Source organism: Synechococcus sp. KORDI-52, from assembly GCF_000737595.1.
Taxonomy (GTDB): Bacteria; Cyanobacteriota; Cyanobacteriia; order PCC-6307; family Cyanobiaceae; genus Parasynechococcus.
Window position 1 is genome coordinate 164,545 of the sequence record NZ_CP006271.1, and the last position, 56,546, is coordinate 221,090.

57 protein-coding genes, 2 tRNA genes and 1 pseudogene (1 of these 60 running past the window's edge) are annotated in these 56,546 nt (G+C 60.1%); 35 read left to right on the forward strand and 25 right to left on the reverse strand.

Annotated features, from left to right (window positions below; genetic code table 11):
* Positions 1–203: 203 nt before the first annotated feature.
* Positions 204–536 carry a DUF565 domain-containing protein gene (locus tag KR52_RS00950; RefSeq protein WP_038551350.1) on the forward strand — a complete coding sequence of 111 codons (333 nt, stop codon included), beginning with the start codon at positions 204–206 and terminating at the stop codon, positions 534–536.
* Between the two features lie 71 nt (positions 537–607).
* Positions 608–2,122, forward strand: a complete 1,515-nt coding sequence (locus KR52_RS00955; RefSeq protein WP_038551353.1) for an NAD(P)/FAD-dependent oxidoreductase — start codon at positions 608–610, stop codon at positions 2,120–2,122.
* On the opposite strand, the gene KR52_RS00960 is transcribed toward KR52_RS00955, so the two are convergent.
* On the reverse strand, positions 2,062–3,111 hold the full coding sequence (locus tag KR52_RS00960; protein ID WP_038556653.1) for an aspartate carbamoyltransferase catalytic subunit: 1,050 nt from the start codon (positions 3,109–3,111) through the stop codon (positions 2,062–2,064). The genes KR52_RS00955 and KR52_RS00960 overlap by 61 nt on opposite strands.
* On the reverse strand, positions 3,108–3,746 hold the full coding sequence (locus tag KR52_RS00965; RefSeq protein WP_038556655.1) for a DNA-3-methyladenine glycosylase: 639 nt from the start codon (positions 3,744–3,746) through the stop codon (positions 3,108–3,110). The genes KR52_RS00960 and KR52_RS00965 overlap by 4 nt, the downstream gene beginning before the upstream one ends.
* Positions 3,747–3,804: 58 nt before the next feature.
* Here KR52_RS00965 and KR52_RS14005 point away from each other — a divergent pair, with 58 nt between their 5' ends.
* The 9 genes from KR52_RS14005 to gatC all read left to right on the forward strand — a co-directional run bounded on the left by KR52_RS14005 (position 3,805) and on the right by gatC (position 13,338).
* On the forward strand, positions 3,805–4,560 hold the full coding sequence (locus KR52_RS14005) for a class I SAM-dependent methyltransferase (protein WP_071840124.1): 756 nt from the start codon (positions 3,805–3,807) through the stop codon (positions 4,558–4,560).
* A gap of 304 nt (positions 4,561–4,864) precedes the next feature.
* Positions 4,865–6,448: a tetratricopeptide repeat protein gene (locus KR52_RS00970; protein WP_216725532.1), complete on the forward strand. Its 1,584-nt coding sequence runs from the start codon at positions 4,865–4,867 to the stop codon at positions 6,446–6,448.
* A gap of 571 nt (positions 6,449–7,019) precedes the next feature.
* Positions 7,020–9,068: a tetratricopeptide repeat protein gene (locus KR52_RS00975; protein WP_051834241.1), complete on the forward strand. Its 2,049-nt coding sequence runs from the start codon at positions 7,020–7,022 to the stop codon at positions 9,066–9,068.
* 30 nt (positions 9,069–9,098) lie between these two features.
* Positions 9,099–9,488: a DUF6165 family protein gene (locus KR52_RS00980; protein WP_038551355.1), complete on the forward strand. Its 390-nt coding sequence runs from the start codon at positions 9,099–9,101 to the stop codon at positions 9,486–9,488.
* A gap of 158 nt (positions 9,489–9,646) precedes the next feature.
* Entirely contained in the window at positions 9,647–11,203 is a 1,557-nt protein-coding gene (locus KR52_RS00985) for a tetratricopeptide repeat protein (RefSeq protein WP_084221920.1), read from the forward strand.
* Between the two features lie 96 nt (positions 11,204–11,299).
* Positions 11,300–12,031: a queuosine precursor transporter gene (locus KR52_RS00990; RefSeq protein WP_156957548.1), complete on the forward strand. Its 732-nt coding sequence runs from the start codon at positions 11,300–11,302 to the stop codon at positions 12,029–12,031.
* A 41-nt stretch (positions 12,032–12,072) separates the two neighbouring features.
* On the forward strand, positions 12,073–12,216 hold the full coding sequence (locus KR52_RS14700) for a hypothetical protein (protein WP_173402180.1): 144 nt from the start codon (positions 12,073–12,075) through the stop codon (positions 12,214–12,216).
* Between the two features lie 43 nt (positions 12,217–12,259).
* Complete coding sequence (locus KR52_RS00995; protein ID WP_038551358.1) at positions 12,260–13,048, forward strand: creatininase family protein; 789 nt, start codon at positions 12,260–12,262, stop codon at positions 13,046–13,048.
* A complete protein-coding gene (gene gatC, locus KR52_RS01000; protein WP_038551360.1) occupies positions 13,045–13,338 on the forward strand; it encodes an Asp-tRNA(Asn)/Glu-tRNA(Gln) amidotransferase subunit GatC in 294 nt (97 codons plus the stop codon). Before KR52_RS00995 ends, gatC begins: the two co-directional genes overlap by 4 nt.
* Positions 13,339–13,345: 7 nt before the next feature.
* Here the strand turns inward: gatC and crtR are convergent, their stop codons facing one another.
* Positions 13,346–14,377 (reverse strand): beta-carotene hydroxylase, encoded by a 1,032-nt coding sequence (crtR, locus tag KR52_RS01005; RefSeq protein ID WP_038551364.1) that lies wholly within the window; start codon positions 14,375–14,377, stop codon positions 13,346–13,348.
* Between the two features lie 54 nt (positions 14,378–14,431).
* Positions 14,432–14,513: transfer RNA gene (locus KR52_RS01010), tRNA-Leu, on the reverse strand.
* Between the two features lie 54 nt (positions 14,514–14,567).
* Between KR52_RS01010 and KR52_RS01015 the strand changes: the two genes are divergently transcribed.
* A complete protein-coding gene (locus tag KR52_RS01015; protein WP_038551367.1) occupies positions 14,568–15,086 on the forward strand; it encodes a Ycf66 family protein in 519 nt (172 codons plus the stop codon).
* A 27-nt stretch (positions 15,087–15,113) separates the two neighbouring features.
* On the forward strand, positions 15,114–18,038 hold the full coding sequence (gene ileS, locus KR52_RS01020; protein ID WP_038551368.1) for an isoleucine--tRNA ligase: 2,925 nt from the start codon (positions 15,114–15,116) through the stop codon (positions 18,036–18,038).
* Here ileS and KR52_RS01025 read toward each other — a convergent pair.
* Positions 18,023–18,316 carry a hypothetical protein gene (locus tag KR52_RS01025; protein WP_038551371.1) on the reverse strand — a complete coding sequence of 98 codons (294 nt, stop codon included), beginning with the start codon at positions 18,314–18,316 and terminating at the stop codon, positions 18,023–18,025. The genes ileS and KR52_RS01025 overlap by 16 nt on opposite strands.
* A complete protein-coding gene (locus KR52_RS01030) occupies positions 18,316–18,927 on the reverse strand; it encodes a DUF3177 family protein (RefSeq protein WP_038551373.1) in 612 nt (203 codons plus the stop codon). Before KR52_RS01030 ends, KR52_RS01025 begins: the two co-directional genes overlap by 1 nt.
* Positions 18,928–18,996: 69 nt before the next feature.
* On the opposite strand from KR52_RS01030, the gene KR52_RS01035 reads away from it, so the two are divergent.
* The 4 genes from KR52_RS01035 to KR52_RS01050 are packed head-to-tail and all read left to right on the forward strand — an operon-like array spanning position 18,997 to position 23,293.
* Positions 18,997–20,292: an FIST N-terminal domain-containing protein gene (locus KR52_RS01035; protein ID WP_038551376.1), complete on the forward strand. Its 1,296-nt coding sequence runs from the start codon at positions 18,997–18,999 to the stop codon at positions 20,290–20,292.
* A 24-nt stretch (positions 20,293–20,316) separates the two neighbouring features.
* A complete protein-coding gene (gene trmB, locus KR52_RS01040) occupies positions 20,317–21,021 on the forward strand; it encodes a tRNA (guanosine(46)-N7)-methyltransferase TrmB (RefSeq protein ID WP_038551378.1) in 705 nt (234 codons plus the stop codon).
* An 8-nt stretch (positions 21,022–21,029) separates the two neighbouring features.
* The gene (locus KR52_RS01045; RefSeq protein WP_038551381.1) at positions 21,030–22,343 is read left to right on the forward strand and encodes an IctB family putative bicarbonate transporter; all 1,314 of its coding nucleotides are present in this window, start codon (positions 21,030–21,032) and stop codon (positions 22,341–22,343) included.
* Positions 22,340–23,293 carry a BadF/BadG/BcrA/BcrD ATPase family protein gene (locus KR52_RS01050; protein ID WP_038551383.1) on the forward strand — a complete coding sequence of 318 codons (954 nt, stop codon included), beginning with the start codon at positions 22,340–22,342 and terminating at the stop codon, positions 23,291–23,293. The genes KR52_RS01045 and KR52_RS01050 overlap by 4 nt, the downstream gene beginning before the upstream one ends.
* Here the strand turns inward: KR52_RS01050 and glmM are convergent.
* Entirely contained in the window at positions 23,280–24,674 is a 1,395-nt protein-coding gene (glmM, locus tag KR52_RS01055; RefSeq protein ID WP_038551386.1) for a phosphoglucosamine mutase, read from the reverse strand. The genes KR52_RS01050 and glmM overlap by 14 nt on opposite strands.
* A 1,708-nt stretch (positions 24,675–26,382) precedes the next feature.
* Between glmM and KR52_RS15320 the strand changes: the two are divergent.
* Positions 26,383–26,697: pseudogene (locus KR52_RS15320) on the forward strand (transglycosylase SLT domain-containing protein); the annotation flags it as partial.
* Positions 26,698–26,790: 93 nt separating this feature from the next.
* On the opposite strand, the gene KR52_RS13445 reads toward KR52_RS15320, so the two are convergent.
* A complete protein-coding gene (locus KR52_RS13445) occupies positions 26,791–27,279 on the reverse strand; it encodes a hypothetical protein (RefSeq protein ID WP_371257690.1) in 489 nt (162 codons plus the stop codon).
* Between the two features lie 78 nt (positions 27,280–27,357).
* Here KR52_RS13445 and KR52_RS01065 point away from each other — a divergent pair, with 78 nt between their 5' ends.
* The gene (locus tag KR52_RS01065) at positions 27,358–27,933 is read left to right on the forward strand and encodes a thioredoxin domain-containing protein (RefSeq protein WP_038551388.1); all 576 of its coding nucleotides are present in this window, start codon (positions 27,358–27,360) and stop codon (positions 27,931–27,933) included.
* A 44-nt stretch (positions 27,934–27,977) separates the two neighbouring features.
* Complete coding sequence (gene thyX, locus KR52_RS01070; RefSeq protein ID WP_038551392.1) at positions 27,978–28,700, forward strand: FAD-dependent thymidylate synthase; 723 nt, start codon at positions 27,978–27,980, stop codon at positions 28,698–28,700.
* A gap of 10 nt (positions 28,701–28,710) precedes the next feature.
* Here the strand turns inward: thyX and dcd are convergent, their stop codons facing one another.
* Both dcd and KR52_RS01080 read right to left on the reverse strand, forming a co-directional pair.
* On the reverse strand, positions 28,711–29,304 hold the full coding sequence (gene dcd, locus KR52_RS01075) for a dCTP deaminase (RefSeq protein WP_038551395.1): 594 nt from the start codon (positions 29,302–29,304) through the stop codon (positions 28,711–28,713).
* Positions 29,304–29,903, reverse strand: coding sequence for a cob(I)yrinic acid a,c-diamide adenosyltransferase (locus tag KR52_RS01080; protein WP_038556667.1), 600 nt, complete (start codon positions 29,901–29,903; stop codon positions 29,304–29,306). The genes dcd and KR52_RS01080 overlap by 1 nt, the downstream gene beginning before the upstream one ends.
* A 145-nt stretch (positions 29,904–30,048) precedes the next feature.
* Between KR52_RS01080 and rph the strand changes: the two genes are divergently transcribed.
* From rph to KR52_RS01100, 4 genes are read left to right on the forward strand one after another with little or no spacing between them, the layout of a single operon-like run.
* Positions 30,049–30,792 (forward strand): ribonuclease PH, encoded by a 744-nt coding sequence (rph, locus tag KR52_RS01085; RefSeq protein ID WP_038551398.1) that lies wholly within the window; start codon positions 30,049–30,051, stop codon positions 30,790–30,792.
* 59 nt (positions 30,793–30,851) lie between these two features.
* Entirely contained in the window at positions 30,852–31,568 is a 717-nt protein-coding gene (ntcA, locus tag KR52_RS01090; RefSeq protein WP_038551401.1) for a global nitrogen regulator NtcA, read from the forward strand.
* Positions 31,569–31,595: 27 nt separating this feature from the next.
* The gene (locus KR52_RS01095; protein ID WP_038551405.1) at positions 31,596–32,747 is read left to right on the forward strand and encodes a DUF3084 domain-containing protein; all 1,152 of its coding nucleotides are present in this window, start codon (positions 31,596–31,598) and stop codon (positions 32,745–32,747) included.
* A complete protein-coding gene (locus tag KR52_RS01100) occupies positions 32,744–33,184 on the forward strand; it encodes a resolvase (protein ID WP_038551408.1) in 441 nt (146 codons plus the stop codon). Before KR52_RS01095 ends, KR52_RS01100 begins: the two co-directional genes overlap by 4 nt.
* Here KR52_RS01100 and KR52_RS01105 read toward each other — a convergent pair.
* The 4 genes from KR52_RS01105 to psbH are packed head-to-tail and all read right to left on the reverse strand — an operon-like array spanning position 33,168 to position 34,497.
* Positions 33,168–33,425: a DUF3146 family protein gene (locus KR52_RS01105; protein ID WP_038551411.1), complete on the reverse strand. Its 258-nt coding sequence runs from the start codon at positions 33,423–33,425 to the stop codon at positions 33,168–33,170. The genes KR52_RS01100 and KR52_RS01105 overlap by 17 nt on opposite strands.
* Positions 33,425–34,042, reverse strand: coding sequence for an aminoacyl-tRNA hydrolase (gene pth, locus KR52_RS01110; protein WP_038551414.1), 618 nt, complete (start codon positions 34,040–34,042; stop codon positions 33,425–33,427). Before pth ends, KR52_RS01105 begins: the two co-directional genes overlap by 1 nt.
* Before the next feature lie 14 nt (positions 34,043–34,056).
* On the reverse strand, positions 34,057–34,287 hold the full coding sequence (locus KR52_RS01115) for a TatA/E family twin arginine-targeting protein translocase (protein ID WP_038551417.1): 231 nt from the start codon (positions 34,285–34,287) through the stop codon (positions 34,057–34,059).
* Between the two features lie 9 nt (positions 34,288–34,296).
* A complete protein-coding gene (gene psbH, locus KR52_RS01120) occupies positions 34,297–34,497 on the reverse strand; it encodes a photosystem II reaction center phosphoprotein PsbH (protein ID WP_006849996.1) in 201 nt (66 codons plus the stop codon).
* A gap of 84 nt (positions 34,498–34,581) precedes the next feature.
* Between psbH and psbN the strand changes: the two genes are divergently transcribed.
* Positions 34,582–34,722, forward strand: coding sequence for a photosystem II reaction center protein PsbN (psbN, locus tag KR52_RS01125; protein ID WP_011363291.1), 141 nt, complete (start codon positions 34,582–34,584; stop codon positions 34,720–34,722).
* Here the strand turns inward: psbN and KR52_RS01130 are convergent.
* The gene (locus KR52_RS01130; protein WP_038556669.1) at positions 34,710–37,649 is read right to left on the reverse strand and encodes a glycoside hydrolase family 38 C-terminal domain-containing protein; all 2,940 of its coding nucleotides are present in this window, start codon (positions 37,647–37,649) and stop codon (positions 34,710–34,712) included. The two genes, psbN and KR52_RS01130, sit on opposite strands and share 13 nt — an antisense overlap.
* A gap of 64 nt (positions 37,650–37,713) precedes the next feature.
* Between KR52_RS01130 and KR52_RS01135 the strand changes: the two genes are divergently transcribed.
* Together KR52_RS01135 and KR52_RS01140 are read left to right on the forward strand one after the other, a co-directional pair.
* Complete coding sequence (locus KR52_RS01135) at positions 37,714–37,833, forward strand: photosystem II reaction center protein I (protein ID WP_006042333.1); 120 nt, start codon at positions 37,714–37,716, stop codon at positions 37,831–37,833.
* Positions 37,834–37,991: 158 nt separating this feature from the next.
* A complete protein-coding gene (locus KR52_RS01140; protein WP_253912427.1) occupies positions 37,992–40,811 on the forward strand; it encodes a DUF3769 domain-containing protein in 2,820 nt (939 codons plus the stop codon).
* Here KR52_RS01140 and KR52_RS01145 read toward each other — a convergent pair whose 3' ends face one another.
* The 7 genes from KR52_RS01145 to KR52_RS01175 form a co-directional block, all read right to left on the reverse strand.
* Entirely contained in the window at positions 40,812–41,246 is a 435-nt protein-coding gene (locus KR52_RS01145; protein WP_038551424.1) for a pentapeptide repeat-containing protein, read from the reverse strand. It lies immediately after the preceding gene.
* 64 nt (positions 41,247–41,310) lie between these two features.
* Complete coding sequence (locus KR52_RS01150; RefSeq protein ID WP_038551426.1) at positions 41,311–41,925, reverse strand: 3-isopropylmalate dehydratase small subunit; 615 nt, start codon at positions 41,923–41,925, stop codon at positions 41,311–41,313.
* Complete coding sequence (gene leuC, locus KR52_RS01155; RefSeq protein ID WP_038551429.1) at positions 41,925–43,343, reverse strand: 3-isopropylmalate dehydratase large subunit; 1,419 nt, start codon at positions 43,341–43,343, stop codon at positions 41,925–41,927. Before leuC ends, KR52_RS01150 begins: the two co-directional genes overlap by 1 nt.
* A 26-nt stretch (positions 43,344–43,369) precedes the next feature.
* Positions 43,370–44,629, reverse strand: a complete 1,260-nt coding sequence (locus KR52_RS01160; protein WP_038551432.1) for a competence/damage-inducible protein A — start codon at positions 44,627–44,629, stop codon at positions 43,370–43,372.
* Positions 44,622–45,764: a glycosyltransferase family 4 protein gene (locus KR52_RS01165; RefSeq protein ID WP_038551436.1), complete on the reverse strand. Its 1,143-nt coding sequence runs from the start codon at positions 45,762–45,764 to the stop codon at positions 44,622–44,624. The genes KR52_RS01160 and KR52_RS01165 overlap by 8 nt, the downstream gene beginning before the upstream one ends.
* 115 nt (positions 45,765–45,879) lie before the next feature.
* Positions 45,880–47,169 (reverse strand): serine hydroxymethyltransferase, encoded by a 1,290-nt coding sequence (gene glyA, locus KR52_RS01170; RefSeq protein WP_038551439.1) that lies wholly within the window; start codon positions 47,167–47,169, stop codon positions 45,880–45,882.
* 94 nt (positions 47,170–47,263) lie between these two features.
* Positions 47,264–47,337: transfer RNA gene (locus KR52_RS01175), tRNA-Arg, on the reverse strand.
* A gap of 88 nt (positions 47,338–47,425) precedes the next feature.
* Between KR52_RS01175 and KR52_RS01180 the strand changes: the two genes are divergently transcribed.
* The 3 genes from KR52_RS01180 to KR52_RS01190 are packed head-to-tail and all read left to right on the forward strand — an operon-like array spanning position 47,426 to position 48,294.
* The gene (locus KR52_RS01180) at positions 47,426–47,671 is read left to right on the forward strand and encodes a hypothetical protein (protein WP_038551443.1); all 246 of its coding nucleotides are present in this window, start codon (positions 47,426–47,428) and stop codon (positions 47,669–47,671) included.
* A gap of 41 nt (positions 47,672–47,712) precedes the next feature.
* Positions 47,713–48,003 (forward strand): DUF3181 family protein, encoded by a 291-nt coding sequence (locus KR52_RS01185; RefSeq protein ID WP_038551446.1) that lies wholly within the window; start codon positions 47,713–47,715, stop codon positions 48,001–48,003.
* 27 nt (positions 48,004–48,030) lie between these two features.
* A complete protein-coding gene (locus tag KR52_RS01190) occupies positions 48,031–48,294 on the forward strand; it encodes a hypothetical protein (protein WP_038551449.1) in 264 nt (87 codons plus the stop codon).
* On the opposite strand, the gene murJ is transcribed toward KR52_RS01190, so the two are convergent.
* Positions 48,281–49,888: a murein biosynthesis integral membrane protein MurJ gene (gene murJ / locus KR52_RS01195; RefSeq protein WP_038551452.1), complete on the reverse strand. Its 1,608-nt coding sequence runs from the start codon at positions 49,886–49,888 to the stop codon at positions 48,281–48,283. The genes KR52_RS01190 and murJ overlap by 14 nt on opposite strands.
* Before the next feature lie 68 nt (positions 49,889–49,956).
* On the opposite strand from murJ, the gene sfsA reads away from it, so the two are divergent.
* The 4 genes from sfsA to KR52_RS01215 all read left to right on the forward strand — a co-directional run bounded on the left by sfsA (position 49,957) and on the right by KR52_RS01215 (position 54,280).
* On the forward strand, positions 49,957–50,715 hold the full coding sequence (sfsA, locus tag KR52_RS01200) for a DNA/RNA nuclease SfsA (protein WP_038551454.1): 759 nt from the start codon (positions 49,957–49,959) through the stop codon (positions 50,713–50,715).
* 111 nt (positions 50,716–50,826) lie between these two features.
* On the forward strand, positions 50,827–52,299 hold the full coding sequence (locus tag KR52_RS01205; RefSeq protein WP_038551457.1) for an ammonium transporter: 1,473 nt from the start codon (positions 50,827–50,829) through the stop codon (positions 52,297–52,299).
* A 111-nt stretch (positions 52,300–52,410) separates the two neighbouring features.
* Positions 52,411–53,610: a 4-hydroxy-3-methylbut-2-enyl diphosphate reductase gene (locus KR52_RS01210; RefSeq protein WP_038551460.1), complete on the forward strand. Its 1,200-nt coding sequence runs from the start codon at positions 52,411–52,413 to the stop codon at positions 53,608–53,610.
* A gap of 61 nt (positions 53,611–53,671) precedes the next feature.
* Entirely contained in the window at positions 53,672–54,280 is a 609-nt protein-coding gene (locus KR52_RS01215) for a DUF1997 domain-containing protein (protein ID WP_038551463.1), read from the forward strand.
* A 7-nt stretch (positions 54,281–54,287) separates the two neighbouring features.
* On the opposite strand, the gene KR52_RS01220 is transcribed toward KR52_RS01215, so the two are convergent.
* Positions 54,288–54,746: a DUF4079 domain-containing protein gene (locus tag KR52_RS01220; RefSeq protein ID WP_038551466.1), complete on the reverse strand. Its 459-nt coding sequence runs from the start codon at positions 54,744–54,746 to the stop codon at positions 54,288–54,290.
* A gap of 54 nt (positions 54,747–54,800) precedes the next feature.
* Positions 54,801–56,363, reverse strand: a complete 1,563-nt coding sequence (purH, locus tag KR52_RS01225; protein WP_038551469.1) for a bifunctional phosphoribosylaminoimidazolecarboxamide formyltransferase/IMP cyclohydrolase — start codon at positions 56,361–56,363, stop codon at positions 54,801–54,803.
* Between the two features lie 56 nt (positions 56,364–56,419).
* On the opposite strand from purH, the gene KR52_RS01230 reads away from it, so the two are divergent.
* Positions 56,420–56,546, forward strand: the start of a protein-coding gene (locus KR52_RS01230) for an alpha/beta hydrolase (RefSeq protein ID WP_038551472.1). 446 nt of this gene lie beyond the right edge of the window; 127 of the gene's 573 nt are visible here — the first part of the coding sequence; it begins with the start codon at positions 56,420–56,422; its stop codon lies off the right edge, out of view.

Consider the following 56,546-nt stretch of genomic DNA (forward strand, 5'->3'; position numbering starts at 1 on the left):
AAGCACGAACGCCTGGCCAGCTGCAGCAGTGCCCATCACCAGGAGCAGGACTGTTCGGAACACTTGATTGAAAACATCTTCTCGTCGTCGTGCCTGATGCCTGCAGGTTGTCCACAGGTGGTGTAAAAAATGGCTGGTAGGTGCTGGGCCAGGTGATGGGGATCACTTGACATCATCCTGCCTCTACCTCTGCTTTTTGCGCCGTGCAACGGCTCCAATCCACCCGTCTGCAAGCCAACGTCGGCGCAGCCATCCAGAGGCTTGATCACTGGACCCGCAATCCATGGCGACGGTTGTCCTTGCTGGCCCTGGCCGGATTAATCGGTTTTCTGTTCGGCAGCGCGATCACCTCCGTGGCCGGCGTTCTTGGTCAGATGGACCCCGTAGCTGCTCTTCTCGTCGTCCTGGGTGCTGAAATCACGATTCGGCGGCGACGCAGTTCCGACCCTGCGCTGAGATTGCCTCAGCAACTGCTTGATCTTGGTCGGATTGGCTTTCTTTACGGGCTGTTCCTCGAAGCGTTCAAGCTGATCTGAAGCGGAACCGTTCAAAGCAGACAAATCAGACCACGATTCATACCCTTTAGTAAGACTTCGCGGGGCTGAAGATGGCTAATAACCACTATTTTCTGGAACTTGAGCCGCCTGCTGAGCGGTTGCGTGATGCTCCCCATGTGGTCATCGTCGGTGGTGGCTTCACGGGGGTGCATGCCTGCAAGGCCCTCGCCGGAGCTGAGGTGCGCATCACCTTGATTGACAAGCGCAACTTCAACCTGTTCCAGCCGCTGCTGTATCAGGTGGCCACAGGATTGGTCTCAAGAAGTGATGTGGCCACGCCTCTGCGCGAACTGGTGGGCAAGCAAGACAACGTGCAGGTGCTGCTGGGGGAGGTCACCACCGTGAACCCCGAAGGCAAGCAGATCGTGTTCAACGGCAAGGCCTACAGCTATGACCATCTGATCCTGGCCACAGGGTCGGGCAGCACCTATTTCGGCCATGAGGACTGGCGCACATTCGCGCCCCCGATGAAAATCCTCGAGCATGCTGAAGAGATCCGACGCCGTCTGCTGATGGCGATGGAGCAGGCGGAGCAGACGCCGAATCCCGAGGCTCGGCAGTTTCTGCAGACGGTGGTGATCGTGGGGGCGGGCCCCAGTGGTTGCGAAATGGCTGGCGCCGTTTCAGAGCTGATGCGGTGGGCCTTGAACAATGCCTTCAAGCAGCTGGATCCCCAGAAAACGCGAATCGTGCTGGTGGATCCCGGCGACAGGGTGCTGAGAGCGATGCCGGCGGAACTCTCCGAAGCATCCCTGAAGGCCCTTGAGCGGGACGGCATCGAAGTCATGTGCCATGGACGCGTCCAAACCATGCGGCCCGGAGAGGTTGTTATCAGCAGCCCCGATGGAGATGTTCGGATCCAGGCCGCCACGGTGATCTGGACCGCTGGCGTGAAGGCATCCCATCTGGGGCAGAAGCTGAGCGAAGCCACCGGCTGCGAGGTTGATCGCGGCGGACGGGTCGTGGTCAACGCAGATTTCTCGATTCCCAACCACCCCGACATCCGAATCGCCGGTGATCTCTGCAGCTACAGCCACACCATGAATGGCAAGCCGCTGCCGGGCATGGCGGCTCCCGCCAAACAAGCCGGAACCTTCATTGGCAAGGACATCGCGGCGATCGTGGCGGGACGGTCACGCCCCACCTTCAGCTATTTCGATTTCGGCAGCATGGCTGTGGTGCACACCAGTGCCGTCGCCGACCTGCATGGCTTCAGATTTTCAGGCCGGATGGGCCTGCTGCTGTGGGCCATCGTTCACCTGGCCTTGATCCCGAACCGAGAGAACCGGATCACCTTGAGCGTCAAATGGTTGTACGCCCTGGCAACCCGGCAACGGTCCTCCGTTCTGCTCACCGGCATGCCCAGCCAGCATCTCGCCCTTGATGCTGAAGATGCCCACTTCCCGATGGCCAGTGGGACCGGGCCATCCATCGCCGAACCCGATGCCGCCCTCAGGGCAGCGATGGACTACTACGCCCACCAACTCAGTGGGCTCCCGCAAACTCAGGTGCTGCTCGACACCAAGGACGGCTCTGTGGCGGATTCGGAAGCTGCCATCAAATAGAGCAGAGCCATCCGGGTGGGCACACCGTTCCTGACCTGTTCCTCCACCAGGCTGACGCGCGGGTCATCCAGGAGCGACCCGCTCAATTCGACGCCACGATTCACCGGACCGGGATGCAGAACGGGAACGTTCTGACCGCAGAGCTGCATGCGCTCATGGTTCAGTCCGAAATCGCGGTGATAACGCTCCAGGCTGGTGAGCAACTGCTGGCCCATCCGTTCCTTCTGAAGCCGCAGGGTCATCACGGCATCGGCGCCCGGCAGAGCATGCTCCAGGCGCCGCACCACGCTGACCTGGCCCCGTTGCGGCACCGGATCCTTGAGCAGACCTGGAGGCGGAGCATCCACGAAGGCTGCAAAATCCTCCGGGACAAGGCTCGGAGGGCCGCACAACACCACATCCGCGCCACAGGCCGTTAACGCCCAGAGATTGGAACGGGCCACCCGCGAGTGAAGGATGTCGCCGACGATCACGATGCGGCGACCTTGCAACGCCTCCGGCATGGGGTGCTGGGGAGAGAAATGCCGGGCAAGGGTGAGCAGATCCAGCAGTCCCTGGCTGGGATGGCTGTGGAGTCCATCCCCCCCATTGAGCACAACGGTGCGCTCACCGATCTGCTGCAGATCCAGCGCCAGCTGCTGGGGCACACCGGTGGAACGGTGGCGCACCACCAGAACGTCAGCACCCATGGCCACGTAGGTGCGCGCGGTATCGAGAACGCTTTCCCCTTTGCTGAGAGAGCTACTGGAGGGTGAAAAGCTCATCACGTCTGCCGACAGACGCTTGGCCGCCAACTCAAAACTGCTGCGGGTTCGGGTGCTGGGCTCGAAGAACAGCGTTGCCACCAGCCGCCCCTGCAAGGCGGGCAGTTTGCGGGCACCGGTAATGGGCAGCGAACGAAACCGCTGGGCCAGCTCGAGCACAGCCGCAAGGTCTTCTCGCGAAAACGAGGCGAGATCAAGAACGTGCCGGTGCGGCCAACCACTCATGACAGCTGCTCCCGCGATGGAGACCAGCACTGTGCCTTGGGCGGAATGCGATCACCCCGGGCGCGCCGGCTGACACTGCGACTGCTCCGCAGGTACCAGCGCCATGGGGTTGCTGCACCCTGGGAGATGCCGATCCGCGTGGTCGTCACAAGATCCTTTCTGGCGAACGGGGCTGACCTGGGGGCCAGCCACACTTCATGTTCGCCCGTCACCGGAAGGCTGTCATCACGGCGATCAAGCCCGAAACGACGCGCCAGCAAGCCAGGCCCCGCAGCAACCCGCTCCGGTTCATCGGGGAGGGCCACAGCACGGAGCAACACACCATTCGCCCAATCAGCTCGATCGGTGACCACGTTCACGCAGTGGTGGATGCCATAGCTGACATACACGTAAAACCGTCCTGGCTCTCCGAAAAGAGTTTCGTTTTGCGGTGAACGGCGGCGGTAACCGTGACAAGCGGGATCGTCCTGGGAATACGCTTCTGTTTCCACAATCACGCCCCACAGCAGGCTGCCGTCGTCTTGGTGTTTCACCAACCTGCAGCCAATCAGCTCAGGGGCAACGACCTCAGCGGGGCGGCGGAAGAAGGCTTGGGGCTGGGCCGTGAAATCTCTAATCACAAACCAAGCAGCCAAGAAACAGCCGCAAAACATAGTCGAAGCCGATAGAATCGTATCAAATATTTCAACAACCTTGGACAGACTCAAAAGGGCCATATCCTTACTTCCTTGGGCTGGCACAACAACCGAAGACCACGACAGCAAGAAAACAAATAATTCAAACTTCGGACAAATCCAAACAGTGGCGACAGCAAAATCCAACAATAACAACCGAAATCTGGAAGATCAGATCAGCCATGAAAAGCTTTTCAGACTTCTTGGCAAACGCGCGCAAACAATCAAAACATGCTTTGAAATACTCAAAGGGCGAGAAGAAAACTCATCAATACTAGAACTTGGAACCTCGAGAAGCTTCTCAAACGGCTCAATAAATACAGAACATTTCAACCCGGATATTGAAGCCTGGGACTGGGGCGCAGGATGCTTTACTGCTGTCATTAAATTATTACTACCCGATTGCTCACTAACATCAGTTGACCCCAACGAAAAGGCGGTGAAGGTATCCAAAAGACTCTTGAAAAATATTGGCCATGAAGCCTCATATGTCCAAAAAAATTCAACAGATTTTCTCAACGTAACGAATGAATCCTACGACCTTATTTATATGGACCACGCCGAAAGTGGAGACAGCGATGCTTGCGCTTTGCTACACAGAAATGATGTTGCAATAATTCTGAGCAGAAAACTATTAAAGCCGAATGGACTCATCCTTATCGATGACATACAGACGCCCTTCAACAAAGGTATGTACAGCGTTCCCTTACTAAAAGAATGCGGTTTTAATCAACTAAGTAAAAGCTCATACCAAGCTCTCCTAAGAAAAGGTTAGAAATAGAAATCGACACAACCCACAGCTCAGCTTTGGCCGAAAAAAGTATTCAAGCCTTATTAATCAACAAATTTAACAAACCAATAGAGACCCATGTTGACTCCTGACCAAGCAGGACGATCAACATTTCCACCGCGCCTTAAATTGGCGAACAATTTAATAGAGTCACAAGACAAACAGGTTAAAATAAGCATAAAGCCCTAAAGCAGGCTCAATGAAACACAGAGTATTCACTTCTTGGCTTATAAGAAAGCTTAAAAGTAAATTCCAAAAGAAAAAATCTCCAGAGATCCCTTCAGATCTCGTGATTAAAGGCCAGAAAGCAGTAACTTTGACCAGCCAAGGAAAGCTAGCGGAAGCTGAAGCTATTTATAGAGAACTTATATCAACTGGGGCGTCATATTACGCTGTTTATGGAAATCTCGCAGCTGTATGCGGAATGCAAGGGAGATTTGAAGAACTTATTGCTCTTCTAAACAAAGCTATAGAGCTTAATCCCGACTACCCAGAGGGCTACAACAACCTCGGGATTGCCCTTCAAAAACATGGCGATCTAGCCGCAGCAATCATCTCTTTCAACAAAGCCATAAATCTCAAGCCAAACTACCCAGAGGCTTACAACAACCTTGGCATTGCTCTCCAAGAACAAGGTGAAGTTACTGATGCAATAAGAACTTTCAACAAAACCTTAGCACTCAAGCCCGACTACCCAGAAGCTCACTACAACTTGGGGAATGCACTTAAAAAGCAGGAAAATCTAGTTTCAGCAATAGAATCTTATAACGCTGCACTCAAGATAAAGCCCAACTACCCAGATGCTCATAATAACCTCGGCGTCGTTCTTCAGATGAATGGTGACCTTGATGCAGCGGGCATCGCCTACAATAATGCCCTGACATATGAACCAGAACATGCCGATGCTAATAATAGCCTTTCTTTTTATTTACTGCAGACAGGTAATTACGCAAGTGGCTGGGAAAAACATGAATGGCGCTCTAAAACTGAAAAACCCTCACTTCCACATGCCAATCCAATCTGCCCACGCCTAGACAACGACACTCTCTTGGATATAAACAAACTTCTTGTCATCTCCGAACAAGGCTTTGGTGACACGCTGCAATTCATGCGTTATGTACTTACACTCAAACAAAGAGGTATTCATACCTCTCTCTGTGCTCAACCCAAACTTCACAAACTAATCCAAGCATCAGGCATTGAAGCATCACCTCTAACTCCAGAACAAGCCAATCAAGTCACTGATGGCCACTGGATACCGCTTCTTTCACTACCAAAATATTTAGAAGTCAGCCCAGACAACCCAATCATCACGGAGCCCTACATCCAAACAACGGACGAACTCAATAGCAAATGGCGAACTATCCTCTCCGCCGAAAAACGACCCGTCATCGGCATTAACTGGCAAGGGAGTCCTAGCCATGAAGTAACAACATCGAAAGGACGCTCCCTACCACTGGAAGCCTTCGCGCCCATTGCCACTCAAAACAACACCTCACTGCTGTCTCTTCAAAAAGGCTTTGGCAGCGAACAACTCGACACATGCTCCTTCAAAGAACATTTCGTGAGCTGCCAAGATCAAGTTAATGACACCTGGGATTTTCTCGAAACTGCTTCCATCATCGCCAACTGCGACCTCATCATCACCAGCGATACCGCTGTCGCTCACCTCGCTGGTGGCATGGGCAAAGCCACCTGGCTCCTCCTCAAAAAAGTTCCTGAATGGCGCTGGGGATTAGAAGGCGATTCCACCTTTTGGTATCCCACAATACGACTGTTCCGCCAAAATGAAAATGGCGATTGGAACGAAGTCATGCAACAGGTCACACTTGCACTTCAAAAACACTTCAGAAGTGACTCACTTCACGCTTAACAAACGACTTTTCTTACTCCTCAAAACAAAGTCCAGCCGATTTAAAACTTCCAAGCACTAATCTCTCTTGGAGAACTCATTAACAAGATCACCATCCTCCAAATCAAAATCAAGCGTCTGCATGGCGCTGCCCTGAAATTTGTCACACCAGATAATGCCCTTGAGGGTACATTCAACAATCTAAATCTCAGTGTTGATCAAAAACTCATTCAGCACTCAAAGAAGTAAATCAAGACCAATGGCATATAGAAGATGAAATTCGCGAGCTAGAACGTCAAAAACTATAGCGACACCTTATCCAACTTGCAAAATAGGTTTACAAGCAAAATGATCGACGCTCAGCAATCAAAAAAAGAAACCAACATCTCCCACGGCTCAGTCTTCGCACAATAAAAGACATATAAACACATTAAATACGCAAAATACTCAAGCAATTATAGATTTATGCTAATCCTAATAGCAAGATGACATAGCTAAAATTCTAAATCAAACGCGACCTATCGTTCTTGTAAACTTCATTAAAAAAGCAAAATCCTAGCTAAACTCAGGTCAGAATTTACGACCATATAAAATGAAATTCGGAAAAGCACTCTCCTGGTTCTCTAAACTGTCCAATGCTATTGAATGTCAAACCTACTACCGAGTGGGCAATGCCCTCGTGGATCAAGGCGACTTGGTTGGTGCCATTGATGCTTACAACACTGCCTTAGGGCTTAAAAATGATTTCCCAAAAGCACACAATAATCTTGGTGTCGCCCTTCAGAGAGAGGGGAGACTAGACAATGCAGTCGACTCCTATCGCAATGCCATAAAACACAATCCCAACTTCCCAGAAGCCCACAACAACCTTGGCAATGCCCTAAAGGACCTGGGGAAGCTCAGCACAGCAATCGACTCCTACAAAACCGCCATAGCACTCAAGCCCAATTACGCCGAGGCTCACAACAATCTCGGAACTACATACCAGGAACAAGGAAATATAAATGAGGCAATCACTTCCTACAACAAAAGCCTTAAACTCAAGCCCAAACAACCTCTTATTTATAACAACATAGGGCTTAGCCTTCAAGCACAGGGAGACTTTTCAGCAGCAATTAACTCCTATAAAGCAGCAATAGTACTCCAGCAGGACTTCCCTGAGGCTCACCGGAACTGCGGCCTTGCTCTGCAACAACAAGGCAATATAGTCGCAGCCATTACCTCATATAAAACAGCCATAAAATTCCAACCCAATGATCCAGGTGCTCACATTAACCTCGGCATTGCCCTACAGAAAGAAGGAGAACTGGAAGCTGCAATCTCCTCCTACAGCAAAGCATTGCAACTCAACCCCCTCCACCCGAAAGCGCACAACAATCTTGGCATTGCTCTCCAAGAACAAGGCAAACTAACAGAAGCAATAAAAAGTTTCAACACAGCAATAGAACTCAATCCTGACTACCCAGAGGCTTACAACAACCTCAGCATTGCCCTTAAAGAACAAGGCAACTCAACCGCAGCCATTGAATACTTCAATAAAGCACTACAACTCAATCCCGACAACCCAGAAACTCACTACAATCTGGGAAATACATTCGTCCAAGACGGCCGCCCAGACGAAGCCATCGTCTCATACAAAACAGCATTAAAACTCAACCCTAACTACTTAGCAGTCCATTGGAATTGCTCACATGCATTGCTTCTGAGCGGCAACTATAAGGATGGATGGGTAAAATATGAATGGCGTTCTAGAACTGAAAAGCCCTCACTTCCACATGCCAATCCAATCTGCCCACGCCTAGACAACGACACTCTCTCAGATATCAACAAACTTCTTGTCGTCTCCGAACAAGGCTTTGGTGACACACTTCAATTCATGCGTTATGCACTTACACTCAAACAACGGGGTATTCGTACCTCTCTATGTGCTCAACCAAAACTTCACTCACTGATTCGGGCATCAGGCATTGATGCATCACCTCTAACTCCAGAACGGGCCAATCAAGTTACTGATGGCAAATGGATACCGCTTCTTTCATTACCCAAATACTTAGAAGTCAGCCCAGACAACCCAATCATCACGGAGCCCTACATCCAAACAACGGATGAACTAAACACAAAGTGGCGAACCATCCTCTCAGCCGAACAACGACCCATCATCGGCATTAACTGGCAAGGCAGCCCAAGCCATGAAGTAACAACATCAAAAGGTCGCTCCTTGCCACTGGAAACCTTCGCGCCCATTGCCACTCAAGACAACGCCACACTGCTCTCTCTTCAAAAAGGCTTTGGCAGCGAACAACTCGACACATGCTCCTTCAAGGAGCGTTTTGTCAGCTGCCAAGATCAAGTTAATGACACCTGGGATTTCCTCGAAACTGCTGCCATCCTCGCCAACTGCGACCTCATCATCACCAGCGATACCGCTGTCGCTCATCTCGCTGGTGGCATGGGCAAAGCCACCTGGCTTCTCCTCAAAAAAATCCCTGAATGGCGTTGGGGGTTGGAAGGCGATTCCACCTTCTGGTATCCCACCATGCGACTGTTCCGCCAAAATGAAAATGGCGATTGGAACGAAGTCATGCAACAGGTCACACTTGCACTTCAAGAGCACTTCGGAAGTAACACAATTCACGCTTAACCAACGACTTTTCTTACTCCTGAAAACAAGATGCAACCGATTCAAAACATTCAAGCACCGATCTCTCTTGGAGAGCTCATTGACAAGATCACCATCCTCCAGATCAAAACCAACCATCTGCAAGGTGCTGCTCTGAAACACGTCACAACAGAGCTAAACGCCCTTGAGAGCACATTAAAGAATCTAAATCTCAATGTTGATCCCAAACTCATTCAGCAACTCAAAGAAGTGAATCAAGGCCTATGGCATATAGAAGATGAAATTCGTGATCAAGAACGTCAAAAAAACTTTGGCGACACCTTCATCCAACTTGCAAGATCGGTTTACAAGCAAAATGATCGGCGCTCAGCAATCAAAAAAGAAATCAACATAGCGTATGGATCAGCCTTCACAGAAGAAAAGTCATATCAGCCCTATTAAAACGCGACTCGCTCAAACGATTAAATATTCTACAAAACTCCTAGAAAGATGGAATGGCTGACTCCCTAAATCAACGAAGGGCCGGTCGTTTTTTTTAAACGTCATCAAACCCCATAAGAATTTAGCTACACTCGGACCATAATTGGTAGTCGTATGAAATGAAATTTGAAAAAGCACGATCCTGGTTCTCTAGACTTGCCAGTGCTGTTGAATGTCATACCTACTACCGAGTGGGCAATGCTCTCGTCGGTCAGGGGAACTTGGATGGTGCCATTGATGCTTACAACACTGCCTTAGGACTTAAAAATGATTTCCCAAAAGCACACAATAATCTTGGTGTCGTCCTTCAGAGAGAGGGGAGACTAGACAATGCAGTCGCCTCCTATCGCAATGCCATAAAACACAATCCCGACTTTCCAGAAGCCCACAACAACCTTGGCAATGCCCTCAAGGATCTGGGGAAGCTCAGCACAGCAATCGACTCCTACAAAACTGCCATAGAACTCAAGCCCAATTACGCCGAGGCTCACACCAATCTCGGAACTACACTCCAAGAACAGGGAAATTTAACAGCAGCAATTGACTTCTACAAGACCGCCATAGCACTCAAGCCAAATTATGCCGAGGCTCACAACAATCTCGGTACCGCACTCCAGCAACAAGGAAATCTAACTGCAGCAATCGCTTCCTACAACAAAGCTCTAAAACTCAAAAAGGACAACCCAGAAGTTCACTGGAACTCTTCTCTGACGATGCTCCTTGGAGGCGACTACAAAAACGGCTGGGAGAAATATGAGTGGCGAACCAAAACAGGGAAAGTCCAATTAAAGCCTCACGCTTCACCACGCAGTAAACTATGGAACGGAAAATTTCCCAAAAAAGAGGTCAAACTTCTCATTGTAACGGAACAAGGCTTGGGAGACACATTACAGTTCATGCGCTATGCACTAGTCCTCAAAAAATATAAGTTCAACATTTCACTTTGCGCCCCAGCAAGACTTCACCCATTAATTAAATCTTCAGGCATTGATTCGTCTCCACTGACACCTGAGCAAGCTAATCAGGTCAGCGAGGGGGAGTGGATACAACTCTTATCGGTTCCAAGATATCTAAATATAAGCCCAGCCAATCCAATCATCACCGGAGCCTATATAAAGCCTACAGATAAACTCAGTTGCAAATGGAAAAAGATTCTCTCAACAAATCAAATGCCGAATATTGGCATCAACTGGCGGGGCAATCGAGACGACACCAACAAACAAGGTAGAAATATACCCATCCACAGTTTCAGGAAAATAGTTGACTCATATACGGGTAATTTTCTGTGCTTACAAAGAGGCTCTCAACCTTTGGAGATTGAGCAATTACAGAAAAATCGAAAGATAACACCACATCAGCTAGACATTTTGAGAATTGCGGATTCAGAGCATCCAGAAGACTTTCTTGAATACGCAGCAATCATCAACAATTGCGATTTAGTAATTACTACAGGGTCTACAGCTGCCCACATGGCTGCTGGCATGGGAATTCCAACCTGGGTTCTGCTACCAAAGGTCCCCGATTGGCGTTGGGGGCTCTACGGCGATTCCACCTTCTGGTATCCCTCCATGCGACTGTTCCGCCAAAATGAAAATGGCGATTGGAACGAAGTCATGCAGCGGGTCAAACTTGCGCTTCAAGAACACTTCGGCGGTGGCTTAAGCACAAGAATCTGAGCTGGCCGGGCTCAACAATCGAGCGGAAGTGAAATGAAATCAATGACAGGCAGCCAGCTGGACGCCACGCTTGATCCAGCATGAACTGTGCAGGCGTTGAACAGCAATCTCCAGGCACGGCGGGATGGGGTGTTTCTGGTGCTGGCCGGCCTGTTCCTGGGCACCCTGGGCATGCTCAACATCCTGGGGCTGACCCGCTTCCTTCAACTGGGCAGCATTGGCGGCTGGCCGATCGTGGTGGCCGTCGGTGCCCTGCCGTATCCGATCACGTTCCTCTGCACTGATCTGATCAGTGAACTCTGGGGAGAACAGAAAGCCAATCAAGTGGTGTGGGTTGGGCTGCTGCTCAACGGCTGGGTGCTGCTGATCCTCTGGCTCGGAGGACTGTTGCCGGGCATGGCGGGCACGGACGACGCCACGTTCCGCACGATTCAGCAACTCAGCTTCGGATCAGTCGGTGCCTCGATGGTGGCTTACCTCACGGCGCAGTTCGTGGACGTGCGGCTGTTCCATTTCTGGAAACAGCTCACCAAAGGCAAAGCGCTCTGGCTGCGCAACAACGGCTCCACCCTGGTGAGCCAGTTGGTGGACACCAGTGCAGTGGTGCTGATCAGCCATTACGGCGCCCATGTGCTCCCAGTGCAACCGGAACGCTCTGTGCTGCCGCAGTTGATCAGCTTCATCGGCAGCGGCTACCTGTTCAAGCTGCTGGCGGCGCTGACCGACACGCTTCCCTTCATCTGGCTCACGGGATGGCTGAGGGAATGGCTGGACATTCCTGGAGATGGACGTGAACTCACAACAGAAACCACAGGATCGCTGCAGTAGCGCTGCATCCACGCCAAGCTGAGCTCATTCCAGGCCAGGTGATGGACGCAGCCACCTCCAGCTTCAACCTCGGCACTGTGCTTCTCGCCAGCGTCGTGCTCTTCCCTCTGGCCTGCCTGTTCTTCGGAACCCGTGGCGGCTACTACAACACCGATCAGTACGACGGCAACGGCACCGCCCACTGATCGGCTGGAATTGAGCGATCATCAGGGCATTGGTTCTGCCTGAATGACCGCTGCAACTCCCGGTCCTGTCGACAGCACGGATGCCATTCGCCTCGCACTGCGCAGTTGGCCTGAGGTAGAGAGCTACCTCCAGGGCTGCAGGGGGGTGATTATTCCCCTGGGATCCACCGAGCAGCACGGCCCCACCGGCGCCATCGGCACCGACGCCCTCACCGCAGAAGCGGTGGCCCTGGAGGTGGGGCGACGCACCGGAGTTTTGGTGACTCCAGCCCAAGCCTTCGGCATGGCGGAACATCACCTTAGTTTTGCGGGAACGATGAGCCTGCAGCCGGCAACACTTCTGGCCGTTCTGCACGACCTGGTGTTGTCCCTGGGCCGGCATGGCTTCGAACGGGTGTTCGTGATCAATGGCCATGGCGGCAACATCGCAACGGCCAAAGCCGCCTTTGCCCAGGCCCACGGCACCGCCACGACACGCAATCTCCCCGTCGCCCCACAGCTGCGTTGTCGCCTCGCCAACTGGTTTATGGCGGGCCCCGTGATGCGCCAGGCACGCGATCTGTATGGGGACAAAGAAGGCCATCACGCCACGCCCAGCGAAATCGCTGTCACCCTCGCTGTGGAGCCCAGCCTGCAGAGCAAGCAGCGACCACTGCCCGACCCCGCACCGGCAGGACCAATTCATGGACCAGACGACTTCCGTCGCCGTCATCCCGATGGACGCATGGGGTCCCACCCCTCCCTGGCCACCGCCCAGCATGGTGACGCCTTGCTGGAGACAGCTGCCACCGCGTTGAGCGAGGATCTGCGCACGTTCCTCGGCGAGTCATGAGCCAGATTTCCAGCGACGACGTCCGCAAGGTGGCCAAGCTCGCCCGTCTTGATCTGCCCGAGGACAAAATTGCGACCTACACCGGTCAGCTCGAGTCCATCCTCGAATACGTGGGTCAGCTCCAACAGGTGGACACCGAAGGCGTTCCGGAAACCACCCGAGCTGTGGAGGTGACCAATGTCACCCGGGCCGACGGCGTGCAGCCGACGCCGGTGCGTGAAGACATCCTCAATCAGGCGCCTCAAAGGGAAGGTGACTTCTTCCGGGTTCCGAAAATCCTGGCCAACTGAATCCAATTCAGCGGGACATCCAACGCTTTGGCTCGGTTTTGATCGCGATGCGGTCAACAAAACCAAGCCAGTGGCGACGCAGCCCCCGCCCGGGCATAAAACGGGCTGCGCGCCTCATCTTTCCGCTGCGCCGCTTGTGGCTGCGCACTCCAACAAGGATGTCGTAGAGGAAGTTGTAGCCATCCTTACGGGTCTCAAAAATGCCCAACCGCTGGGGAGATCCCTTGGAATCGAGCAGAGGCTTGGTCGCCTCATAGGCCGGTTTGTATTCGAACCAGGGGATGGATGGCCAGAGGTGATGAACCAGGTGATAGTTCTGCCCCATGATCAGCCAGTTCATCAGCCTGCCGGGGTAAATCCGGGCGTTCGTCCAGCGGTTGCGGGAGGTGAACGGCCGATGCGGCAGGTAGTCAAAAAACAGACCCAGCGTCACCCCCACCATCAAGGCAGGGGCAAACCAGCAGTTGAAGATGAAGGGCAGGAAGTCAAAGCGAGCCGCCGCCAGAACGATCACCACAAAAATGCTGCGTTCCAGCCCCCACTGCATCAACTCCCAGCGGCGCCAGAGGCGCCGCTGAAAGAAAAACCACTCATGATAGAAAAATCTCGGGGCAATCAGCCAGAGCGGCCCGAACGTGCTGACGATGTGATCGGGGTCGTTCTTCGGGTCATTCACATGGGCGTGATGCTCAAGATGCACCCGGGTGAAGACGGGGAAGCTGAAGCCAAGCAACAATGCCGAGCCATGGCCCATGGCCTGATTGATCCACCGGTTGGGATGGGCCGCGTTGTGGCAGGCGTCATGAATCACCGTCCCTTCCAGGTGCAGCGCCAAAAAGCCCGTGCACAGCAACACCGGCAGGGGCAAAGCGGCCACAAACCAGCCCCAGATGGTCAGAACCGCCAGGGCATAGCCACCAAGGAAGAGGCCGACCGTTGGGTTCCAACAGGCCGGCGGGTCAACAAATTCTCGCGGAACCGAGCGATAGCCCACACCCACCGGACGAGGCTGCTGTTGTTGAACAGTGCTCTGGTGCATCCGGAGGTCAGGCAACAAGTTTGTAACGATCCAGAACCACGGTAGAGAAAGGAATGCCCACCGGGGGACTTGAACCCCCACGACCGAAGCCACTGGTACCTAAAACCAGCGCGTCTACCAATTCCGCCAGATGGGCAAGGCCCTGACTTTAGGGATCGGCCCAGAATGAGAGCAGACCGCCTCACCACGGATGCTCGCGACCCTCAGCGGCGATCTCTGCCTCCTGCTTGGCCTGGCACTCCTGCTGCTTCCCCTTCTGGCCGTTGAACTCAGCCGACCTCGGGATGGCGTTTGGGGCGCAGTGGTGTTGCTGCTGGGTCTTGTTTTGGTCACCAGCACGGACCGGCTGCGGGGAGCGCCGATGCTTGCCGTTCTCTGCGCAGGCCTGCTCATGGCTCGGTTGGGCACTGAGGTCGCACAATCCCGTTGGAACAGCCTCAGCGAAACCGAGCAACAACAGTTCACCTCGCTGGACCACTGGCGCACCAGCGTTCAACAGCTCCTCATCACCACAGGCCGGGTGGGCGAGGGGATCAGCGGCATCGCCAAACAGCTCAAACCGGCTGGAAAATCAGGGGTGACGGGCAAAAAATGGGTGCGTCCCGATTCCCCTGAAACCACCGACACAAGCGACGATGCGTCGTCAGAAGCAGCCAGCATCGAACCCAATCCGCCAGCGGAGGCCACATCCCCAGAAGGTGAAGACTGATAATCCCGAGGCCAGAGCAGGGACCCCGTGAGCAAGGAGACGCGCGACGCCACCGCTGAGGGACGTCCCTCCTACAAAGACACGCTCAACCTCCTGCAGACGGGCTTCGGCATGCGGGCCAATGCCGTGAAGCGTGAGCCCGAACTGCAGGCCTTCTGGAAGGAGCAGGGCATTGACGGCAAACTCGGGCTGAACAACAGCGGCCCGACCTTCACCCTCCACGACGGCCCGCCCTATGCCAATGGCGCCCTACACATGGGCCATGCCCTCAACAAGGTGTTGAAGGACGTCATCAATAAATATCAGGTGTTGAACGGGCGGCAGGTGCGCTACGTGCCGGGCTGGGACTGCCACGGCCTTCCGATCGAGCTCAAAGTGCTGCAGTCGATGGATCAGGAGCAGCGCAAGGCGCTGACACCGATCAAGCTGCGAAAGAAAGCCGCCGCCTACGCCCGCAAACAGGTGGATGGCCAGATGAAAGGCTTCCAGCGCTGGGGCATCTGGGCCGACTGGGAGCAGCCCTATCTGACCCTGCAAAAGCAGTACGAATCGGCTCAAATTCGGGTGTTTGGCGAGATGGTGCTCAAAGGGCACATCTACCGGGGCCTGAAACCGGTGCACTGGAGCCCGAGCTCACGCACCGCCTTGGCCGAAGCCGAACTGGAGTACCCCGACGGCCACACCAGCCCCAGCGTCTATGCCGCTTTCCCAGCGGTGGAGCTGCCGGAACGGCTGCGGGATGCGCTCAAGGCGGAGGGCCTGGAGCTGCCCACCGAGACGGGCGCCCTGGGCCAGGCCCTGCAGGTGGCGATCTGGACCACCACCCCCTGGACGTTGCCGGCCAACCTGGCGGTGTCGGTGAATGAACGGCTCGATTACGCCCTGGCGGACGACGGCGACGGCCGCCTGTTGCTGGTGGCTGCCGATCTGATCGAGACGCTGAGCGGCACCCTGGCGCGCCCACTGACCCGGCGCGCCACCGTGAAGGGCGCTCTGCTCGCCGGGCTGACCTACCGCCACCCGCTCCTGGACCGCACCAGTCCGGTGGTGATCGGGGGCGATTACATCACCACTGAATCGGGCACAGGCCTCGTGCACACCGCCCCTGGTCACGGCGTCGACGACTTCCACACCGGCCAGAAGAACGGCCTGCCGGTGCTCTGCCCTGTGGACGAAGCCGGCAACCTCACTGACGACGCCGGGCCGTTCGCAGGCCTGAATGTGCTCAAGGATGCCAACCCCAAGATCATCGAGGCGCTGGAGTCCGCCGGGGCCCTGCTCAAGCAGGAGGCCTATGGCCACCGCTATCCCTACGACTGGCGCACCAAGAAACCCACGATCTTCAGGGCCACGGAACAGTGGTTCGCCTCCGTGGAAGGGTTCCGTCAACAGGCACTCGATGCGATCGCCGCAGTGGAGTGGACCCCTGCCTCAGGTCGAAACCGGATCGAATCGATGGTGAAGGAGCGGGGTGACTGGTGCATCTCCCGTCAACGCACTTGGGGGGTGCCGATCCCCGTCTTCTATCACCGCAGCAACGGTGAGGTGCTGCTGAACGCCGACACCCTGGCTCACATCGAAGCATTGATCGCCGAGCACGGTGCCGATGTCTGGTGGGAGAAAGACGAAGCGGATCTGCTGCCGCCCGCCCACGCCGACCAGGCCGACCAGTGGCGCAAGGGCACCGACACCATGGATGTGTGGTTCGACTCCGGCTCCAGTTGGGCTGCCGTCGCCAGTCAGCGCGACCACCTGAGCTATCCCGCAGACCTCTACCTGGAAGGGTCCGACCAGCACCGCGGCTGGTTCCAGAGCTCCCTGCTCACCTCGGTCGCCGTGAATGGCCATGCCCCCTACAAGCGGGTGCTCACCCATGGCTTCGCCCTGGATGAGAAAGGCCGAAAGATGAGCAAATCCCTCGGAAATGTGGTCGACCCGATGGTGATCATCGAGGGGGGCAAGAACCAGAAGCAGGAACCGCCCTACGGCGCTGATGTGTTGCGACTCTGGGTGAGCTCGGTGGATTACTCCGCCGATGTGCCGATCGGGGCCGGGATCCTGCGCCAGCTGGCGGATGTTTACCGCAAGGTGCGCAACACCAGCCGCTATCTGCTGGGCAACCTCCACGACTTCAATCCGGCAACCGACGCGATCCCCATTGCGGAGCTTCCAGTGCTGGACCGCTGGATGCTGCAGCGCACGGCCGAGGTGATGGACGACATCAAAGAAGCCTTCGACAGCTTCGAGTTCTTCCGCTTCTTCCAGTTGCTGCAGAACTTCTGCGTCACCGATCTGTCGAACTTCTACCTCGACATCGCCAAGGACAGGCTTTACGTGAGTGCCCCCGGCGACCGGCGCCGGCGCAGCTGCCAAACCGTGATGGCCCTGATCATCGAACGCCTGGCCGGACTGATCGCTCCGGTGTTGTGCCACATGGCCGAAGACATCTGGCAGAACCTGCCTTACCCCGTGGCGGAAACCTCGGTCTTCCACCGCGGCTGGCCCACGGTTCCCTCCGACTGGCGTGATCCCACGCTCAGCGCTCCGGTTCAAGAGCTGCGGGAGCTTCGGGCTGCGGTGAACAAAGTGCTGGAGGACTGCCGCGGCCGTCAGGAACTTGGGGCATCGCTTGAGGCTGCCGTGCGGATTGACGCCCGCCGTCCGGAACTCCAGGACGCTCTCTCTTGGCTGAGTGAGACGGGGGATTCCGTGGTGGATGGTCTGCGGGACTGGCTGCTGGTCTCTCAACTGCAGATTGGCGGCGAACCCTGGGCTGAAGTGCTCGCCAGCCAGGACGACGAACTCGCATCAATCGAGGTGAGCCGAGCGCGGGGGACCAAATGCGAGCGCTGCTGGCACTACGAGGGGGATGTGGGTCAGCACCCGGAGCATCCGCACATCTGTGGTCGCTGTGTTGGCGTTCTGGAACGCCGACATCACCAGTTGGCTTGAGCCAGGAGGTCGTTCGGCGGCATCGGCCCAGCCAGGACAACCTCCTGGGTGGGCGATAGAGGCCCCTGCAGCAGTTCAGCCTGATTCAGGCTTGTACCCACCGGTAGGACAGAAGCGTCGGGGTCAAAGTCGGTTGGATGGGTGGTGCTGCTGCTGAATCCACGGAAGATCAGCAACTCAAACGGCACGTCCCCCACCTGACCCCGCAATCGAACGATGCGCTGGGGCTGAAGTCGCGTGCGCTCCTCCAGGCCCTGAACCACTGCCTGGTCGGTCATCAGAAATCACCCGCCACACGCCCGTAACGGGGCAGGCGCACCAACAGCCACTGCAGCAGGCCAGCCAGATAAGCCACCAGGGCGACGTAACCCACAAAAGCGGCAACGGCCTCCGTCCACTGCCCCCCAAACAGAAAATCGAACACCGTGGCCGCCAGACCATGGATGCCCTGGGGAGCCTCGAGCCAGGTCAGGCATGCCGGGGAGTTCAGCTCTTGCATACAGCGCAAAGCGGTGACGCTCATGCCCAGGCTGAGGACTCCGAAACCACTGAACGCCCAACGCCAAACCTTCACTGCCAACGGCAGGGGTCGCCAGGACGGTTGGTCGGCCAACTCTTCATTGATGTCGACCCAGAACCAAAGACTGATCACCATCAACAGCGGTGCAACAACGGCCGTGGCGTAGCCCATGGGGCGCTGATCCGTGAGTAGCAGCAGGCTGATCGCCATCAGACTGGCCACTTTCCAGTAGATGCCGAGCAGCCGCAGCACCATCGGCTCGCGTCGCCAGGCCGACCAGATCAACAGAACCAATGGCACACCCACGGCAAACGTGGCGGCCAGGCGATAGGTCAGCCACACCAGAGCGCGGTACGTGAACTCGTTCACCGAGGACTGTCACAGTGCCGCCATTATCAACGTCCCGAGCTGAGCTCCAGGGTTGATAGGGTCCGCTTCATGGCACCGTTCGCACCGTTCAATTGGTTTCGATCCGGTGGCGCTGGACCCAGTTGCCGGACAGGGCTGTCCACGCAAGCGTCTCTGGACGAGGCAGTGCGGGATGTGATTGGGCAACTGGGTCGGCTCAGAGGCGAAGCTGATCTCACCCTTGTCTTTGCCTCAACGGGTTACGCCACCGACCTGCCACGGCTGCTACCGATGCTTCGCGCCCAGATCAGCGCGAAACATTGGATCGGATGCACCGGAGGAGGCGTGGTGGGCACCCGCGGCGACGGCAGCGCCTCGGAACTGGAACAGACGCCGGCGTTGAGCGTGACGGTGCTCTCCCTGCCGGGGGCCTCGATTGCCACCCAACACCTGAGCACAGAGGCGCTGCCTGATCTGGATGGTGCCGCCCAGCAATGGCAGGACTGGGTTGGCACCACCCCCGAGGCAGCCCGCAGCCAGATCCTGCTGATCGACCCCACTAGCAGTGGAGTCAATGACCTGATCAGCGGGCTGGACTACGCCTATCCGGGTGCCGAAAAAATTGGTGGCATCGCGGCACCCCACAACAGCCCGCACGGGTCGCTGCTGCTGGATGACAATGTCGCCACCGGCGCTGTGGTCTGTTCCATCGGGGGGAGCTGGCGCCTCGAAACGGTGGTGGCCCAGGGCTGCCGCCCCATCGGCCCGGTCTTCTCAATCGAGCAGGTGCGGCGCAACGTGCTGCTGGAACTGAGTGATGGCAACACCAAGGCCAGTCCCATCAATTGCCTGCAACGGGTTCTGGCCGACCTCAGCGAACGGGAGCGCGAGCTGGTGCGTCACTCGCTGTTTCTCGGCGTCGAACGCAGCAGCCTGCTGCTGAACACCGATGGAGCAGCATCAGAAGCCAGTGCCTTCCTGATGCGCAACCTGATCGGTGTGGATCCCAGCAATGGCGCAGTGGCCGTTGCAGAGCGGGTGCGTGCCGGCCAAAACGTGCAATTTCATCTGCGCGAGGCCGCCGCCTCCGAGGACGAGGCCCTTGGCTTGCTGAAGACAGCGACGGCTGCTTCAGACGACACAGTGCATTTCGGTTTGCTGTTGGCCTGCATGGGACGGGGCCAGGGGCTGTTCGGTCGTGCCGATGGCGACATCAGCCTGGCGCGCCGACTGATGCCGAACCTGCCCGTGGCGGGAGCGTTCTGCAACGGTGAGATCGGACCCGTTGGTGGCGCGACGCATCTGCATGGCTATACCGCCTGCTGGGGCTTGCTGCGCCAGGACCCCGACAGCTCCTCTGGCAGCGGCTCTGACAATCTCGGTTGAACCGGATCGCACCGCCTCGGAACCTTGCGTCAGCACGTCAATCCCCTCAGCAGCTTCTTTCAGCTGCCGCTGGAGCTCCCACCACCCGAGGAGCTGTTCCGCGTTCCTGATCAGCCGATCCACCTCGATATCGGCTGCGCCCGCGGGCGGTGCCTGCTGGGCCTGGCCGAGCGTGATCCCCACTGGAACCATCTCGGCGTTGAAATCCGCCGGCCCCTGGTGACCTCCGCCGATCGTGAGGCGCTCGCCTCGGAACACGGCAACATTCGGATTCTGTTCTGCAATGCCAACATCAGCCTGGAGGGGTGGATGAACGCCCTTGGACCGGACCGGTTGCAGCGGGTGTCCATCCAGTTTCCCGATCCCTGGTTCAAACGGCGGCACCGCAAACGGCGGGTCCTGCAACCGGCGCTGCTCCTGGCCATCGCAACGGCGCTCCGGCCCGGCCGCGAGTTGTTTCTGCAGAGCGATGTTCTCGACGTGATTGAGCCGATGGTGGCTCTCACCGAACTCAGCGTCTGTTTTGATCGGCCGGCGGGGGATCAGCATCCCTGGCGCGACAGCAATCCACTGCCGGTGCCCACGGAACGGGAGCGCTACGTGCTCGACCAGAACCTCCCCGTCTACCGGGTGCTGTATCGCAGGAACCAGAGTCCACTGCCTTCCTTATCAGATCTGGAACAACGCTGGCAGGAGATCGATAATCCGTCGGAAACACCCACCACCTGACCCTCACGATGGCCTCTGCGGACGCAACCCCGGCGGCGAGCGGTGGTCCAGTGTTGGGGCGCTGGCAGGGGCTGATCGCGCCGGCTCCGGCAGTGCTGCACCGCCTGGAAGGACTAGCGGGGATTCTCCTGCTGGTGTTGCTCACGGGTCTTCCGGTGCTCACACGCCCGGGCCTGGCTCTGGTGATTGCAGCCTGCGGCGCCCTCTGGCTGCTCTGGAGCCTCTGTAGTCCGCCCCATCGCATCGGGGCCATCTCACTGTGGCTGATGCTTTTTCTGGCCATCGCGATTGTGGCCACAGGATTTTCGCCGGTTCCGATCGCCGCCAGCAAAGGCCTGGTCAAACTGCTCAGCTACCTGGGTGTCTATGCCTTGCTCTGCAAACTGTTGCTGAGCAACGGGCGATGGTGGGACCGGCTGGTCGCCGGACTGCTGAGTGGCGGCCTGCTCAGCAGCGTTCTCGCCTTGCGTCAGCTCTATGCCTCCAGCGAGGACCTGGCCGGCTGGGCGGATCCGAATTCCATCGGCGCCGGCACCATTCGGATCTATGGACCCCTGGGGAACCCCAATCTCCTGGCGGGTTATCTGCTGACGCTGATTCCCTTCGCAGCGATTGCTCTGCTGCGTTGGCGGGGTGTGGGAGCCCGGTTGTTGGCCGGCACCACATTGGTGCTGGCGGGAACAGCCACGCTGTTCTCCTACAGCCGTGGGGGCTGGCTTGGGATGGTGGCTGCCGGCGCCGTGCTGCTGCTGTTGCTGCTGCTGCGCTGGACCCGCCACTGGCCCCTGGTCTGGAGACGTCTGGTGCCCCTTGCCGTGTTGGTGGTTGGAGCCGCTTGTCTGGTGGTGGCGGCCACCCAGATCGATCCCATCCGCACACGCATAACCAGCCTGCTGGCGGGACGCGGAGATAGCTCCAACAATTTCCGCATCAACGTCTGGATGGCAGCGATCCAGATGGTGCAAGACCGCCCCTGGCTGGGTATCGGCCCTGGCAATGCGGCGTTCAACAGCATCTATCCCCTGTATCAGCAGCCGAAGTTCAACGCCCTCAGTGCCTACTCCGTTCCCTTGGAGATCCTGGTGGAAACCGGCATTCCCGGGCTGCTGGCCTCCCTGGGAATGCTGGTCAGCAGCCTGCGGCAGGGACTAAAGCAACTCAACACTGACGGGCCAAGCGCCTTGGCAGCCATCGCCAGCCTCGCCGCCATAGCTGGTCTGCTGATGCAGGGCAGCACCGACACGATCTTCTTCCGCCCCGAAGTCCAAGTGATCGGATGGTTTGCCCTGGCCACCCTGGTGAGTCGACCCGGGGAACCATGAAGCTGCTCGCAGGATTCGATGCAGGGCAGACGCACACCCGCTGCCGCCTCAACCTCATTCGAGACGGCTTGCATCAGCCTGTCGGCGAAGGCGAGGGGCCTGGTGTCAGTCATCTGGATGCCCCCCGTGGTGAGGACCGTTTTCTCGAGGCGATCCGCACCAGCGCGCAGCAGGCGCTTAGGGATCACCCCGATGGCGTGATCCAGGCGGCCGTTGTCGGAGCCAGCGGCATCGAACATGGCACGGCGTTGCAACAGCGCGCCGAACGGTTGGTGCGCCAGGCACTGAGCCTCGGCGATGGCGTCCGACTGGACCATGTGCTGGTCACCGGAGACGAACGCACGGCCTTACGAGGTGCGATCCCGGAAGGTGCAGGAATCCTGGTGATCAGCGGCACGGGAATGATCATCGTGGGCCGAAACAACAGCGGCCATGAACACCGCTGTGGCGGCTGGGGATGGCTGCTGGATGGAGCCGGCTCAGCCTTTGATCTTGGCCACCAGGGCGTGCAACTGACCCTGCGCATGGCCGATGGACGTCTGCCCGACCATCCCCTGCGGCAACTGATCTGGAATCGGATGGGATGCGACAGCCATGCAGCCGTGAAAGCCCGGGTGGTGCAGGCCGAGTTCGGCACGGCGGAGTTCGCTGCTCTGGCTCCCCTGGTGGTGGACGCGGCAAACATGGGCTGCTCAGGTGCAGAGGAGATCGTCAAGCGATCAGCAGCAGGCCTTTCGAGCGGTGTCAACACCGTGGCCCGGCGTCTTTCGCTGGTCTGCCCACTGGTGATCTGCCAGGGGGGAGCCATCACTCATCTCATGGGTTTCCGAACGGCCGTGCAACAGAGCATCCGTCAATCGATTCCCAACGCCCGCTGGGGTGAGGCCAGGGGCGATGCCTGCCATGGCGCACTGCTGATGGCGGAGGACTTGATCGTCAGGCCACGTTGAGATGGTCCTCTGCAACAGCGGCCAGATGCCCCGTCCAATGCTCGACAGCTGCTGATTGCTCCGCTTCCACCATCACCCGCAGCACAGGCTCCGTGCCGCTGGCTCGCACCAGAATGCGACCGGTCTCGCCCATCGACTGCTCCGCCGAGGCAATGGCGTCGGTCAGAGGGGTGCACGTGCTCCAGTTCTTGCGTCGCGCACGGTCCAACACACGCACATTGACCAGTTTCTGGGGATAAGCGTGAAAACTGCGGTCCAGCCAATCGCTGAGGGTGATGCCCTGGGCATGGCACAGGGTGGCCAGCTGCACAGCAGTCAGGACGCCGTCGCCACACAGCCCGTGGGAAGCCGAAAGAATATGGCCTGATTGTTCGCCACCAAGGGCAGCGCCACTGGCCACCATCGCCGCATGGACGTGCTGGTCTCCCACCGGTGTTCGATCGAGGTTGCCGCCCCGCTGCTGCCAGGCGCGCTCGAAGCCGAGGTTCGACATCACGGTGGCCACCAACCGCTGATCGGGGAGCGCCTGCTGATCCTGCAGCACGGATCCCCAGAGGAAGAGCACGTGATCTCCATCAATGATGCGACCACAGCCATCCACCGCCAGCATCCGGTCGGCATCACCATCGAAGGCAAACCCCATCGCCGCGCCGCGCTCGATCACAGCCCGCTGCAGCGGTTCCAGATGAGTTGAACCACAAGCCACATTGATGCGGGAGCCATCGGGTTCCCCATGGAGCACGGTCAGATCAGCCCCCAAGGCACTGAAGGCATCCGCACCACAGGCTGTCGCCGAGCCCCAGCAGAGGTCGAGCACGATGGGGACGCCGTCGAGCCGGCGATCCGCCACCGATTGCTGCAACACCTCCCGGTAGCCATCGAGGAGATCGGCGCTGGAGCGCGCCACGCCGCAACGAAATGCACCATCTTCAACCCCGGAAAGCTGGCCCTTCAGGCCTGCCTCCACCTGGGCCTGACGGGGGGCACTGAGCTTGGCACCATCGGCCCCAAACACTTTGATGCCATTGTCTGCGGGAGGATTGTGGCTGGCGGACACCATCAGGCCACCGGCAGCACCAAGCTGACGAATCAACAGCGGAACCGCCGGTGTGGGACACAGGCCCAGGGCCCACACATCGCGCCCGGCTGCCGTTAATCCGGCTGTCAAGGCCGACACCACCATGCTGCCGCTGGTCCGGGAATCCATTCCGATCAGAACAGGGCCGTCCGCCTGCAGAACCCGGCCAACCCAGTAGCCCACCTGGAGACACAAGGCGGGGGTGAGAACGGAGCCGGCGAGCCCACGGATCCCATCAGTACCAAACCCTGGCGCAGCGTCACCGAGAGCGGGGCCGATCGGGGAGCACGCCTTTTGAACCATCGGTCTCAATCGTGGACAGCACCATAGGGAGCGCCTCTGACGCTGGTCCGCAGGAACGTGACAGGTGCAGCTCTGCCCTCAGCGTCATCTCGGCCGAGACAACACTCGCCATTCCTCTGCAGAGCATCAGAATGCAACGAGTTCAAGGTTGGGTGTGCAGGCAGGGCCGCGAATCGGAACACTGCTGCTCCTCTCCGTCGCAAGTCTCAGTGGATTGGCTGCATGGGGTGGGCAGCAACTGCTGAATAGGCTTCATCAACCCCTCACCCCACAGCTCTCGCAAGCGCAGCTCTGGCAGCGCTACCGCTGGTCCATCGATCCGCAGACCCGGCGAGAAGCCGCTTTGTTGATGGTGGCCAGAGATGAATCAGATGAACTGCTCAACGGCCAAGGCTGGGGGCGCGCTCCAATCGCTGCGGTGGTGCTCGAACGAACAGCCCTCACCGCCGCTGCCCAGGGCAAGACATCCGTGGCCGAACACACCTGGCAACGCCTGCTGGATCGCTTTCCCGAAGCGCCCGGTTCTGCCTGGGCTCGCTTGGCCCTCGGCCAGACCAACCCCGTGCTTCACCAGCAGTTGCTGCGGCGGCAACCCGCCCACCCGGCAGCGCTCTCCTTGGCAGCAGGCAATGGGTCCGAACAGCTGCTGAACCATCAAGGAGCCCTGCACCTAGCCCGCTGGAATGGGCGGCAGCCAGGGGCCCTGGCGCTGATGCGGAACGCCTGCCAAGCCGCAGGACCCCAGGCACCCCAGCCCGATCAGCGTCAGATCCTGGCCCAGGCCGTGGCGAAACGAGGCCATCCTGAAACCGCACTGGACTGCCTCCAGGGGATCGATGTCACCCCGGAGACCCAGCTGGCCATCGGTCGCTCCCTGCTGCTGCATGGCAACCCTGAGGAGGGAACAGAGCAGCTTCTGACCCTGGCGCAACACCATCCTGACCACCCCGCCAGCCTTGAAGCGGCGCGGATCCTGAGCGAACCGCTTGATCCAGACCCCGAAGTGCTGGATGCCCTGCCGGCAGCTGTGCAGAGGCACTCGGCCGCCGTTGCCGCGGCCCGCGTCCGACTGGCCGACGGCGACGGCGCGGCGGCCGTCCTGAACCGATGGCCCCATGATCCCGATGTCTGGCAACTCCAATGGGACCTGGCCCGCAAGGCCTTTCTTGCTGGGACTTGGGATCGTGCACGCAACCTGCTGGAACGCCGCGAAAAGGATGGGCCCCTGCCTCCACCATTGGAAGCACGACGGTTGTTCTGGCTGGGGCTCAGCCAAAACGAACTCGGCGAAACGGCCATGGCGGAACGCACCTGGCGCCACCTGATCAGGTCCTTCCCAGCGGGCTACTACCGATGGCACGCCATGGATCGGCTTGGAATCGCCGAACCCCTGGATTTGCGTTCCCCAGAACAAGAGCAATACCCCCCAACCTGGCAACCCCTCAACAGCCAGAACGCCCTGGTGAACGAGCTTTGGCGCCTGGGCCAGGCGCACGCCGCCTGGGAGGCCTGGCAGGCCGAGAACGATCCTGCGATCATCCCGCCACCCGAGGAACGTCTTACCGAGGGCAGGCTGCGCCTGGCCCTCGGGGACACCTGGATGGGATTGGATCAGCTGTGGTGGCTCAGCCTGCGCTGGCGTGACCCCAGCTGCCAGCAACGGAGCCTTCTTCATCGCAACCAATTCCCTCGTCTCTTCGAAGCTGAGATGACGACAGCGGCAGAGCGAGAAGGTCTTCGAGCCAACCTGTTGCGGGCCATCGCCAAACAGGAGTCGCGCTTCGCACCTGGAGTCGTCTCCCCTGCTGGGGCCGTTGGTGTGATGCAACTGCTGCCCTCCACGGCCACGGAAATGGCTGGCGCACCCACCAGCATGCTGATGCTGAAGGATCCCGCCAACAACATTGAACTTGGCGCGCGCTACCTCAACCAGTTGCTGGAGCGCTGGGACAACGACCCCTTGCGCAGCATTGCCAGCTACAACGCCGGGCCCGGTGCAGTCAGCGGATGGCCACAGCCCACAGATGCGGATGATGCCGCGCTCTGGGTGGAGCGCATTCCCTACCCCGAAACGCGCTTTTACACCAAGAAAGTGCTCGACAACCTGCTCGGCTATTCAGGTGAGTCTCAAGCCTTCTGCGACCAAGCTGAGCGTGGGCTGCGGCAGCAGCGTGGCCGTGGCAATGCCACCGATCACGACAACACTCATCCAGAGCAAGCAGATACCGGAAGCGGGCAAAACGCCAATGCGGATGAGATCGAGCCTGGCCAACAGCAAGGCTGACGCCAGGATGAGCACGTCAGTGAACACATTGAGCTTCATCAGATAAAGGCCACCGGTGATCACCACAAGCAGCGTGACCACCAACGTCATCACCCGGCTGGACGCCATCAGCAACGACACCTGTCGCAACAACAGATCCGGCATTGTGCAGAAGATGACAACCACCTGGGCCTGCAGGACAACAAGGCACCAGAACCAGGCCGCACTCACACCGTAGAGAGACGTGAAACTGGGCTGAACAAGCTGCCAATGGTGGCCGAGCACAAGCGCAACAAGAAACAGCACCGTCAGCATCGGTGCCCGAACAGGAAGGCTCAGCAATCGGAGAAATGGCATGGAGTCAAGGTAGCGGCAGCCTTTCGGAGGAGCTGCCAGAGTGACTGCTTCGGTTGAAGTGCGATGACAGGGTCCCCAGAGTCTTCGCCCCTGGGCACAGCACAGCGATGGGTGCTGGTTGCCGTCGCGGTTGCTCTGGCCCTCGGTCTTGTGATCCTGCGCGGTGGCATTCAGAGCGAAAGCCCGATGGAACAGCTGGCGAGACAATCCCTCGACCCGCAAACAGCACTGACCAACGGACGTCCAACGCTGATGGAGTTCTACGCGGACTGGTGTCAGGTCTGCAGAGAAATGGCACCCTCAATGCTGGAACTGGAGGAGACCTCCCGAGAACAACTCAATGTTGTTCTGGTGAACGTCGATAACCCCCGTTGGCAAGATCTGGTTGATCGCTACGACGTCAACGGCATCCCCCAGTTGAATCTGTTCAATGCCGAGGGAGAGCCGAGGGGTCGATCCCTTGGCCTGCGCAGTGCTGAAGAACTGCAACTGCTGCGTGCAGCACTGCTGGAGGATCAGCCTTTACCCGCCCTGCCTGGGGTCGGCACCATCAGCCGGCTAACGCCTCCTGGCTCCGCTGACCGTGCCTTGGCTGGAGCGTCGAGCCAACCCACAGCCGGGCCCCGAAGCCATGGTTGACACGCCTCGCCATGATCACCGCAACTCGTCACTCCGACGCCCCCATGGACCGCTTTCGGGTCGATCTGATCGCAGCCACGCCGAACCCGCAGCAATGCGTGTACGCCGCCATGCATCAGGACTACAGCGAAGGGTTTGTGGCCGGAGACCGTGCGAGTTGGCCGGATGAGCAACGGGCAGGAGAGATCTGCGTCAAACGTCTGCTGTCTGGAGAGCGGGGCCACTACGGCCCGATGGAACACGCCCAGATTGTGCTGAACGTGGGCTGGTTCCCGCACTCGGTGATGCAGCAGGCACGCACCCACCGCGTCGGCGTGAGCTTCGATGTGCAATCGATGCGATACACCGGCGACCGCATCTGTCGCGCAGCGGATGGGGCCCTCGACCTTGAGGAGGTGTTTTATCTAAGGCCCGTCGGGGAGTACAGCGACCGGCAGGGCAAGAAATACGCCTACACCGAAGCGCTGCGCAACCAGGATCTAGAGCTGTGCCGCAGCGCCGCCGAGCGTTACAGAGACCTTCTCAAGGCCGGCTTCGCCGAAGAACATGCCCGCGGCATCCTTCCCTTCGACTACCGCCAGCATTTCGTGGTGAGCTTCAGTCTGCGGGCATTCCTGCACTTCATGGATCTGCGGGCCAAGCTCGATGCCCAACTTGAGATCCGCCAGCTCTGCGATCTGATGTGGCCCCACATGGTGGCGTGGGCCCCTGAATTTGCGGCCTGGTACGAAAAGACCAGGCTGCACCGAGCACGACTGGCCCCGTGAATCAAGCGATTTAAACCTTGGCCAGGGTCACCCGTTCCGGCTGATGCTGGTATTTGCCTTGTCGATCGCTGTAGGTGGTTGAACAGGGATCACCTTCAAAGAACAACAGCTGACAGATGCCTTCATCGGCATAGATCCGGCAGTCAGCACCAGAACTGTTGCTGAATTCAAGGGTGAGGTGGCCCTCCCAGCTGGCTTCTGCTGGAGTGGTGTTCACGATGATCCCCAAGCGTGCATAGGTGCTCTTGCCCAAGCAGATCACGGTGATGTTGGGGGGAACCCTCAGCTTTTCCAACGCCACGCCAAGGCCATAGGAATGCGCCGGAAGTATGAAGTAGCGCCCGTCGTCATCTTCATGCAGCGGGGTGGGCTCCAGGTTGGCCGGGTTGAACCGCTTGGGGTTCATCACCGTGCCCGGCACATGCCGGAAGATCAGAAATTCCTGGGGAGACAGGCGCAGGTCATAGCCATAGGAGGAACAACCGAAGCTCAGCACGGGGCGCAGCTTCTGCTCCGGATCCAGATGACGGACAAGGCCACTTTGGAAGGGCTCGATCATGCCCTGTCCGGCCTGTTCAGTGATCCAGCGATCGCACTTGAGCATCAGAAACCTCGGCGCAACTCCGTGACTTGATCTGCCATCTCCACCACACCGGAGGGGATTGCAGGTCCAGTGATGATCACATCCATCGAAGCGGGCCGCTGCTCAAGGGCCTCAATCACATCCGCCTCATTGAGGTATCCGAAAGTCACAGCAAGGCCGATTTCATCCAGCACCAGTTGATCGAGATCACCCTGGATCAGGTGCTGACGGCAGATGGCCCAAACCGCAGCCACCGCTTCCGCACCACCGGGATGATCCGGCGAGGAGAGACAGAGAGGCACCTCGGGCCGCAGCCAGACAAGGCCGCCACAGAGTTGAACGCGACCGGCGGGTCCCTGTTGCACGCCCCCTTTAAGGAACTGACTGATCAGAACACGACTGCCCAAGCCGGCGGCACGCATGGCTTGGCTGAGCACACTGGCGAAACTGCCTCGGTAGGGCGCCGTGTGCACCTGCAACTGCCCTTCGGGTGCCACCACATACAAAGGTGGTGGGTCGGAGACGGCAGGCAAGGAAGTGAAGCCGGCGCGCTGCAGAGCCTGCTGATCCCGATCCAGGGAGTTCTGGAAGGCTTGGGGGTCGACAAGGCTTGTGGTCATCGCGGCAACATCCGTCCGGGCGACCCCGGCAAGACCTTGAATGTAGCGGCGAGATGACATTCCACAAGGGGATTGACACCACCCATGGTGTTTGAACAGGGCGAGAACCAACCGCCTGCGAGGCTTGAACAACTGCACACCACCAATGAGCCAACCACCTGGACACCGCACCGATGGTCGAAGCCCGCGGCAGTTGCGACCGTTCTCGGTGAGCTGGAATCCCATGGGGTTTGCCTTGAGCTCCCTAGTGGTTCACACCGGTCGAACCGCTGTTCTCTGCAGCGTCTGCCTGGAGGAGAAGGTCCCCCGCTGGCGCAAGGGAGAGGGGTTGGGATGGCTCAGCGCCGAATACCGGTTGCTCCCGGGCTCCACGCCGCAGCGGCAATCCCGAGAGTTGATGAAACTGTCGGGCCGAACGCAGGAGATTCAACGGCTGATCGGCCGCAGCCTGCGCGCCGTGATCGACATGGAGCGCCTTGGGGAGCGCACCTTGCTGATCGACTGCGATGTGATCCAGGCCGATGCCGGCACCCGGACGGCGTCGATCACCGGGGCTTGGCTGGCCCTTGAACAGGCCTGCCGGTCGCTCGTGCAGCAAGGAGTGCTGGAACAATCACCCCTGGTCGACCAGGTGGCTGCCGTGTCCGTCGGCCTTGTGAATGGCGAAGCCTTGCTGGATCTCGACTACAGCGAGGACAGCAGGGCTGAGGTGGACCTGAATGTTGTGCAGGCTGGCGATGGTCGCCTGCTGGAGATTCAAGGAACAGCGGAAGGAGCCCCCTTCAGCCGCAGCCAGCTCAATGATTTGCTGGATCTTGCGGAGCCGGGCCTGACATCCTTGATGCAGGCGCAACATGGAGCCTTGAACGAGCACAGCAGCTTTACGTAATAACGGCTACATGGCGGCCACCGATGGCTCCGTAACTTCGCTTCATCAGGGGGGTTGTCATGACCAGTAGCCGAGGTTTCAGCCGATACGCCCCACAGATGGTGGCTCCAGCTCCCAGTCCAGAGCCGGCCAATCGCTCCCTGTTGGAGATCATCCGCGATCTGGATGGCGCCAGCAGTGAGCTGGTGGACCGCAACAAGACAATCTTTTTTCCCGGAGATCCCGCCGAACGGGTGTATCTGATCCGCCGGGGAGCTGTTCGCCTCTCCCGCGTGTATGAATCAGGCGAAGAGATCACGGTGGCCCTGCTCCGCGAGAACAGCCTTTTCGGGGTGCTCTCCTTGCTGACCGGTCAACGATCCGATCGCTTCTATCACGCAGTGGCCTTCACCAGGGTTGAGATGGTGACAGCACCGGCGACATCCGTGAAGGCCGCCATCGAAGCGGACACCAGCGTTGGGCTGCGCTTGCTTCAGGGCCTGTCCAGCCGGATTCTTCAGACCGAAACAATGATCGAAACCCTGACCCACAGGGACATGTCTTCGCGTCTGGTGAGCTTCTTGCTGGTGCTGTGCAGAGATTTCGGCGTGGCCGATGAGCTGGGCATCACCATCGATCTGCGCCTGTCGCATCAAGCCATCGCTGAAGCGATTGGCTCAACCCGCGTCACAATCACGCGTCTGCTGGGAGACTTGCGCCAATCCGGTCTGGTTCAGATTGATCGCAAAAAAATCACCGTTCTGGATCCGATCGCTCTGGCCAAACGCTTCAGCTAGACAGCAACGCGACCGACAGGTGCAGCCATGAGCGGCTGGGCGTTAATCCTCGTTCTCCTGGTCCTCGGAGGCGTGCTGTCGACCCTGGGTGACCGGTTGGGCAGCCGCGTTGGCAAAGCCAGGCTGAGCTTGTTCAAAATGCGCCCGCGGCGAACCGCCGTTCTGATCACAGTGCTGACTGGCAGCCTGATCAGCGCACTGTCGCTCGGCCTGCTGCTGCTGGTGAGCCGCCAGCTGAGGGTGGGACTGTTTGAACTTGATGCTCTGCAAGCCCGGCTCCAGGACAGCCGACGGCAGCTCGATGCAGCCGAACGGGAACGGGACAAGACCCGAACGGACACCAAGCGGATTGCTGCTGAGCTCAAGCAGGCGCAGCAACGGGCGGACACCCTGCGCCTTGAACTGGCTCCGCTTCAGGACGAACGCGCCCAACTCGAGGCCGAGCGCGAACGATTAACCCGCGATATCGCCTCCCGCGATGCCGATATCCAGCGAACGGAAGCTGAATTGAAGAGTGTGCGCAGCCGCATCCGATCCGGTGAGCAGGAACTCAAGGATCTCGAACGCAATCTGGTCGCCCTCAGACGTGGGTCGGTGGTGATCAGCAGCGGACAGACCTTGGCGCGAGCAACGGTTCGGCTCGACGCTCCAGAGCAAGCAAAACTCGCTGTCGACAGGCTGCTTCAGGAAGCCAATCTCAATGCCTACGCCAAGGTGAGGCCGGGTGAAGCCCCCAAACGCCAGTTGATCCGCGTCCCCCGCAGCGACGTGCAACGGCTGCAAAGCATCATCCGAGAACCGGACACCTGGGTGATCTCACTGCGCTCCGCCACCAATGTGCTGCGCGGCGAAACGGCGGTGTACGCCTTCCCCGAGGTGCGTCCCAACCGTCGGGTGGCGCAAAGCGGGGACGTGCTGGCCACCACCACACTGCAACAGGATGAACGCACTCCGGAGAGCATCCGCACACGCCTGAACCTTCTCCTGGCTTCGGCCTATGCGGAGGTGCAACGGCGGGGATCCCTCACGGAAGGGCTGCAGTTTGATGGATCGGCCGTCTCTCAACTGGCCCAGAGTCTGATGGAAGAGCCCAGCCAAAGCGTGATCTTGAAGGTGATTGCTTCTGGGGTCAGCGAGAGCGCCGATCCTGTGGTCGTCAAGATTGAGGCCTCCCGATGAAGCGGGTTGCGGTGCTCGATCCAGGCCGCTGCAAGTGTGGCCTGGTGCTGGCCGATCTTGATCTTGGACTTGTCCGCGAGGGCCACCTCCTCACCCCAGAGGCCGTGGAACCCTGGCTGGAGCGGTGGAATCAAGACCAACCTCTGGACCGCATCCTGATCGGCAATGGCACGGGAAGCCAGGCATGGATCAAACGGCTCAAACGCCTGGGCAGCCTCACGGTGATTCCGGAACAGGGAAGCACCCTGAGGGCAAGACAGCGGTACTGGACGCTATGGCCCGCTCGAGGTTGGCGCCGAGTCCTGCCGACGGGGCTGCGCATTCCACCGGTGGACCTGGATGCTGTTGCCGCCCTGGTGATGCTGGAAGAGCACCTTCAATGCCACCTGCGATGGCCAGAGCCGGCCCCAAAGTTCGTGCTCAGAACCGGGCCCTGACCATGAAGGTGTAGTCACCTCCCGGTTCAAGCTTGTAATCGGATCGCACCAGGAACCGGCGTAGGGCATCCTCGATCAGAGCCCGTCCCAAGGACGGTTCCACCACCAGCTCACCCCGGTCAAACCCCCAGGAAAACTGCCACTCGAAGCCACCGGCCGAAACCTCGCCCTCCACACACTTGGCCTGAAAACACTGGCGGAGCACCCGCAGATGGGCTGTTGTCGCCGGAAGCGCCGGCATCAGTCGTTGCACTCCAGGTCATGGCGGAACCCGTTGATCCAAGTTCCAGCGCGCTCAAAACTTTGGCGCTGAAGACGTTCGATCGCCTCCAGAACAGCATCAAGAACCGCCTCGACACAGGGTTGCTCCAGCTTGCTGAAGGGACCAAGAACATGGGACACCGTTCGGGCTCGACGCTCGGCAGGGTTCTCAGCTGGTGCACCTATGCCGATCCGCAATCTCGGAAAGGCCTGGGTTCCGAGATGCTGAATGGTGCTGCGCAGTCCGTTGTGACCACCAGCTCCACCCTGAGCCCGCAGCCGCAGGCGACCGAGGGGAAGATCCATGTCGTCCACCAGCACCAGCAGTTGGTGCGGTTCAAGCCCAAACCAATCGAGGGCCGCACGGATCGCCCGACCGCTGTCGTTCATGTAGGTCTGTGGCATCAAGAAGCGCAAACGTCGATCCCCCACACCTGTATCGGCGGCCAGACCATGCAGCTTGGCTTGCTGCCGAAAACTGAATCCAGAACGGTCACTCAGAAGCTCCAACGCCATGAAGCCGATGTTGTGACGTGTTCCGGAATATTTGGTCCCTGGATTGCCCAGTCCGACCACCAGCTTGAGATCAGTGGTCATACCGCTGGAACAACTCAGTCGCTGGGGGGAAGTTCTTCAGCCGGTTTGACCGTGTCGTCAGGCATTTCCGGCTCAGCCATGGCTTTGTTGATCTCCCGTTCAAATTCCTTGGAGGCCGACTGAAAACCCTTCAAGGTCTTGCCCAAGGTACGACCTAGTTCTGGGAGCCGCTTCGGACCAAAAACCAACAGGGCAACGGCGCCGATGACCGCCATTTCGGGGAGACCGACGCCGAAGATGTTCATACGTCCAGATCAGCCCAGGCCGTTCCAGTTCACGTTGATGCCCTCAAGGATCAGGGACTTGTTGTAGAGCTGGAGGATCACCAACAGAAACACCAGGAACAGCACCATGAAAATGCCCATAACGGGAGTGGTGCCCCATCCGGGAACCACCTTGCCGTATTCGGAGTTAAGGGGGCGGAGAAGGTCTCCCAGACGGGTGCGTTGGGCCATGGCGACGCCGGGTCTCGGGTGGTTTGAAGTCCCGATACTGTAGGGGCCGACTCCGGTTCGGGGTTGATCCTGTCGAGAGATGTGATGGAAACGTCGTCCCCAGCCCTGTCAGTCGCCATTGGCGTGCTCGCCGTTTTGTTCGGACTCACCGGATTTGGCGTTTACCAGGCCTTCGGCCCGCCCTCAAAAGCACTCGACGACCCGTTCGACGATCACGAGGACTGACCGAGCACCAAGGAGACGAGTTCTCCCGGGGCGATCACCACGGCATCAGCAGCACTTGAATCAGATTCCCTGCGCACACTCCACCCCGCTCCAGGGGTCCAGCGGCAGCGCGACGATCCCGCATTGAGCAGCTGCAGCAGACAATCACCCCCATGGCCCTTCAAAGCCACCGGTGTGAGCTGCAGCGGCAGCGCTGGGATCCATTGACGCAGCGCTGCAGGCAGAGGCAGACACCATCCCGGCTCGCGGAAGGCAATGGCCGCTTGCGGCACACCCGCATCGCTCCAGGAGCCAGACAACGGCATGAGGGCCAAACGCTGGCGATGCCACCCCTGATCGGCACTCGGATCAGGCCAGGTCGGACCGCGCAGCAGCGAAACACCAAGCCGGTCTGAAGACCAATCAACCCCCTGGGGACCGTCCAGCAGCACAGCCATCCCGCCTCCGGGAGCCGCCGACTGCGAGGCGAACCAGGAGATCACGGGGACCTCCCAGCGGGCTTGTTCCCGAGCCGTCATCGGCTCAGCCGGCCGTTCGATCACCCCTCCACTGGTGTCGGCAGCAATGCGGACGGCGGGAGTCGCCAACGGCAGATCCAGACGCAACAACTCGTGGGTCTGACGCCAGTCGATGCTGCAGATCAGCTCAAGCCACGGCGTGTCGGCCTTCAGCCGCAGGTCGAGCCGCATGCGGCTGGCACCAAGCTGGCGCCGCAACACCCCATGGGCCACCAGGGGGCCCTGATCGAGCCATTCCATGCAATCCGTGGGCACCACGCCCAGGGGCTGAGATCGGTAGTCCGCCGCCAGATCCCAGGCATCCCAGAATTCGCCGCGGTCCCGATAGCGCTCCAATTGCAGGGGGGACGACAATTGATTCCGGCCATCGCGATCCCGCAGAGCCAGCAGTCCTGCCGCGGAGACGTCAAGGTCGATCAGACCATTGCCCACGCGCCAAGCCCCCGCCCCCAGCGACGTGATGACCACCGGGTGACGGGGTTCAGCAGCGCAGGACGCCAACCCTGGTTCACTCCGGAGCGGCACAGAACAGGTCCCGTGCTGAGGTGGCAACTGCACCCAGGTGCCACCACCAGCGGCGGCCTGCTGGGGCAATGCAACGGCTTGGGCTGACCACGATCCCGCCGGAAGACGAACCAGAGGCGACCAGGAGGCCAAAGGCTGCAGACCCCACCAACTCCAGTCCCCCGCCGTGACCTGCGAAAGGGACAGCCTTGCCAGCCTCCGGTCGCGCTCCCGGCGGGCCTGGCGCCGGGCCGCACGCCAGACCGGTTCGGCCTGCTCAAACACCTCAGGGATCGAGGTTCCCGGAAGAATGTCATGAAACTGCTGAAACAACAGCGGGCGCCAATCGCTGCTGCGGCTGTCCCGGCCCGTGATGGCCAACAGGGCCGACGCGGCATCGGCCTCCCGCAAAAGCTGTTCCAAGGTGCGGTTGTGCCGCTTCTGATCAGGCCTGCTGGTGGCGCAACCGCGGTGCAACTCCAGAAAGAGCTCATCCCGCCACACCGGCCAGGCCTGATCGTCCCGCTCCAGCCCTTTCAGAAACTCACGCACCGTGCCAGCTCGGGTGGGCAGGGCAGTCGATTGGCCCTCCCAGAGCTCGATCTGTTCGAGCAGCTCTTCGGTCGGACCACCTCCGTGATCACCAACACCCGGAATCCAGAGGGCCGTCTCCAGGCCCGTGGCCTGATGCCATGCCCGCTGTTCCTCGAGCATCTCCACAGGGTCAGCGCGGCGCCCGATCGGCGGAAGCATCAGGCTGTGCAGCTCGGATCGTCCCCGCCCGCGCCAGCAGAACACGCGATGGGGGAAGGGGTTCTCGGCATTCCAGGCCAACTTGTGCGTGCAGAACCAGCGCACACCGGTGGCTGCTGCCACCGCAGGTAGGCCAGCAGCGAAGCCAAAGCTGTCCGGCAACCAGGCCAGCTCATGGGCCCATTCCGGGAAACGGCGACGGCTGTCGTCCTGCCCGATCGCGAATTGATTCCACAGCGACGCCGTACTGACCAGAACACAGTCCGTTTCGACCCAGGGGCCATTGATCGGTTCCCAACGGCCGGCGCGGCTGGCCGCCTGGATCTCAGCAAACAGAGCAGGCCGATGCTGTTCCATCCAGGCGTAAAGCGCTGGAGTGGAATGGGCAAAGCGCAGCTCGGGCCAGCGACGCATCAGGGCCAAGGCCGATCGAAAGGTGCGTTCAGCGGCCTGCCAGGTGTCGGCCACCGGCCAGAGCCAGGCGAGATCGAGATGGGCATGACCCAGCCAATGCAACGCCCCTCGCGGGGGGGGCACCTGATGCAGGTGCGCTGCAACAGCGGCCTGCGCCTCAGCACTGCTGGGATCCAGATCCGCCCAATGCGGCGGCAGGTCTCCGTCCGCCGCCAGATGCAGGTCCAAGGCCGCAGGCAACAAGGTGCCCTCTGGATCGGGGCCACCGGCTTGCGGCTCGAGATCGAGATGACTGCTGATCAGAGCTCCATCGTCATGCAAGGGGCTACAGAGCTCCAGCACAAGATCCAGCGCAGCCCCCTGGCGACATCGCTCGGGCAGTGGCCAGCGACAAGCAGTATCGAAAAGATCCCCCTCATGCACCAGCACACCATCCACCCAGAGCCGCATCTGCTCGGCCCACCAGCTCAGCACCAGCCGGGCATGGCCAGACGCCTTGTCAGACCAGCCGTCTGGCCAGCTCAACCGCTGCTGAAGCCGCAACCATTGTCGGCCTCTTGGCCAGATCAGCAGACCACGCTTGGCCCAGTCCGGACGGTGCGTTGATCCCCAGGTTTCATTGAGAAAACCATCGGCCTGGGGCGTGCCTGAGCGGTACCAACCGGCTCGCAGATCACGACGCGAGCGACTGCGAAACGTTTCAATCCACTCCGATCGACCGACCTGATCAGGGTCCATTGCCCTGCTGACGTTGTCATGCCCCATAGGATGATGCCCTTCTCTCAGACGCCGGTCGGTCTCCATGCTCGCCCTCAAGATCTCCGTTTACTCGGTCGTCTTCTTCTTCCTCGGCATCTTCGTGTTCGGATTTCTTGCGAGCGATCCCAGCCGAACCCCCAGCCGCAAGGACCTGGAAGATTGAGTCAACCTCTCGAACAGACCGCGCCACGCACTGGTCTGATCGAACTGGGATTCCTGTTATGAGCTGGCAAGCTCATAGCTCTCAGCAGAATTCCTTTGGCGGCGAACCGCCTTCCTCTCCTCTTAACCGGGATCCTGATCACAGGTTCGGTTTCGGCATTGCCCGTTTCAGCCAGCTCGGCTGATCAGACGTCGTCGACTCTTGCTCAGGCGCCGGAGCGCCTCAAGATTCGGGCTGATCGTCAGTTCACCGATTCCAAGTCCAAGGCATCCATTGCCGAAGGCAACGTCAGCGTTCAGCTCGGCGATGCGGAACTCCACGCCGATCGCATTGAATTTGATGCTGGTTTTCGCACGCTCTACGCCCGCGGCGCCGTTCGTTTCAGGCGTGGCAACCAATATTTTCAAGCCTCGAGTTTCCGCTACAACCTCGTCCAAAACCAGGGTCAGCTCAATGACGTCTACGGGGTCATCGATCTCGAGGAGCCTGTTACCAATCCATTAACGAGCTCTTCAACAGCATCGCCAATCCCTGAAACACCGTCCACGTCAGGACCAGACGGAGCCCCAACGGAAGAGATCCGAGCAAACAGCGACACGATGCCCCCGGTGGCCTGTCCGCCGCTTCTTCCTCCCATTCCCGACTGGCATCCACAGCCCTGGGCGGTCACGGCCTGGGGGGGGCAGATGATTGACGCCGCCTTTGGCGACACCTTCCTGTTCAACGGCCGCATGCGACCGGAGGCCGTGCTGGGTGTGGGCCTGCAGAGGCGGATCATGCGCGCAGGTCCACTGGCCATTGAACTCGAGGCTGACCTGTTCAGCCACATTGCCAAGCAGCAGCGGGGGGGCGAGTTCAACCAGAACAAGCCCTTCGCCGACCTACCCGCCCAGAGCTTCGGCGAGGGCATTCTGGGCATCGGTGCGCGGATCTGGGTGCAGCCTTGGCTGAGTTTCAGCTTCGTTGAGGGCATCAGCTACAACACCGATGTCAGCCTCTACGAGAAAACATTCCGCGAGAACTACACCCAGCTGCTGAACTATCTCGGCTTCGAAGTCGAAGCTGCTGTGTCCTCCGACCTCTCGCTCGTTGGCCGAATTCACCACCGTTCCGGGGCCTTCGGCACCTACGCAGGTGTCACCGAGGGGAGTAATGCCTACCTACTCGGCCTGCGCTACCGCTGGGGTCGGGATACACCCAAGCCGGAAAGCGTCATGATGCCGCCCCTGCCTGAGTGTGATGACCCGGATCGCGACCAGCGCGTCAAGCCCTCCTCCCTCTCCGACCGTCTCGACTCGATTGCCCTCGGTGATGGAGGGGATCCCCAGCGCCATGTCTCCAGCCATGGCACCCCTGACCCACCAGCGATGCCCCCGGCTCAGCAGCAGGCCATGCGCACCGAGGCGATCGCCGCGATTGACCAGCGCATCTCGGACGTCGATTTCCAGGGCAGCTTCAGCATCGAGCGACGCAGCGGCATCCCCGTTCAACGCCTGAATTCCTCAGTCAGGGATGAAAACCGCTTCGGGGTGGTCAAAGTGCCTCAACTGAAGAGCCTCGGAAGCACGAATCTCCTGAATGGCACGATCAGCCGCTGGAGGGTGCAAGCCTCGAAGGTCTTGATCACATCCGATGGCTGGCAAGCCGATCGGATGGGTTTCAGCAACGATCCTTTCACCCCGGCGCAGACCAGGATCGACGCAGAGGATGTGATCGCTCGCGAGCAAAGCAACGGTGATGTGCTGATCTCAGCGCGTCGCAACCGCCTGATCGTCGAAGAGCGACTGCCCGTCCCCGTGACCCGTCGGCAGCTCATCCAAAAGGAGGAGGAAGTCGAGAACCGCCTGGTTGTTGGCATCGACAATGACGACCGCGGCGGACTGTTTGTAGGACGCAACCTGAGACCGCTGACCATCGGCTCCAGCACGGAACTATCCGTTCAACCGCAGTTCATGGTCCAGCGCGCCATCGACGGCGATTTCAACAGCGCCGGAGATCTGTTTGGTTTGGAGGCGAAACTTCGTGGCCGGTATGGGAACTACCAACTGAGTGCCGACGCCGACATGAGCAGTCTTGATCCGGCAGACATCCTGAGCAGCAGTCGCTTCTGGGGAAACTTCGGCCGCGACATCAACCTGGGGCGCTTGGGGGTCCTCGAAGCCAAGTTGTTCGGGGCTTACCGCTATCGAACCTGGAATGGCTCCCTCGGTGAAACCGACATCAATGCGGCCTACGGCGTTTATGCCCAGACCCGGGGGAGCTGGTCAACAGGGGAGGCCGACCACGAGTACCTCATTCGCGGTGCAGTGGGGGACTACCAGGCGGAACGGTTCAACAGTGATCGCCTTCTGCGCAGCGGGCGTGGCAGTCTCTATGCCTCGCTCACCAGCCAGTTTCCCCTGATGAAGGGGAAGACCGCAGAGCTGATTCCGACAGCGGCCTATCGCTACTCCCCAGTCCCGATCGTCCCAGGGCTGCGCCTGAACACCAACGTGAACACCTCGGTTGCCGTCTATGGCGATGGACTTCACCAGGAAACCCTGAGTCTGAGCGGAGGGCCCACCATCACCCTGGGCACCTTCAGCAAGCCCTTTCTCGATTTCACACAGATCTCGATTGTCGGCAGCGGCTCCCTGAAAAACGGCAACAGCCCTTTCGCCTTCGATCGGAACGTTGATCTTGCCACCCTTGGCGTCGGTCTGACCCAGCAAATCGTGGGGCCGGTCGTCCTCAGCACAGGCGTCAGCTACAACATCGATCCCGGCTCGGAGTTCTACGGCAGAACAGTCAACTCGAACATCGAACTGCGCTGGCAACGACGCAGCTACGACGTGGGGATCTATTTCAATCCCTACGAAGGCATTGGTGGCGTTCGCTTCAGGCTCAACGACTTTGACTTCAAAGGAACAGGGGTGCCCTTCGTGCCGTACACGCCAACGAACTGGATGAAGACAACCAACGCAGATCGACCCTTCTGATCATTCACCACCCCCAATGATCAGGTCGCTTCCGAACAGTGAAGCTCCGGCATAGCGCATGCCGGAGGTCTTTGCGTTGGGCGCATAGGCATTGATCACCCGGGCATCACGCAAATCGGCACCACGCAGATCCACGCCAGACAACTCCGCATTGGTGAGGTTGGCTCCACGCAAGTCAGCCCCTTCCAGCAAAGCCCCAGTCAGATCAGCCCCTTCCAAATTCGCTTCCCTGAGATCGGCGCCGCGTAGATCGCTGCCCCGAAAATCAGCACCGATGAGATGGGTCTGACGCAGGTCTGCATGGCGCAGATCACAACCGGGACAACTGCGATCCAGTGAATCGTGGGGCTGAACCAGAAGCGGTACCGCACCAGCGGGAGCAGCAGCCGCAACCATCAACACCGGCAACAACAACCGCGACAACACATGGGCCATTGAGACGCAGCCTCCTCACGCAACCGCCTATCTCTTTCATAGACACAGGAGTCGCGATTGACCGTTAATCGGCGGTGAATCGGTTGATGTAAGGCAGTGTCTTCATCAACGCTGCAACCTGGGGGCCATGGTCCAGAAGCTGAGACGTGGCATCCCAGCGGCCGCTGCGCAGCATGTCCAGAGGACCAGCTTCGATCGTCACAGGCCAGCTGGACTCCGATGAAGTCAGTTGCAAAGTGGCGAGATCCAGCTGCCAGGAGCCATCCGGTTCACGATCCACCTTGGCCTGAATGGCCTTGATCTGGTCAGGCGCTGCCACAACACAGGGAATGCCCAGGGCGAGGCAATTGCCATAGAAGATCTCCGCAAAACTGACACCGATAACCGCGCGGATTCCCCAGCGCATCAAGGCCTGAGGCGCGTGCTCACGGCTGGAACCACAGCCGAAATTGCCATTCACCACCAGGATCGAGGCACCCTGATAGCGGGCCTGATCAAAGGGATGCTCGCCGGAGAGCTCCAGACGGTCATCAGCGAACACCTGGTCGCCCAGCGCCTCGAAGCTGACGCATTTGAGAAACCGTGCCGGAATGATCCGATCGGTATCGATGTCTTCACCTGGAAGGGCAATGGCCGTTCCACTCACCTGCTCAATCGGACCAGTCGGGAAGAGAGCCATCACGATGCGGACGGAGAGATCAAAGTACGGACATCGGTCACATGACCGTTCACGGCAGCGGCGGCCACCATCGCTGGACTCATCAACAACGTCCGGCCACTGGCCGATCCCTGCCGACCCTTGAAATTGCGATTGCTGGAGCTGGCGCTGATCTGCCGTCCCTCAAGTCGATCCGGATTCATGGCCAGACACATCGAGCAGCCAGGCTCCCGCCATTCAAAGCCTGCGGCACGAAACACCGCATCCAGACCTTCCGCTTCAGCAGCCTTCGCCACCTGCTCCGAGCCTGGAACCACGAACGCCTTGATGCCCGCGGCCACCTGGCGCCCGCGGGCCACGTCGGCGGCAGCACGGAGATCGCTGAGCCGACCATTGGTGCAGCTGCCGATGAAACAGACATCCACAGGAACGCCGGCAATGGCCGTACCTGGCTGCAGATCCATGTAGCGGTAAGCCTCTTCCGCGATCGGACGCTCACCCGCATCCAGCTGGTCGAGGCTGGGGACGGTTTCATCAATTCCCAGACCTTGCCCGGGAGTGATACCCCAGGTCACCGTGGGCGGAATCGCAGCCGCATCAAACACCACTTCATCGTCCACCGTTGCATCAGCGTCAGTCGCCAGGGAGCTCCACCAGGCGACAGCGCGGGTCCAGGCGTCACCCGTGGGGGCATAGGGGCGACCTTTGAGATAGTCAAAGGTCACCTGATCGGGATTGACGTAACCGCAGCGGGCTCCACCCTCGATCGCCATGTTGCAGAGCGTCATCCGCTCTTCCATTGACAACGCCTCGATGGCAGACCCGGCGAACTCATAGGCGTAACCAACACCGCCTTTCACACCAAGGCGGCGGATCACGTGAAGGATCAGATCCTTGGCCGACACCCCGTCCGAAAGGAGGCCATTCACCTGGATCCGGCGCACCTTGAGCTTGTTCATCGCCAGGCTCTGGCTGGCCAGCACGTCGCGTACCTGACTCGTGCCGATCCCGAAGGCAATCGCTCCGAAGGCGCCATGGGTGGACGTATGGGAGTCACCGCAAGCCACCGTCATCCCGGGCTGTGTCAGTCCGAGCTCCGGGGCAATCACGTGAACGATGCCCTGCCGACCGCTGCCGATGTTGTTGAGAGGAATCCCGTGCTCCTGGCAGTTCCGCTCCAAGGTGCTGAGCATCTCTTCCGCCAACGGATCGGCGAATGGCCGTTCCTGGGAGGTGGTCGGCACGATGTGGTCCACCGTGGCCACCGTGCGCTCAGGACAGCGCACGCTCAGGCCCTTGTCCTTCAGTGCGGAAAAGGCCTGAGGACTGGTGACCTCATGAATCAGATGCAGACCGACAAACAGCTGGATGGATCCACCGGGAAGCTCCGCAACCCGATGCAGATCCCACACCTTGTCGTAAAGGGTGCCGGAACTCAACAGTTCAGCCGCAAGGACCGTTGACCCTAAACCTGAGCGAGCAAGCGCAGACGCAGACGGTCCAAACCGCGGATCACACTCAGCCTCTGAATGGCCGCCCGGCCCCGCCGCTCACCGAAATGCTGCACCCAGGTCTCACAACCATGGGGGCCGGCCAAGGCCAGGTGCACCAAGCCCACCGGCTTCTCAACACTGCCACCGCCAGGGCCGGCAATGCCGCTCACCGCAATCGCCCAGTCGCACTCCAGCCGCTCCCGTACTCCCCGGGCCATCGCCTCGACCACAGGTTCCGAGACAGCCCCATGGGTGACGAGCAGATCCGGAGACACCCCGAGCAAGCCCTGTTTCACGTCATTGCTGTAGGCGACGACGCCACCCTGGAAGACCGACGAAGACCCTGGAACAGCCGTGAGGGCTGCCGCCAGTCCACCACCGGTGCAGGACTCCGCCACCGCCATCGTCTGATGGCGGTGGCGGAGCAAGTCGATCACCACCGACGCCAGGCTGTCCTCATCCACCCCATAGCAGTGGTCCCCTGTGCGACGGCGCAACTCGGCCTCCAGCGGCACCAGCATCTGGGCGGCGGCATCGGCCGTGGGCGCACAGGCCGTGAGCCGCAATTTCACATCTCCGAGCGAGGCATAGGGTGCCACCGTTGGATTGGTCGACGTCAACAGATCGGCAACGCGCTCCGCCAGATCGGATTCACCAATGCCGCTGAAGCGAAGCTGACGGCTGACAAACACACCTGACGTCCCAGCATTGGCTTGAAGCCAGGGAACGGCCGTCTCCGTCCACATCGCCTGCATCTCCGAAGGCACCCCCGGGAAGGTGAGGATCGTGAAATCAGGCCGGGGCGACCAGATCATCCCGGGCGCCGACCCCTTTGGATTGGGAAGGATCTCCGCCCCACGAGGGAAATAAGCCTGGCTGCGGTTACTGAGCGCCACCGCGCGGCCACCCGCCGATAACTTCCGCTGGATCTCCAGCCAAAGTTCAGGTCGCTCCTCAAGGGGAGTCTCGAAGGCAGCGGCCAGGGCCTCTGTGGTGAGGTCATCGGGTGTGGGGCCCAGACCTCCGGTCGTCACGAGAACCCTGCAGCGTTGGGACGCCTCGCGCACGGCGGCAACCAGACGGTCTTTGTTGTCACCGACGACGGTCTGGCGGTAATGCGGAAGCCCCAGGCACGCCAACTGTTCAGCAATCCATCGGGCATTGCCGTTGAGGATGTCCCCCAACAGCAGCTCCGTGCCCACGCACAGGATTTCGACGCCCGCTTCAGCCACGCGGCTCCCCGAGAGAGACGGGATCCACAGGGGTGGAACGCGGCGTGGTGTTCATCAGGGCCCGCTCGTGTTGCAGCTGGCGCCGGCTGATCACAACGGTGGCCACGAGGATGGCGGTGGCCAAAGCCAGCCAGAGGAATCGCATCTCAGCGTTGGCCACCACCAGGGCCAGGGCTGCGAGCCACTGGGTGAAGACGTAGATCAGGAGAACTGTGCGCCGATGGCTGAATCCGGCGCGCAGCAGGCGGTGATGCAGATGACGGCGGTCGGGGTAGAAGGGGGAGCGGCCTTCCCGCAGACGCCCCATGATCACGGCCGACATGTCGGCCAGAGGAAGCGAGAGAATCAGCAAGGGCAGCAAAAGGCTTACGGTTGTAAGCCCTTTGGCGGGGCCCACGATGCTCACGGCAGCGAGGGTGAAGCCGAGAAAGTAAGAACCTCCATCGCCCATGAAAATCCGGGCGGGATTGAAGTTGTGCCGCAGGAAGCCCAGGCAGCAGCCCGACAGGGCAGCGGCGAGGAATCCAGCGGCCACCTGATGCAACGAAAAGCTGACGGACACCAGCCCGACAGCGGCGATGCCTGCCACCCCGGCGGCAAGGCCATCGAGGCCATCCAACCAGTTGATGGCATTGGTGATTCCCACCAGCCAGACCACGGTCGCCAGAAGGCCGAGGCTGTTCGGCAAGGCAATCGGACCTGCCGACGCGGTGAGCCAGGGAAGATCGATGGCTCCAATGCGAACCCCTTGACTCCAGACCGCCATGGCCACGGCGACCTGTCCAGCCAGTCGCGGCCATGGCGAGAGGGCGAAGAGATCATCCGCCAGGCCGATCAGAAAGAAGCAGAGCGAGCCCGCCAAGGTGCTCCAAATCAATTGGTCTCTGGCTGGGGCCAGCAGTCCGAAGCCCCCCATCGACCAGACCGCCGCCAGGGCAAGACCAAAACCCAGCAGCATGGCAATTCCCCCGAGCCTCACCATGGGGGTGATGTGCTGTTTGCGCTCATCCGGTTGATCGGTCCAACCGAAGCGCAGACCCAACCGTCGAACCTGGGGCACCAGCACCGTAGTGATTGCCGCCGCCAGAAGAAAACTGACCGAGGCGACCGCGATTGGGCTGGCCAAGAGATTCACGACTGCTCCAGGAAAGAGACGATCCCCCGGTCAGAAGGAGTCATCTCAATCCTAAAGAGCCAGTAACCCACAGACCAGACACCAGCAAAGCCCGTTGAAGCGCTAAGGCCGAGCCTCATGCCAGCACAGGCTGCTTGCTGTCGGCATAGAGCGGAAAGCGCTCACACAGCGCAGCCACCCGATCCAGGCACCGCTGGCGCATCGCATCATCCTCAGGATTAAGAAGACGATCAGCAATCACATCCGCGACCTCGCGGAAGGCTTGCGCATCGAAACCACGGGTGGTGAGTGCAGCGGTCCCCAGCCGCAGGCCACTGGTGACGAAGGGCGATTCGGGATCAAAGGGAACGGTGTTCTTGTTGGCTGTGATGTGAACATCACTCACCAGCAGATCAGCCACTTTCCCCGTCATTCCGATGCCCCTGAGATCCAGCAGCACCACGTGGTTGTCGGTGCCGCCACTGACGACATCGATGCCGCGGGCGATCAGCTGTTCAGCGAGGGCCGCCGCATTGACAACCACCTGCTGGCTGTAGGCCTTGAACGAAGGCTGCAACGCTTCGCCGAAGGCCACAGCCTTGGCAGCAATCACGTGCTCCAAGGGGCCGCCCTGACTGCCAGGGAAGACGGCCTTGTCGAACTTCTTGGCGAACTCGGCATCGCGGCAGAGGATCAGGCCACCGCGGGGACCACGCAGGGTCTTGTGGGTGGTGGTGGTGACCACATCGCAGTGAGGCACCGGGCTGGGATGCTCACCAGCTGCCACGAGCCCGGCGATATGGGCCATATCGGCCAGCAGATAGGCACCCACTTCATCTGCGATGGCGCGGAACGCAGCGAAATCGATGGTGCGTGGATAAGCGGAATAGCCACAAACAATCAACCTGGGCTTGTGCTCCAAAGCAAGCTGGCGAATCGCCGCCATGTCCAGACGCTGGGTCTGCTTGTCGACGCCGTACTGGACGACGTTGAACCACTTGCCACTGACGTTGACGGGAGAACCATGGGTCAGGTGACCGCCATGGGACAGATCGAGCCCCATGATCGTGTCGCCGGGCTTGAGCAGCGCCAGAAAAACGGCGAAGTTGGCCTGGGCACCGCTATGGGGCTGCACGTTGGCCCAGGCAGCACCAAACAGCTGCTTGGCCCGCTCGATGGCCAGCTCCTCGATGGCATCAACGTGTTCACACCCCCCGTAGTAGCGCTTGCTGGGGAGTCCCTCGGCGTACTTGTTGGTGAGCACAGACCCCTGGGCCTGCATCACGGCGCGAGACGCAAAGTTCTCCGATGCAATCAATTCAAGGTGGGTTTCCTGACGCTGTCGCTCCTGGTTGATGAACGCAGCAATATCAGGATCCGACTGAGCCAGATCAGCGTCGATGGCGCGTCCAGAGGCCTGGCCCATGAAGTGTCAGTACAGCGTTGACCAATCGTAAGAAACCACTGTGAACAGACCGAGCGATCAACCAAAAAAAAACTGCCCATGGGGGCAGTTGAAACGCGCCTGGAGAGATTCGAACTCCCGACCCTCTGATCCGTAGTCAGATGCTCTAATCCGCTGAGCTACAAGCGCTTGCGCCAAACCATCAGACCCCATCGAGGGTCCGCTCGTCAACTGGGTCCGGGTCGCGTCAGGATTCAGGGGTTTCTGAGCTCAAGCAATGCCAATCCGCTGGTATGGCCCCGCTGACCCTGAGGATCCGACCTACCGGCATTTCGAGCGCATCGTGAACCTCTGCCTGCATGGCGGGGTCTTCGCTGCGGTGACCAGCGGCGGCTGGTTCCTGCAGGAGATGCGCCACCCCTTCCCTGACGGGAGCCTGACCTGGGTCACCAGCCTCTGGGCCACCCTGTGGCTGGGCCAATTGATTTGGGTGATTCTTCAGCGACCCAAGCCGGCTGAATAAGGCCAGCATGGTGGCCAGTCCCCCTCAAACCTCCTGGGCCGATGTCCCTTTCCGCCAGCGACCTGCAGGACCTCCAGAACGTTTTGGCTGATCGCCTCTACGTTCAGATCAGCGGCTGGCATCTGTATCTAGGCGATGCCGACCTGGCCTCCGCCCTGGCGATCGAATGCAGTGCCCGCGTCAATCAGGGTGCTGAGGTCGCGGCCCGGCAGGCCCTCGACGCCGTGAAGGTGCCGCTGGCGGGTGGCGCCAGTCAACTCCCTCTTGCCAAGCTGATTCCCCCCGCCCAATTGCGCGATCTCGAGGAGATCCTCGAGCCGTACTGCGGATAAGGTTGCAGTCCTTCCGCAGCGGTTGGTGTGCTGATCATTGAAGTCACCAACTCCAGAGATGTTGTTCGTCAGCGCATCGGCCGACTGGGTGAGCGGCTGATCGGACGGGTGGTGGATGCGGAGGCTCAGGTTGAAAAAGCGCTGATTCAGGAACTGGAAACCGCTTTCAAGGAATTCGGCATCGAAGCAAGGATCGTGTCTGTTCAGGGCCCGCAGCTCGTGGGTCGTGAACAGCTGGAACTCCCCATCCAGGTGCGTGAAGAGCGTGATGTGCGTCTCAGCGAGGCCTGAATCGACCCACCACCAACTGCGTGAGCTCACGCACCTCCGGCACCTTGAGTTGAGCGCCGATGGTGCCGAACAGCACCAGGCCCAGCAGGCCAGGGGCAGAAACCTGCAGCAGCAGACCCACCAGTCCTGAAGGCCAGGTCACCAAAGCCACGAGGATCTTGACGACCCCGGCGGCCAGCACACCGGCGATGGCCAGCCGCAACAGATCAAGCCCCCAACGCCGCAGAGGAAGCCCTGAAATCCGTTGCTGAAGACCAACCAACAGGGCAAGACAGGTGAGCAGATTGATGGCAACCGTGGCGAGCACCAACCCGGGTGCGCCGAAATTGAACGGCGACTGATCCCCCCACGGGGTCGGACCACCCACAAGCAACCAATCAAAAATCACGTTCAGACCGATCCCCGCCAGCGAGAACCGAAAGGGCGTCGTCCCATCGCCGAGGGCATAAAAGACACGCACCAGCACATCCCGGCCGAGATACGCCGGCATGCCCAGGCCATAGGCCATCAGCAAGCCCGTCACCAACTGGACGGCTGACGCATCGAAGGCACCACGCTCATAGACCAGGGCAACAATGGGACCGCCCAAGGCGATGAACAGTCCCCCCAGGGGAATCATCGATGCAGCAGACAGCATCAACCCCTGCCGGATCCGTTCGATCAGCTGCGGTCGATCCGCCGGGGCCGTGAGCCTGGCGAAGGTGGGCAGCAAGGGCACCAGCAATGCATTCGAGATCAGGCCCAGGGGCGTCTGCACCAGCAAATTGGCGTAGCCCAGACCCGCCGCCGCACCGACGATGCCGGAGGCGAAAAACAGATCCGTGAACACATTGATCTGCAGCATTCCGGACGACAGCGTCGCCGGCCCCATCACACGCCACACCTCGCGCACGCCGGGATGCCGCCAGTCCCAGACCAGCTGAAAACGGGCCAACCCCTGCCGTATCAACGCCGGCAGCTGGATCAGCCACTGCAGCAGGGCTCCCACCAACGTGGCCAAGGCCAGCACCACACCGCCTGTCATGGCGGCGGACGGCAAGGCGATCTCAGCACCGAGCTGCCACCACAGCAGTCCCACCCCCAGAATCAAGGCTCCGCTGGACATCAGCGGTGAAATCGCCGGAATCCAGAATTCATCAGCAGCGTTGAGGGATCCGAAGCCCAACCCAATCAGCCCGGCCAGCAATGCCATCGGTGCCATCACCTGCAGCTGAACCCGAGCGATGGCGTGGAGCTCGGGGGACAGACCCGGCCCCACCAGGGTGATCAAAGGATCCGCCGCAACCACCAGAACGACCGTCACCAGCAGCAACAGAGCGCTGACGCTGGTGTTGAGCGCCGCAAGGATGTGTGCTCCTTCGACCCGTGGTCGCCGGCTCAGCACACTCACCATGGCGCTGTGGAAGGGGCCATTGATCCCGCCGAGCAGGATCAGCAGAAATCCAGGCAGCACATAGGCGTAGTTGTAAGCGTCATAGGCCGCACCAACACCGAAAGCGGCGGCAATCACCAGCTGCCGAACCAGGCCACCCACCTTGCTCAGCAGGGTGCCGAGGGTCACCACCAGTGCGATCCCCTTCAGTGAACGCGCCATTCGCCCCCCAGCACTGGGCGCATTGTGGAGGCACCACACGAGACCATGGGCCCATCTCGGCTGCTGCCATGACTGGCCTTCCCTCTCCGGGCGATCCCCTGCTGCGCTTCGAAACCCTGACGGAGGGCGTGCTGCTGAAGCGCTACAAACGCTTCCTGGCCGATGTGGAGCTGAGCAGCGGCGAGACCGTCACCGCCCACTGCGCCAACACCGGGCCGATGACCGGAGTCTTGATCCCTGGCCAACGGGTGCGTCTGCGCCACGCCCCCTCCCCCAAACGCAAACTGGCCTGGACCTGGGAGCAAGCCGAAGTGCCAGGCGCCGATGGCCAGCCCTGCTGGGTCGGCATCAACACGGCCCTGCCAAACCGCCTGATTCGCGCCACGGTCGAAGCAGGGTGCCTGGAGGCCCAACTCGGCGCCATTGCGGGGATCCGCGCCGAGGTGGCCTACGGCACGAACAAGCGCAGCCGGATCGACCTCCTGCTGAGCCCGGCCGAGCAGAACCCCGATCAACGACCGATCTACCTGGAGGTGAAGAACACCACCTGGACCGACGGCAGCACGGCCCTGTTCCCCGACACGGTCACCGAACGGGGGCAGAAGCATCTGATTGAACTGATGGGTGTGCTTCCGGAGGCGCGGGCGGTGTTGGTGCCCTGTCTCAGCCGCCCGGATGTGGAGGGCTTTGCTCCCGGCGACAGCGCTGATCCGCGCTACGGAGAGCTGTTCCGCCAAGCCACCGGCAGCGGTGTGGAGGTTCTGCCGTGCTGTTTCAGCTTCAGCGCCGATGCGGTGCACTGGCAGGGGACCCGGCCCCTCCATTGAGATTGAGTTTTGGTAGCAGATCGAACAAGAAAGTGCGCCATCGCAAGGCACCGTGGGAATGTTCATCTGGAAACAAGTCCAGATGCCTCACGCAGCTCTGCACCCTCGTTCATGACAACTGCATTCCAAGCGCCACCGCAAAGGCGGCGCAAAACACTTCAGGAGGCAAGCCTCCTGGAAGGCCCGATGTTGCTCCTGAAGAGCATCCGGGGCTTCAGTTCCAACCGTGCCATGACCTGGCTCGCCTGTGCGCCCCTGGCGCTGATGGGCCTTGGCATTTTTACGCTGTCGGCCAAAGCCGAAGAGCTGCCTGAGCTCTCCGCCGCTTTTCTGGCCAACAACCTCTGGCTTCTGGTCGCCACCATCCTGGTGATCTTCATGAACGCCGGCTTCGCCATGGTCGAAGCAGGCATGTGCCGGCAAAAGAATGCCGTCAATATCCTCGCCAAGAACCTGTTCGTGTTCGCCCTTGCGGTGACCGCCTACTGGTTCGTTGGCTATTCCTTCATGTACGGAAGTTCCGTCATCGACGGCTGGCTGTACTTCGCGGGCTTCTTCTTCGATCCGACCGTCACCGCTGAAACCATCAGCGATGCAGGTCTGGTTCCCACCGTTGATTTCCTGTTCCAGGCAGCCTTCGCCGGAACCGCCGCCACGATCGTTTCCGGTCTTGTGGCTGAGCGGATCAAGTTCGGCGAGTTCGTGATCTTCGCCCTGGTGCTCACCGCAGTCATCTACCCGATTGCCGGCAGCTGGGAATGGAACGGTGGCTGGCTCAACAGCGTTGGCAGCGTCGAATTCATCGACTTTGCTGGTTCCTCGATCGTCCACTCCGTTGGAGCCTGGGCCGGGCTCGTCGGCGCCATGTTGCTCGGACCCCGCATCGGCAAATATGTCGACGGCAAGGTTCAGGCCATCCCTGGCCACAACATGTCCATCGCCACCCTCGGCGCTCTGATCCTCTGGATCGGCTGGTACGGCTTCAACCCCGGCTCCCAGCTGGCCATGGACCAGTGGGTTCCCTATGTGGCCGTCACCACCACGCTCGGAGCTGCCGGCGGTGCCATCGGCGCCACGGTGCTCTCCACGATCACCTCCAAGAAGCCTGACCTCACCATGATCATCAACGGCATCCTGGCCGGCCTGGTGAGCGTGACCGCCGGTTGCGGCAACCTCACCCTGACGGGCTCCTGGGTGGCTGGTCTGGTGGGCGGCATCATCGTCGTCTTCTCTGTCGCGGCTCTTGATGCCGCAGGAATCGACGACCCCGTCGGTGCCTTCTCCGTGCACGGTGTGTGCGGCGTTTGGGGCACGATCGTCATCGGCCTGTGGGGCTTCGACATCCAGGGTGATGGCTCCGGCCTCGGCCTGCTTGTTGGCGGCGGCGTTGATCAGCTCGGCATCCAGGCCCTGGGTGCTGGTGCCTACGCCATCTGGACCGTGGTGACCTGCTACATCGCCTGGCAGATCATCGGCGCCCTCTTCGGAGGCATCCGCGTCACCGAACAGGAGGAGACCGAAGGTCTGGACATCGGCGAACACGGCATGGAGGCCTACGCCGGTTTCTCCACGATCAACAACTGATTGGCTTCAGGCATCATTCGTTGATCCCAAGCCCGGCCGATTGGCCGGGCTTTTTTACTGCCTGACGCGCCGCTTCAGGCCACATAGAGTTCCCCCACTCCAGCGCCCTCCATGGACACCCACGCCTTCAAGCGCTCCCTCCACCATTCCGAGCGTTACAACCGCAGAGGCTTCGGGCGCGCCGAGGAAGTGGCAGAAAGCCTTGAGCAGGCCTACCAGAGTGGACTGATCGGCACGATTCGGGATAACGGCTACCGGCTGGAACACGGCCGGCTCAACGTTCGTCTTGCGGAAGCGTTTGGGTTCTGCTGGGGCGTTGAACGGGCCGTGGCGATGGCCTACGAAACCCGCAAGCACTACCCCAGCGAGCGTCTCTGGATCACGAACGAGATCATTCACAACCCTTCGGTGAATGATCACCTCAGAGAGATGAATGTTCAGTTCATTCCCGTCGACCAGGGGGTGAAGGACTTCTCCGGTGTCACCTCCGGTGATGTGGTGATCCTGCCGGCCTTCGGCGCCACCGTTCAGGAAATGCAGTTGCTGAACGAGCGGGGCTGCCACATCGTCGACACCACCTGCCCCTGGGTCTCCAAGGTGTGGAACACCGTGGAGAAACACAAAAAGCACACCTTCACCTCGATCATTCACGGCAAGGTGAAACACGAGGAGACGCTGGCCACCAGCTCCTTTGCCGGCACCTATCTGGTGGTTCTGGATCTGGACGAAGCCCAATACGTCGCCGATTACATCCTCGGCCGAGGGAACCGTGATGACTTCATCAAACGCTTTGCCAAGGCCTGCTCCCCGGGATTTGATCCTGATCAGGACCTTGAACGGCTGGGTGTGGCCAACCAGACCACGATGCTCAAAAGCGAGACGGAAGAGATCGGACGCCTGTTCGAACGCACGATGTTGAGCAAGTACGGTCCAACCCAGCTCAACGACCACTTCCTGGCCTTCAACACCATCTGCGACGCCACCCAGGAGCGTCAGGACGCCATGTTCTCCCTGGTGGATGAACCCCTGGACCTGATGGTGGTGATCGGTGGTTTCAACTCATCCAACACCACCCACCTGCAGGAGATCGCCATCAGCCGCGGCATCCGCTCCTTCCACATCGACACGCCCGAACGCATTGACGTCGGCAACAATTCGATCGAACACAAACCACTGGCGGCCGAACTCTCTCGCGAGGGCGATTTCCTGCCAGAGGGCCCCGTTCGGGTGGGAATCACCTCCGGCGCTTCAACCCCCGACAGGGCCGTGGAAGAGGTGATCGAAAAACTGATGCAATTGAGCGAAAGCTGAATCACAGCGAGCTTTACATTGGTTCATCTTTAATCCGCCCTTCGCCGGCTGCTCCTCATCCGTGACGGTCTTGTCGCCCACTGAAACCGACAATCAGCTTCACGGTGACGACCCGCAGGTGCGCTGCTACTCCAGCCACTTCGAGGATTCAATGCAGATGCTGGCGCCCCAGGCGGTGGTGGCCCGCTACCTGGATGACCATCAGAGCTGGTTTGAACGTTGCGCCAGCCCGATGCAGGTGGAGGCCATCGATCGCCAGTCCTACAGCCTGACCCTGGGGCGCTTCGGCAACTTCGGCTTTGAAGTGGAGCCCACGATCGCTCTGCGACTGCTGCCGAAGCAGAAAGGGATCTACCGGATCGAAACCGTTCGGACGGTGCCGCAGTCCCTCGCCCTGCGCAATCACTACGACGTCGACTTCCGCGCTGGGATGCGCCTGATCCCGGAGCAGGAGAACACCTCCGTGGAGTGGGACCTGGATCTCAAGGTCTGGATCCGTCTTCCCAAAGTGATCACCATGCTCCCGAATCAGTTGGTCCAGAGCAGTGGGGATCATCTGCTTAAGCAGATCGTCCGTCAGATTTCACGTCGGCTGACCTGGAAGGTCCAGGAGGATTTCCATGCCGCCCATGGCCTGTGCTGCCCACCCCGTCAGCGGGCAGCCTTCTGAAGGATCGTCAGCGGTTGGTCCAGATCTTGTTGACAATCTCCATGCCGCTGACAGCCTGCCAGAGGAACAGTGTGAGCATGCCCATGTTCAGGCCGACATGAGCTTTGCGCGCAATCACATTGCCCCGCTGCATCAGGGGTGAGAGCGACGCGGCGACGGCGATCATCCCGGTCATCGCCAGACCCACCAGCAGGTGCGGACCGACGAACAACTTGCCATTGTTCAGATAGGTGACCGCCATGCCACCAAGCGTGCCGAGGGTCATCACGGCCAGCAGGATGCTGCCCCAGAGGTAATGGCGCTGGGCGAACTTTTTCGGCACCAGCTCTTTGCGTTGTTCTGGGGTGCCGGTGCGGGTTTTCTTGACCTTGATCCCCAGGTAAAGAGCCCAACCACCAACGGCGAGCAGGCCCCACTCGGTTAGGGGGTGGGCGAAATTGAGGCTGAAGGGGAGGGTGGCGAGCATTGAGGGGGACTCTTCAGTGCCGCGAGGCTAGGGGGCCGGCGGCCCCCACCAGCGTCAGTGCAGAAAATGGCGGCGGCCCGTGAGCTGCATCGCCAGGCCGAGCTCGTCGCAGGCTTTGATCGAATCGCCATCGCGCATGCTCCCGCCGGGATGAATCACGGCGGTGATGCCGTGGCTGGCAGCCAGACGCACCGTGTCATCAAACGGGAAGAAGCCATCACTGGCCAGCACGGCCCCCTGGGCTTTCTCACCCGCAGCCTCCAGGGCAATCCGCGCTGAGCCCACGCGATTCATCTGACCAGCACCCACGCCGAGGCTCTGGCCATCCTTGGCCACAACGATGGCGTTGGAGCGAACGTGACGCACCAAACGCCAGGCAAATTCCAGATCCAGCTTTTCCTGCGGTGCGGGCGGGCGCTGGCTGGCCACGCTCCAGTCGGCCGGCGTGATCGCCTGGTCGTCGAGATCCTGAACAAGAACACCACCCAGGATGCTGCGCACATGATCGGGGCCGGCCAGATCAATGGCCTGGGGAGCCAGCTCCAACAGGCGCAGATTGGCTTTGGCCGCTAGCACCTCCCGCGCCTCGGGCGTGAAGCCCGGTGCCACGACACATTCCAGGAACAGGCTGGTGAGCTCACGGGCCGCCGTGGCTTCCACCACACCGTTCATGGCGATGATGCCGCCGAAGGCACTCACCCGATCCGCATCCAGGGCCCGCGTCAGTGCTGCAGGCAGCGAGGCTCCGATCGCCACACCACAGGGATTGGTGTGCTTGACGACCACGGCCGCGGGTTGCAACGCCGGAGCGGAGCCGTCGGCTCCGTAGCCGAACTCCCGCACCGTGGCGAGGGCTGCCTCGAGATCCAGAAGGTTGTTGGTGCTCAGCTCCTTGCCCTGCAGCTGAATGGCGCCACCCCAACCCTGTTTGGGGTGGCTGAACCAGCGCGCTTTTTGGTGGGGATTTTCGCCGTAGCGAAGGGTCTGCCGCAGCGGCACCGCCTCCAACCAGGGGCTGTCGTCCGCGGCGTTTTGCTCCGCCATCCAGCGGCTGATCGCGGTGTCGTACGACGCGGTGTGCTGGAACGCTTCGAGGGCCAGTTGACGCCGCAACTCCGGAGGCACGCTCCCGCCCGACTCGGTCATGGCGGTCAACAGACGGTCGTATTGATCAGGGCTGGTGAGAACAGCCACATCGGCATGGTTTTTAGCGGCCGCCCGCACCATGGCGGGGCCACCAATGTCGATGTTCTCGATCGCCTGATCCCAGCTGACGTCGGGCCGTGCAATCGTTTCGCGGAAGGGATAAAGGTTGACCACCACCACATCGATGGGGGAAATGTTCTGCTGCCCAAGATCAGCCTGGTGGGACGCGTCACTGCGCTTGGCCAGAATTCCGCCGTGCACCCTTGGGTGGAGCGTTTTCACACGACCGCCAAGAATTTCGGGGGCACCGGTGTGCTCCGACACACGGGTCACTGGAAGGCCGGCCTGCTCGAGCACCTTGGCCGTGCCTCCACTGGAAAGCAACTGATAGCCGTGGGTCCGATGCAGGGCCTCCGCCAGGGGCACCAGCCCGGACTTGTCGGAAACACTCAACAGAGCGACAGGAGCCATCGAAGGGTCGTGACTGGGTCGTGAGCCAACCTACGCAGCAGTGATGTTGATGCCCCATGGATGGCCGGCTGGTGCTGCTCCACGGCTGGGGAGCCAATGGAGAGGATCTCAAGCCCCTGGGCGATCGCCTGGCTGGTGAGAGCTCAAAAACCCTCGATGTGGTGTGCCTAGAGGCCCCTGAAC

Coding starts and splice junctions, on each gene's coding strand:
- KR52_RS00955 (WP_038551353.1), top strand. CDS start 608: ATGGCTAATAACCACTATTTTCTGGAACTTGAGCCGCCTGCTGAGCGG.
- KR52_RS00960 (WP_038556653.1), bottom strand. CDS start 3,111: ATGAGTGGTTGGCCGCACCGGCACGTTCTTGATCTCGCCTCGTTTTCG.
- KR52_RS00975 (WP_051834241.1), top strand. CDS start 7,020: ATGAAATTCGGAAAAGCACTCTCCTGGTTCTCTAAACTGTCCAATGCT.
- KR52_RS00980 (WP_038551355.1), top strand. CDS start 9,099: ATGCAACCGATTCAAAACATTCAAGCACCGATCTCTCTTGGAGAGCTC.
- KR52_RS00985 (WP_084221920.1), top strand. CDS start 9,647: ATGAAATTTGAAAAAGCACGATCCTGGTTCTCTAGACTTGCCAGTGCT.
- KR52_RS14700 (WP_173402180.1), top strand. CDS start 12,073: ATGGACGCAGCCACCTCCAGCTTCAACCTCGGCACTGTGCTTCTCGCC.
- KR52_RS00995 (WP_038551358.1), top strand. CDS start 12,260: ATGACCGCTGCAACTCCCGGTCCTGTCGACAGCACGGATGCCATTCGC.
- gatC (WP_038551360.1), top strand. CDS start 13,045: ATGAGCCAGATTTCCAGCGACGACGTCCGCAAGGTGGCCAAGCTCGCC.
- crtR (WP_038551364.1), bottom strand. CDS start 14,377: ATGCACCAGAGCACTGTTCAACAACAGCAGCCTCGTCCGGTGGGTGTG.
- KR52_RS01015 (WP_038551367.1), top strand. CDS start 14,568: ATGCTCGCGACCCTCAGCGGCGATCTCTGCCTCCTGCTTGGCCTGGCA.
- KR52_RS01025 (WP_038551371.1), bottom strand. CDS start 18,316: ATGACCGACCAGGCAGTGGTTCAGGGCCTGGAGGAGCGCACGCGACTT.
- KR52_RS01035 (WP_038551376.1), top strand. CDS start 18,997: ATGGCACCGTTCGCACCGTTCAATTGGTTTCGATCCGGTGGCGCTGGA.
- KR52_RS01045 (WP_038551381.1), top strand. CDS start 21,030: ATGGCCTCTGCGGACGCAACCCCGGCGGCGAGCGGTGGTCCAGTGTTG.
- KR52_RS01050 (WP_038551383.1), top strand. CDS start 22,340: ATGAAGCTGCTCGCAGGATTCGATGCAGGGCAGACGCACACCCGCTGC.
- glmM (WP_038551386.1), bottom strand. CDS start 24,674: ATGGTTCAAAAGGCGTGCTCCCCGATCGGCCCCGCTCTCGGTGACGCT.
- KR52_RS01065 (WP_038551388.1), top strand. CDS start 27,358: ATGACAGGGTCCCCAGAGTCTTCGCCCCTGGGCACAGCACAGCGATGG.
- thyX (WP_038551392.1), top strand. CDS start 27,978: ATGGACCGCTTTCGGGTCGATCTGATCGCAGCCACGCCGAACCCGCAG.
- dcd (WP_038551395.1), bottom strand. CDS start 29,304: ATGCTCAAGTGCGATCGCTGGATCACTGAACAGGCCGGACAGGGCATG.
- KR52_RS01080 (WP_038556667.1), bottom strand. CDS start 29,903: ATGACCACAAGCCTTGTCGACCCCCAAGCCTTCCAGAACTCCCTGGAT.
- rph (WP_038551398.1), top strand. CDS start 30,049: ATGAGCCAACCACCTGGACACCGCACCGATGGTCGAAGCCCGCGGCAG.
- ntcA (WP_038551401.1), top strand. CDS start 30,852: ATGACCAGTAGCCGAGGTTTCAGCCGATACGCCCCACAGATGGTGGCT.
- KR52_RS01095 (WP_038551405.1), top strand. CDS start 31,596: ATGAGCGGCTGGGCGTTAATCCTCGTTCTCCTGGTCCTCGGAGGCGTG.
- KR52_RS01100 (WP_038551408.1), top strand. CDS start 32,744: ATGAAGCGGGTTGCGGTGCTCGATCCAGGCCGCTGCAAGTGTGGCCTG.
- KR52_RS01105 (WP_038551411.1), bottom strand. CDS start 33,425: ATGCCGGCGCTTCCGGCGACAACAGCCCATCTGCGGGTGCTCCGCCAG.
- pth (WP_038551414.1), bottom strand. CDS start 34,042: ATGACCACTGATCTCAAGCTGGTGGTCGGACTGGGCAATCCAGGGACC.
- KR52_RS01115 (WP_038551417.1), bottom strand. CDS start 34,287: ATGAACATCTTCGGCGTCGGTCTCCCCGAAATGGCGGTCATCGGCGCC.
- psbH (WP_006849996.1), bottom strand. CDS start 34,497: ATGGCCCAACGCACCCGTCTGGGAGACCTTCTCCGCCCCCTTAACTCC.
- psbN (WP_011363291.1), top strand. CDS start 34,582: ATGGAAACGTCGTCCCCAGCCCTGTCAGTCGCCATTGGCGTGCTCGCC.
- KR52_RS01130 (WP_038556669.1), bottom strand. CDS start 37,649: ATGGACCCTGATCAGGTCGGTCGATCGGAGTGGATTGAAACGTTTCGC.
- KR52_RS01135 (WP_006042333.1), top strand. CDS start 37,714: ATGCTCGCCCTCAAGATCTCCGTTTACTCGGTCGTCTTCTTCTTCCTC.
- KR52_RS01145 (WP_038551424.1), bottom strand. CDS start 41,246: ATGGCCCATGTGTTGTCGCGGTTGTTGTTGCCGGTGTTGATGGTTGCG.
- KR52_RS01150 (WP_038551426.1), bottom strand. CDS start 41,925: ATGGCTCTCTTCCCGACTGGTCCGATTGAGCAGGTGAGTGGAACGGCC.
- glyA (WP_038551439.1), bottom strand. CDS start 47,169: ATGGGCCAGGCCTCTGGACGCGCCATCGACGCTGATCTGGCTCAGTCG.
- KR52_RS01180 (WP_038551443.1), top strand. CDS start 47,426: ATGCCAATCCGCTGGTATGGCCCCGCTGACCCTGAGGATCCGACCTAC.
- KR52_RS01185 (WP_038551446.1), top strand. CDS start 47,713: ATGTCCCTTTCCGCCAGCGACCTGCAGGACCTCCAGAACGTTTTGGCT.
- murJ (WP_038551452.1), bottom strand. CDS start 49,888: ATGGCGCGTTCACTGAAGGGGATCGCACTGGTGGTGACCCTCGGCACC.
- sfsA (WP_038551454.1), top strand. CDS start 49,957: ATGACTGGCCTTCCCTCTCCGGGCGATCCCCTGCTGCGCTTCGAAACC.
- KR52_RS01205 (WP_038551457.1), top strand. CDS start 50,827: ATGACAACTGCATTCCAAGCGCCACCGCAAAGGCGGCGCAAAACACTT.
- KR52_RS01210 (WP_038551460.1), top strand. CDS start 52,411: ATGGACACCCACGCCTTCAAGCGCTCCCTCCACCATTCCGAGCGTTAC.
- KR52_RS01220 (WP_038551466.1), bottom strand. CDS start 54,746: ATGCTCGCCACCCTCCCCTTCAGCCTCAATTTCGCCCACCCCCTAACC.
- purH (WP_038551469.1), bottom strand. CDS start 56,363: ATGGCTCCTGTCGCTCTGTTGAGTGTTTCCGACAAGTCCGGGCTGGTG.